Here is a 56,959-nt window from a genome sequence, read left to right as displayed (position 1 = left end):
ACGGCGGATCAGGAAGATCACGTGCATCAGGTGCACCTCATATCCCCAGCCTAGGACCGCCGCTCAATGGTGTGAAGATGCCGTGGGCGCTCACGGAGCAGCACGAGATCCGGAAAACACGGCGCGGCCGATCGGCTCCGCCACCGCCGCGTTCTCGAGGTAGCCGATCACCGAATGCGGCTCGCCGCCGGCGCTGACCCGCAGGTCCCGGATCTGCCCCGTCACGGCCTGCTTCAGCCGAGGGGCAAGCGGGTTCAGGATCGCCACCACATCACGCACGTCGTAGCCGTTCACCCAGACCGACCGCCGGGCAGGGACCACCGCGGGCACCGGTGCGGCTTCCTCCCCCACACTCCCCGCGCCCCCGAGCAGGTGCCGCTGTACCACCGGCAGCCCGAGCGGACTGCCGGTGGTCGCCACCAGGGCGATCGGCAGTTCCAGTGCACCCCGGGTCAGAACGTCGTGGGCGACCACACTGCCTAGGCTGTGCCCGACCATCACCACGGTTTCACCCCTCGGAACATCCGCGAGCGCCCGTTCCACGGTCGTCAGCACGGTCTGACGCACCTCGGCGCAGCCCAGGTAGTAGGCCACGTCAGTGAAGTACTCTTCGATCGCCCCAGCAGAGACCCCTGCCCTTTCGGCCAGGAACTGCAGGGCCGCTCGCAGCCATGGAACCCTCAGCAGCTCGTCCAGTTCCCACCAAGGGCGTCCGACGCCGGCCGGTACCCCCTCGGTGGTCGGCTCACCGGCCGCCGGGTGCAGGGCCGTCGCCGTCGAGTACGGCGGCGCGGCCGCCGTGTCGAAGCGCAGATGCGTGGTGACGTCCTGGAGCAGGCCCGCCTTGACCTCGCAGACCTCCTGAACGTCGGCGGGTAGCGGTGGGCCGGAACTCCAGCGAGCGAGGTCCGGCCCCGGGCCGGTGCCCTCGCGTTCGGCGACCGCGTCACGGAAGGCATTGCCATAGAACGGAAACAGCACGGGGGCGGCAAGCGGAATCGGCGGCCGGCCGGCGTCGTGAAGTCCGGTGTTCAGGGCCCGCAACCACCGGCCGCGGATGGCGTCCGCATGCTCTGCGACCTGACCAGGCGGGATGCTCGGAGCGGTGTGCTGGCCGCGCCCATGGACGAGGAACAACGTGGTCATGGTCTGCCTCCTGGCCACAGACTAAACCTTGACGTTGCCTGAACGCGTCACATCTACTGGCCGGGTTCAACAGGCCGAGCCCATGGACGAGGACGTCCGGCCGGGCCCGGCCTCGACTGAGGAGGAGGGAATTTTCGATGGGACATCAGAAGAGACTGACCGCTGTCGGATGCGTGCTGGCCCTGGCCGGCACGGCACTGTTGGCCGGCCCGACGGCCGCCGCACCGGAGACGTCCGAGACATCGGCCACGGCCGATTCTCAGGCTTTGGAACGGTCGTTGACCGCGGCTCCATCCCAGGGACTGCAGACACCGTTCGAGGCCAGCAACGGGGCGAACTGGACCACGGTCGATGAGGCGCAGGCCTTCCTGGAGGATCTCGATGCGGGCAGCAAGCGCGTCGCCCTGCAGCAGGTGGGTGAGTCGGTGGAGGGCCGGCCCCTCAACCTCGTCACGATCGGATCCCCGGCACCGGAATCGCAGGAGGAGGTCGCCGACGGCTCCATGATCCTGTTCAACTGCTCGATCCACGGCGATGAGCCCTCCGGGCGGGAGGGGTGTCTGCAGCTGGCCCGGGACTTGAGCACCACCAAGGATCCGGCGTGGAAGCGCCTGCTGAACAAGACCACGGTGGGCTTCATCTTCACCAACCCGGACGGCTGGGAGGCCGACACTCGGGAGAATGCGGACGATGTGGACATCAACCGGGACTTCCTGGCCCTGGCCACCCCGGAGGCCCAGGCCCTGGCCACGGTCATGCGGGACTGGAATCCAGACGTGCTCAACGACCTCCACGAATACGGCCCCCGCGAGTTCTATGACACGCAGGCGTTGGTCCTGTGGCCCCGCAACCGGAACGTGGACTCCACCATCCATGATCTCTCCGAGCGGATGGTCAACGACTACACCGGGGCACAGATCGAAGCCAATGGCATGACCAGCGGGATCTACGGCCTGCTGGTCAAGGACGGTGAGCCGTTCCAGCAGGTGGCCGGTGACCACCAGGCGAGGATCCTGCGCAACTACACGGGCCTGAAGCACATCACCGGGCAGCTGACGGAAGCGGCGCAGGGACCGGTGACTCCCGAGGAGGAGAACGACCCGCTGTTGGCGAACCGCCGCGCCGTGGACGTGCAGTACTCGAGCGCGGTCGGCTCGCTGGCCATGATCTCGGAGAACCGGACCCGACTCGCCCGTCAGTCGGCCCAGGCCGCCGAACGGGCCACCCAGGCCGGTGCCGACCAGGCCGGCGTCGTCTACTTCAGCGGCCAGGACAACATGCTCCCGACCACCAGTGACGGCGCGGAGCCCCACCCCATGTGCGGATACCAACTGACCGAGGCGCAGCTGTCCGAGTTGGCGTCCACCCTGGAACTTCACGAGATCGCATGGGAGGAGAACGCCGAGGGCGCCGTCGTCACCATGGCACAGCCGGGCAAGACGCTGATCCCGCTGCTGCTCGATGAGCGCTCCGAGTACGGGTTGACGGAGGCAACCCCCCTGGACGACTGCTGAGGCGAGCCGGTCCGCCGACGGCGGTGCTGCCCGACGCCCACCCCCAACCCGGGTGGTCGGCGTCGGGCAGACTCACCCTTGCGGACTCTCACCGCCCTGCGTTGACCAGCCCTGACTCATAGGCGGCGACCACGATCTGCGTCCGGTCCCGCAGGCCGAGTTTGGCGAGGATGCGGGATACATGGGTCTTGATCGTCTGCTCCGAGAGGAACAGCTCACCGGCCAGCTCCGCATTGGACCGCCCGGTGGCCACGAGCCGCATGACCTCCAGCTCACGCTCGGTCAGCTCTCCCAGGATGGTCACGTCCAGTGGGCGCGCCACCGGCCGGCTGACGTAGTCCGCGATCAACTTCTGGGTGATCGACGGTGCCAGCAGGGCCTCCCCGGCCGCAACCACCCGCACGGCGTTCGCGAGGTCCTCAGCGGTGGCGTCCTTGAGGAGGAACCCGCTGGCGCCGGCCTGCAGTGCCGCGAAGACGTACTCGTCCGCGTCGAAGGTGGTCAGCATGATCACCCTCGGGTGGGTGTCCCCCGGCATCGCGAAGACCGCACGCGTGGCGTCAAGACCATTGACCACCGGCATCCGGATGTCCATCAGCACCACGTCCGGCCGGGACCGCTTGACCAGGTCCACAACCTCGACGCCATCCTGTGCGCTCCCGACGACGGCCATGTCCTCCTGGGCGTCCAGCAGGGCCCCAAAGCCCTGACGGACCATGGCCTGGTCATCCACGATGAGGATGCGGATCGGGTGTACGGCGGAGAATGGCTCCGCAGGTCTCTGACTTACCCGCCCAGCGTATCCGTCACCCCCTGGTAGTCCCCACGTTCACCCTGCCGGGTGATGACCGGGCCTGGCCGGGTCCGTAGCTTCCCCACCATGAACTCCACACCTTCCCTGTTGGCCCGCCTCGGCCGTGACTACGCCTTCGTCCTGCCCGGGTTCTTCATCTCCCTGTTCGCCTTCGCCCTGCTCGTTCCCCTGTTCGCGCTGGCACTCGGCACGGCTGTCATCTGGATCGGGATGTGGCTGCTGCCCCTCGCCCTGCTGGTGGCCACCGGATTCGCCGAGCTGTCCCGCCACCGCATGCGGTCCTGGGGCGGCCAGCTCGAGCAACCCCGGTACCGTCCCGGCGGCACCGGGGTGACCGGGCCCCTCCGCTACCTCGGGGACCCCAGGCGCTGGCTGGACCTGCTGTTCGAGACCCTCATCGCCTTCCCCGTACGCACCCTCACCTTCGTGGTCTCCGTGACCTGGACGGCGGGCGCGCTCGGGGGCATCACCTATGTCCTGTGGGGTCACTACCTTCCCCGCGGCGGGCAGGAGTATCCTCTGGCCGCACGCATGCTCGAAGCCCTCACCGGTGGAGCCATCCCGGATGCCGTGGCCACCAGCTACGCGGTCGCGTCCGTCTTCACCTTCCTGGTCGGCGTATTCTTCCTGCTCACCTTGCCCGCCGTGATGCGAGGGCTGGCTCTGCTGGACGCAGCCACCACGGCTGCCGCGCTGGGTGCCGGGCCGACGTCGGAGTACCCGCTGCCGGCTGCGGCCCGGGTAGCGTGAACAGTATGCGCGCCGCTGAGCCGTCCGTTCCCTCATCTCCCCTGTCGTCTCCCCCGTCTCCGACCCGGGCCAGCTTCTCACGCAGTGGGTGGGTCTGGTTGCTGACGTCCTGCGCGGCCGTGGTCCTGATCGCCACGGGCTGGCCGATTCTCGCTGCGGTCCACCATGTCCACGTTGCCATCGCCATGGTGCTGGCCATCGGCCAGGCGGCCGCTGTGCCCCTCGCCGTCCGGCGGCCGATCCTGGCCATCCTGCTGGGTACGGCCGCAGCCCTGGGCACGATGTCCGCTGTGGATCTGGGCTCCGCCCCGTGGCCCTGGCCCGTCACCACACTGATCGCCTACGTACTGCTCATTCTGGTGGTCTCGGTCCGCCATTCCTGGCGGCTCGGCGCTGCGGGTTGGCTCGCCGGTGCCGTGGTCGGGGGGCTCGGACTCGCGCTGATCCCGGACACCGAGCTTCCCCCCGGGATGGTGATATCCAACGTCACGACCGTGGCGTCACTGACTGGCGGCGCCCTCGCCGTCGGCAGCGGTGTTCGACTGCTCGTGAGCAGCCGTGGTCAGTTAGACCACGAACGCCAGCTCACCGCCGAGGAGGAGACCAAGCGCCGCGAGCTGCAGCAGCGCAACCGCATTGCCCAGGAGCTCCATGACGTGGTGGCCCACTCCATGTCCGTGATCTCCGTGCAGGCCACCACCGCCCCCTACCGGTTGCCCGGCATGGACGAGCCGACGCGGGGCGAGTTCGACTCGATCGCCGATTCCTCCCGCCGGGCGCTGACCGAGATGCGGGGGTTGCTCGCCATCCTGCGCGGAGACGATGCCGCCGACACCACACCCCAGCCGACCATCGCGGACATCCCCCAGTTGGTGGCCACCACGCGTTCCTCTGGGGCACGGGTGGAACTGGAGATCGATCCGGAGCTCCTCCCGTTGCCGCTGAGTGCGGCGACTGCGGCTTCCGGAAGCGGCGGCCCGGGGGTGGCGAGCGCGGCCGGCGACTGGTCCGCGGTCGTGCCCCCGGCCACGGGTCTGACCGCCTACCGTGTGGTGCAGGAAGCGGTCAGCAATGCCCTGCGGCACGCGCCTGGCGCCGCCATCCGTGTGCAGGTCTCGGTGGGAGACCAGATCGGGGTCCGCATCGCCAACGGACCGGCCGCCCGTCGCGGGTCCGTGGCGGCGCCGGGCGCCGGCCTCGGCCTGAAGGGCATCCGCGAGCGCGTGGGCGCACTGGGCGGCACGGTCAAGACCGGCCCGACGCCGGAGGGCGGCTTCACGGTGAAGGCCCGGCTGCCGCTGTAGCTGCCCTCACCGGAGCTAGCCACCGGGTGCAGGTTCTCCCTACAGTGGCCCCAGGAGAAGGAGGATCCATGAGCATTTCCAGAAAAACCGCCATGACCAGCGGATTCCTCGTTGCCGCAGTAGCCCTGACGGCGACGGGCTGCACGTCCTCGGCATACCCAGCCGACCCGAACGGCACCTTTGATGACGTCTCGGGTGGCACGCTCTCCGTAGGGGTGGTCCACCACCCCCCGTACGTGGATGCCACCGGTGCGGAGCCCAGCGGCAGCGAGGTGGAACTCATCCGCACCTTCGCCGAGGAGATCGACGCGGAGATCGAGTGGACCGCCTCCGGCGAGGAGGCCCTCATCACGGCCCTTGAGACCGGGGACGTGGACCTGATGGCCGGAGGACTGACGGACCAGTCCCCCTGGTCCTCCCAGGCGGGACTCACCCGCTCCTATGCCGAGGACACCGGGCCGGACGGCAAGACCGTCAAACTCGTCCTGGCCGTCCCGCTGGGTGAGAACCAGATGCTCGGCGAACTAGAGCGATTCCTCGACGAGCGTCACGCGGAGGTCGCTCCGTGAACCAGGCCGACCGCCGCTTCGGGCATACCGAGCTCTCCCCCGAACTCCAGAGGTCCCTGCGCCGGGCCATGCGGCTCCAGTGGGTCACCATCGGATACCTGGCCGTCACCGTCTCACTGATCGCCCTGGTCATGGGGAGCTCCCAAGCCATGAAGGCCGCGTGGATCGAGGACATGCTCGCCTTCGTCCCGCCCATCGCGTTCATCGTGGCCGTGACAGTCGTGAACACCCGGCCGACGCTCAAGCGCCCCTATGGCAACCACCGGGCCGTGGGCGTGGGCCATCTCGTGGCCGCGGTGGCATTGCTGGTGATGGGTTCGTACCTGGTCATCGATTCGGCCATGGGCCTCATCCAGGGCGAGCACCCGCCGATCGGCACGTTCCACCTCTTCGGCCAGACCGTGTGGCAGGGCTGGTTCATGATCGCCCTCATGCTGCTCGTCATCCCGGTCCCCGTGGTCCTCGGCCGCCTGAAGATGCAGGTGGCGACCGAACTGCACAACAAGGTCCTCTACGCGGATGCGGACATGCTCAAGGCCGACTGGCGGACCAGTCTGGGCACCGCCATCGGCGTGGCCGGTCTGGGGTTGGGGTGGTGGTGGTTTGACGCGGCTGCCGCCATCTTCATCGGGCTGAGCATCGTCAAAGACGGCATCTCGAACGTGGGCACCGCGATCACCGACCTGGCCGACTCCCGGGCCCGAACCATCACGGGCGATGATCCACACCCCTTGGTGGCGAAGGCGGAGGACTACGCCCGGTCGGTCGACTGGGTGCAGGATGCCGGAGCCCGTGTCCGGGATGAGGGGCACGTGTTCCACACGGAGATGTTTGTCGTCCCGCAGGAGGGCCAGGCACAGACCCCCGCACGCCTGCGCGAGCTGGCCGAGGGCATCGTCGATCTGGATTGGAAGCTGGAGGACGTGGTGGTCGCCCTCGTCGAGGAGCTGCCCGCTGAGGTCCACGGCGGTGTCGAGCAGGACAAGCAGTCCGAAGGCGGCCGCGCGGCCCGCTGAGCCTTCACGATCGGGGCCGTCGCCGGACCAGCAGGGGAAGGGCCCGGACCAGCACCACCATGACCACCAGTTCCACCAGGGTCTGGGTCACCACCACGAGGGGTGTGAGGTCGAAGGCGGCCGGCAGGGCGAGCACCAGCGGCAGGACCACCAGCGAGTTCCGGGTCACACCGCTGAACACCACCGCCGTGCGGTCCAGGGCGTCCAGTCTGGCCAGCCGGCCGGTGGCCAGGCCGATGACCACCATGACCCCCGCGAACGCCACGAATACGGGGACCACGGCGAGCAGGCCGCCCAGGTGCGCGCCGACGTCGTGGATGTGGGACGCGACCACCACGGCCAGGGTCGCCATCATCAGCGGGACCATGGCGGCGAGCGCCCCGGCACGCAGCCACCGGCCAGGACGCCAGCGGGCGGCGGCCGCCTGGGTGAGCCACGCGGCGGCCAGCGGCAGGGCGATGAGGAGGACGAAGGCCTCAATGAAGGGGCCGGCGTCGACCGCCTGGAGGAAACTATCCCCCACCATCAGCCGCAGGTAGACGGGCAGCAGTGCCATCTGGGCGAGCATGAGCAGCGGCGTGGTTGACAGCAGACGGTCCGCGGCACCACCGGCCAGGCGCGTGAAGACGATGACATAGTCCACGCACGGAGTCAGCAGCACGAACAGCACCCCTACCTCCAACGCCGGGGACGGTGCCACGAGGCGGGACAGTCCGAAGGCCACCAGCGGGACCACCGTGAAGTTCACCAGCAGGACGACCGCCAGGAACCGGCCGTCCCGGAAGGCTCCCGCCAGCCGCCGGAAAGGGACGGCGAGGAAGGTGGAGTAGAGCAGGAGAGCGAGCACCGGATTGACCGCGTGCCCTGCCGGTGTGGCCACGGCCGGGACCAGGAGCCCGACGCCGGCCCCGGCCAGCAGCGCGGCCACGTACAGCACCACCTGGTGCCGTTCCAACCACGAAACGGTGACCGCCACTCGACCCGCCGCCTGTTGCCACATGTCGTACAGCATCTCAGGCTCTGGCGGGAGAACCCGGCCGGAGACGATGACGGCTTGGGCCAGATGAACAGCAACATCACGGACGTCCGTTGTCAGTGGGAATGTCCGGTTGCCGCTGTTCACCTTCCCGCCCGCCCTCTCCCCGCTGGATCCCTCGGACTGAGTCGATGGCCACCCACGGGGGACCATTAGGCTGAGCACATGGACCCGTCCACCGCACCACCCCTCTCCCGCCCGTGAACCGGCTGTTCCGGTCCGTTCTGGGCCTGTTCGCCGCACCGCGACTCAACGTGCGGGAGGACTATGCGAAGGTCCGGCGTTTCCAGCAGCACGTCGCCGCGTTGTCGGGTCCGCGCTACCGGCCCGTGTACCGACAGACGGCGGCTGATGTGGGGACCCATCGTATCCCCGTGCGGGTCTTCCAGCCGAAGGAGAAGCGGCGCGATGAGGTCCTGCTCTTCTTCCACGGGGGCGGCTGGGTCACCGGTGACATCGAGAGCTACACCCCGGCCTGTGCCACGATGGCCGACCTCACCGGTTGTGTGGTGGCCTCCGTGGACTACCGGCTGGCCCCGGAACATCCCTTCCCGGCTGGCCTGGAGGACTGTTTCAACGTGGCACGGCTGGTGTTGGAGGATCCACAGCGGGCCGGCATCGCCTCGGCCGCCAACGTCGTCCTCGTGGGCGACTCCGCCGGCGGCAACCTGGCAGCCGCCGTCTCCCTGATGCTGCGGGAGCGCGGCCACCGCGGGGCGAGCCGGCAGGTCCTCCTCTACCCGGTGACCCACTGGGACCATGATCCGGCGACCTCGCCGTTCGCCTCGGTCCGCCATCACGGTGAGGACTACCGGCTCACCTCCATGGAGGTCCAGGACTACTTCGACCTGTATGTGCCCGACCACCAGCAGCGCCGCAACCATCTGGTCGCCCCCCTGATGGCCCCAGACCTGTCCGGGCAGCCGAAGACCCTGCTGATCACTGCCGAACTGGACCTGCTCTGTGACGAGGGAGAGGCCTACGGAGAGGCCCTGGCAGAAGCCGGCAGTGAGGTGCGGTTCCACCGGGTGGACGGGGCGCTGCACGGGTTCATCGCACTGCCGAGGTTCTCGCGGTCCCTGCGGGAGGCGTACGAGGTGGTCAACGCCTTCCTTGACGAGGACTCCGACGAGGACTCCACGGTCGCTGGGCGGCCCGGCGGTTCCAGTCGTCCCGGCCGTCAGGACGCACCATGACCGGGCAGACCTGGGCGCGGCTGGACAACGCCTCCAACATCTTCCTGGCGGCGCGGACCGATGCCGATCCCAAGGTGTTCCGCCTCAGCGCGGAAACGGACCACGAGGTGGATCCGCACCTGCTGCAAGAGGCACTGGACGCCACGTACGACCGGTATCCGCTGTACCGTGCGGTACTGCGGCGCGGCGTGTTCTGGTACTACCTGCAGGACAGCGACCTGCGTCCCATCGTCAGCTCGGAGGTACAGCACACCTGTGCCCCGATCTATCAGGCGGACCGGCGCACCCTTCTGTTCCGCGTGCTGCATCATCGTCGGCGCATCAACCTCGAGGTCTTCCACGCGCTCTCCGACGGCACCGGGGCGTTGTGGTTCCTCTCCGACCTGGTGACCGCCTACCTCGGGTTGCGCTACCCGGAGGCCGGCCGTGCGCTCGGGGCATCCCGCGAGACCGGCGCCGAGGCTGCGGCCATCGAACAGCCGAGTGCGGAGCCCAACGGCACGGCACCGGCCGGCCGACTCCACGAGCCTCCGGTCCACGAGCTGACCGCCGACAGCTTCGCGCACTATTTCCGCCGGCGTCGCCAGGGACGGGCTCCCGGCACCGGAACCGCCCGGCACCCGCGGAAGCGCGTGCACCGGGTCAGAGGCACCCGCACACCAGACCACCGCACCCGCGCCGTCGAACTCACCCTGCCTGCCCGGGACGTGCTCAGTTTGGCCCGGGCCGAGGGTGTCTCGCTCACCATGTACCTGACCGCCCTCTTCTTCGAGTCCGTCCGCCGGTCCTCGGGCGGGCTGGGCCGGAACCGCACCCTTGCCGTCTCGGTGCCGGTGAACCTCCGCCAGTTCTTCCCGTCGACGTCGGCACGGAACTTCTTCGCGGCCGTCCGGGTGGAGCACACCTACGGCGAGGGCGAGGACGACGTCGGCTCCGTCGCCCGCCAGCTGGAGGGCCAGTTCCGACCGAAAGCCACCCCGGAGGCCCTGGAGCGAAAACTGCGGCGCTTCATCCGCTTCGAGCGGACTCCCGTGTTGAGGGTGGTGCCACGGCCGCTCAAGGACCTGATCCTGGGACTGGTCAATCGGATCAACAACCGCAGCCTGACCGTCGCGATCTCGAACATGGGCCGCGTCAGCCTGCCTGACCCGGTCGACTCCCACGTGGGCCGCATGCTGCTCCACGTCTCGGCGGCCCGCCCCCAGTTCTGCGCCGTCTCCCACGCCGGCCTGCTCACGATCAGCTTTTCCTCACCGTTCACCGAGACGGGACACATCAGGGAATACGCCCGGCACCTCACCGACCGCGGGATCGCGGTATCCGTGTCCGCCGCCAGAGTCACCGAGGAGGAGCTCAGGTTGGTGGAGACCGGGGTAGAGACCGAGGTGGAGGCATGAGGCGCTGCCCGGAGTGCGCTGTGGACATCGAGGGCGCCTGGAACCACTGCCCCCTGTGCGCGGCCCCGACCTCAGGCGATGTCACCCCGAGTCCGTTCCCCGCGGTGCCCCTCCAGTTCTCCCGGCGTCGAGTCCTGAGGGCCCTCTTCCTGGCCTCGATCGCGGTCATCCTCGGGTCGTTCACGGCCCAACTGCTGTTCAGCCGGGACCTGGACGGCATTGGTGTGCTGCGCTCCGTGTGGCTGGGCGTCAGCGCCATGTGGCTGGTGGTGTTGATGGCTGTACGCAAGCGGCGCAATCTCGCCAAGAGCACCGTGTACCTCGTAGTGCTCGTGGGCCTGGTCTGCGTGTACTGGGACTACCTCACGGGGTGGCTCGGCTGGTCGCTGACCTACGCGGTGCCCATCGTCTGCGCCTCGTCGATCGTCGCCCTGCTGATCACGGTCCGGGTGATGCGCATCGAGGTCGGCGAGCACATCGTCTACAGCGGCCTGACGGTGCTCCTGGGCCTGGCACCGCTCGGGTTCCTCGTCTTCGGATGGGTGACGACCCCGCTGCCGTCCGCGATCTGCGGTGCTCTCAGCCTGCTCGCCCTGGGGCTGCTGCAGCTCGGACGGGGTCGGCAGGTCCGCCACGAGCTCGCCAAACGCCTGCACCTGTAGACCCCGCGCCACCGGTCCGCAGATGGTTTCGCTGCTCAGTGATGCGGCGGCCGCCACCCGGGATCGCGGCCGGACAAGCCCAGCACCCGATCCAGCTGGGGTGCCTCTGCCGGCACCGGGACCCGAGGGCCGAAGAGCCCCTCCCGTTCGCCCGGCTCCTCCGGGATCCCGGCGCAGAATTGCTCGACGGCGTCCAGCGCCTGCTGCTCCACCGCATAGTCCTGACCGGTGGCCACCGCCAGGTCCCAGCCGTGCAGCACGACCTCGTCGAGGGCGACCAGCACCGCCACGTCCGCGGGCATGGTCTGCGCCCCGGCCGTCGTCGTTCCGGTGCGTGCCCCCGTCTCGTTCCAGGCGGCGGCGAGGTTCTCCAACTCGGCCGGCAGGGTCTCCCGCCAGTCCTCCGGAAGTTCCAGCCGCGACGGGTCCGGGGCCGTGTGGGTGGTCAGTCCATCGATCTTGCGGGCGGCGTCACGGAAGGCGATGGCCAGGCCGTGCAGATGCGCCAGGAGCAGGTGGACGGGCATCTGGGGGCACGGCGTGGGGGCATAGTGATGCGCGTCCTCGATCCCGCGCACCACGGCCGCCACCCTCCGCGTGCTCTCGGTGAGGTCGATGCTGGTCATGATGGGTCCCTCTCTCGCTAGCGGGCCGGGGTGGTGGTGCCGAAGGTCTCGGGGTCCACCGGGCGGGCGTGCCGTGGCAGTTTCTCAACCACCAGGCGGTAGGAATCAAGCACGAGTTCCCCGACCAGTCCGCCGGTGATGGTGTCCCCACCGGTCACGGTGATCCAATGCCTCTTGTTCATGTGGTACCCGGGGGTGATCTCGGGATGAGCCAGGCGCAGGGCGCCGGAGTCTTCTGGCTCCACCTTGAGGTTGACGATCGGTTCGCCGCCCAGTTCGGCCAGGAACATGAACATCCGGCCCTTGACCTTGAACACGTCGTTATCCGGGCCGAAGGGCTGGTCCACGGTGACGGCAGGGAATTGGAGGGCCACGTCCCGGGCGATCCGGTGCAGTGTGGTTCCGTTCATGGTGTCCGATCCCCGGGAGGTCGAATGGGGTCGGATCCCCTCCGCCGTCTTCAGACTATGCCCGAGCGGGGGCCTTGCCGCAAGGCCCCCCGGCGCTGCCAGAATCGCCGGGTCGAATCAGATCGGAGCCGTCCCGTGACCACAGCCCACCAGCGCACCAGCACCTCAGCCTTCGCCCTCCCGGAGCACCTCGCCGCCAAGGCGGATCCGGACCTGGTGGCCGCCGACGACGCCCACTTCGCGGCCATCGCCGCCGCCCTCGGCCGCCGTCGTGCCGAGGATGGCAGCCGCCTCGACGCCCTGCGCCGGCAACCACGTGGCCGCGGGGAGTACGCTTTGACGCGGGATGCCGAGATCCGCCGGCTGTCCTCACGCCTACTCCTGTTCCAACGGTTCGGTCTGGACCTGGTGCTGGGCCGGATGGTCTCGTCCGACAGCAGCGGCACCACCGTCTACGTGGGCCGCGCCGGCCTGACCGACGCTGATGGCCACCGCCTGCTCATCGACTGGCGCGCCCCTGCGGCTGAGCCGTTCTTCGCCGCCACCCACGCCCATCCCCTCGGATTGGCCAGCCGCCGCCGCTACCGGTGGAGCCACGGGCGCATCACCGACTACTGGGACGAGGTCTTCACCACGGAGGGACTGTCGGGCGGGCTGCAGGCCCACGCCGCACTCGACGACCAGTCCGCCTTCATCGCCAGTCTCGGCGCCCACCGGACCGGGCGCATGCGGGACGTGCTCGGCACCATCCAGGCGGGCCAGGACGCGATCATCCGCGCCAGCTCGCGCGGGGCGCTCGTGGTCGACGGCGGCCCGGGCACCGGAAAGACCGTCGTCGCCCTGCACCGCACGGCACACCTGCTCTACGCCGATGAGCGGCTGCGCCGCCACCGTGGCGGCCTACTGGTCGTGGGCCCCCACGAGCGCCTATGTCGCGGACGTGCTGCCCTCACTCGGCGAGGACGGGGTGCTCACGACGACGGTGCGCGGCCTGCTCCCGGAGGGGGCGTCGGCTCCCGCCGAGGCGGATCCGCAGGTAGCCGATCTGAAGGCTCGCCGCGACCTGGTGGACGCCGTGGAGCCCGCGGTCCGGCTGTATGAGGAACCTCCGGCCGAGCCTCTGCTGGTGGAGACGCCTTGGGACGAGGTCTGGTTGTATCCCGAGGATTGGGCCGAGGCCTTCGACGCCCCCGACTCCGGCACCCCGCACAACGAGGCCCGGGAGGACGTCTGGACGGCTCTGCTCCACATCCTGGTGGAAACCCACAGCACCGCGATGGACCGGAACTCCGCCCAGGACGAGGAGAACGGGGGGCCGTCCACCCAGCTGCTGTACCGGTCCTTCGAGGGGAACCGTGACCTGCGGGCTACCTTCGACCGGGCCTGGCCTGTGCTGCGTCCCGAGGAGATCGTCGGAGACCTGCACACGGTGCCCGCCTACCTGTCCAGGTGCGCCCCGGCGCTGGAGCCGGCCGAGGTGCGCTCCCTGCACCGCGCGGATCCTCAAGCGTGGACACTGTCCGACCTGCCGATCCTTGACGCGGCCCGCCGCCGCATCGGCGATCCGGAGGCAGCCCGGAAGCGCCATGCACGCGACCGGGCGCGCGAGCGGAACCAGGCCGCCATGGATCGGGTGATCGACGAACTGGTGGCCGCCGACGACTCCGACCTGCAGGAGATGGCGTCCCTGAAGACCGAGGACATCCGGGACAGACTCGTCGTCGACGAGGACCTGCCGGCGGAAGCCCGTGACCTGCTGACGGGGCCTTTCGAGCACATCGTGGTGGACGAGGCGCAGGAACTCACCGACGCCGAGTGGCAGATGCTGCTGGACCGGTGTCCGTCCCGGAGCCTCACCATCGTCGGGGACCGCGCCCAGGCCCGGCGCGGGTTCACCGAGAGCTGGCGGCAACGGCTGGAGCGCGTCGGGGTCGGGACGGTGGAGATCGCCACGCTCACGATCAACTACCGCACACCCGAAGAGGTCATGGAGGAGGCGGCCCCCGTGATCCGGGCCGAGATTCCGGATGCCAACGTGCCGACCTCGGTCCGGGCCTCGGGAAACGCGGGGCGCCACGGCACGGTGGACGAGCTGGGCCAGGTGCTGGAGGCCTGGCTGGAACAACACGACCAAGGCGAGGGCACCGCCGTCGTGATCAGTGCGGACGGGGCCGCCGCGGCCGGCGCGGTTCAGGGCAGGACGCCGATGGCTCTGCGGGGCCGGGTGCGGTCCCTGACCCCCGCCCTGGCCAGGGGCCTCGAGTTCGACCTGGTGATCCTGGTCGACCCGCGGGACTTCGGTACCGGGACCGAGGGTGCGGTGGACCGGTACGTGGCCATGAGCAGGGCCACCCGGCAGCTGGTGATCCTGGAGGACTGAGGGGCGTCCTGGAAGACTAGGCTGGAAGCAGACGTACCGGTTTTCTCGATCAGGGGTGGATATCCATGTCAGGTGTAGTCGCAGCCCATGGTTCCTTCGATCCCCGCCGCGGCCAGCGGATGCTGGACCGGCTGGCCCACCGCGGCCCGGACGGGGCGGGCAGTCGGGAACTGGGCCGGTCCTGGCTCGGCAGCAGGTATCTGTCCATCGTCGACCCGGTCTCCGGTGACCAGCCGTTGTCCGGCGGACGGGACGGCGGGCTCTGGGTCGTCGGGGACGGCATGATCCACAATCACCGCCGGATCCGCGAGCGGCTGGGTGAAGGGCGTTTCCGGACCGACTCGGACCTGGAGACCGCGATCGTCCTCGTCGAGGAGTACGGAGACGAGGCCTTCGAACACCTGTGGGGACCCTTCGCCCTCGTGGTCGCCGGCGCGGACGGCCGCTTCGCCGCGGCCCGTGACATCCTCGGGCTGGCTCCGCTGTACTGGGTACACGAGGGCGAGACGGTGGTGTTCGCCTCGGAACTGAAGGCCTTCGACGAGGACCAGCGCCCCGCCGTGCGGCCCTTTCCGCCGGGACACTGCTGGACCCCGCAGGAGGGGCTCAAACCCATTCGGCGCTTCCCCGGCACCACGCCGGTGCTCCTGCAGAGCAGATCCGCGGACGACGAGCCGCCGGCCTGGGTGTTCGATGCCCTGCGCGAGACCCTGATCCGGGCCGTGGACCGCAGCCTGGCCAGCCGGCAGCGTCCCGGGGTGCTGTTGTCCGGTGGCGTGGACTCCAGCATCATCACCGCCATCGCCGCCCGACGCGGCGACTGGGCGTCAGCACCGCTGAAGACCTTTGCCGTCGGACTCGAGGGCAGCGGGGATCTCGCCGCCGCCCGGATCGTGGCCGAGCATTGCGGCACGGACCACCACGAGCTGGTCTACACCGCCCAGGACGCCGTCGAGGCGGTGCCCGAGGTCGTCGCCGGACTCGAGTCCTTCGATCCGAAACTCGTGCATTCAGCGGTGCCCAATTACTTCGTCTCCCGCCTCGCGTCCCTGCACGTCAAGATCGTCCTCGTGGGCGAGGGCGCCGACGAGCTCTTCGCTGGTTACACCCACTACGGGCACCACCGTGACGGATCCGAATTGCACGCGGAACTGCTGGAGACCCTGCAGGGCATGCATATCGGCGGTCTGCAACGGGTGGACCGCGTGGCAGGTGCGCTCGGGGTGGAGCCCCGCCTGCCGTTCCTGGACCTGGACATGGTGGAACTGGCGATGGCTCTCCCCCCGGAATGGAAGCTGGTGGGGCGGGACCGTCCGGCCAAGTGGCTGCTGCGCCAGGCCTTCGACGGCTGGCTGCCGGACGAGGTGCTCTGGCGCCGCAAGGAGCAGTTCGGTGAGGGCACCGGCATGAACGATGTCCTGGGCGAGCACTTCGGCCGCACCGTCAGCGACGACGAGCTGGCGGCCGAGGCGCACGCCCTCATCCCTCCGGTGCGCACCCGGGAGGAACTGGCCTACTACCGGATGTTCGACACGGTCCTGCACGGCGTCAACGCGCAGGAGACCGTCGGCCGGTTCCCAGAGGCCTGATCAGGTCTCCGGGAACCGGCCGACGATGGCGTGGGGCGATCTGGAAGGGAGCGGTCAGCCGCCGAGGAGTCCCTCGTCCTGGAGCCACTCCTCGGCGACATCCTGCGGGTCCTCACCGTCGGTGTCCACCTTGCCGTTGAGCTCCATCATCGTCTCGTTGGTGAGCTTCTCCGAGATCGGGGCCATGATCTCTGCGATCGCCGGGTACTCGTCCAGGGTCTCCTGGCGCAGGGTCATGGCGCCCTGGTACTCGACGAAGAACTGCTGGTCGTCCTCCAGGACCAGCATGTCGTTCGAGGCGACGCGGGCGTCCGTGGAGAAGACCTCGCCGAACTCGCAGGTGTCCCCGACCTGGGTGTAGATCAGGTTCAACTCCAGCTCGACCACCTCGGAGAACTCGAAACCGTACGTCTCCTCCAGGCCGGGCAGCCCGTCATCACGGTTGATGAACTCACTGGCCGCGCAGACGCGAGCCTGGTCCGGGTTGGCGTTGATGAACTCCGCGGCGTCGGACTGCGTGACCAGGGAGTTCTCGTCTGCGAAGTCCTGCTTGACCGCGATCCGGTAGGTGTTCTCGAAGGGTGCCGCGTCCAGCCAGGCGATGCCGTTCTCCGCATCCGCCTCCGAGACCGCCGCGAACAGATCTTCCGGGACCTCCTCGGTGGTATTGCCGAGGACGTTCACCCAGCCGGTGCCGGTGTAGTCCCAGTAGAAGTCGATCTGGTCCGTCTCCAGCGCCTCACGGACGGTAGCACTGCCCGAGATCCCGGTCTGGTCCTCGATACTGGCCCCCGCGTCCTCCAGGGCAAGCGCGGTGATCTGAGAGAGGATGACGGACTCGGTGAACTCCTTCGAGCCGGCGGTGAGCTCAGCCCCGTCCAGCTTGCCGGCGTTGGCGCTGTCAGCGGCGCCGTCGCCACCACCACAGCCGGTCAGCAGTAGCGCGGCCATGCCCGTCAGGCCAATGCCCAGCGTGGACCTGCGCCTCAGTGCGTTTCTCATGTATCTCCTCATTTCAGTGCGATCAGGGTCTGGTCAGTGCGATTCGGGTGCGGTCACGTGGAGGGGCCAGAAGTGGGCGGTGCCGCCGTTCAGGCCCGGCGTGACCGGAGACCCTTGGGCTGCAGGGTGTCCTCTGCCAGTCCGGCGAGGTAGTCGATGAGCAGGGCCAGCACGGACGTCAACACGGCCCCGACCACCTGGACCAGCACCCGGTTGGTGGACAGTCCGGCCATGATGATGTCACCCAGTCCACCGCCGTTGATGTAGGTCGCCAATGTTGCCGTGCCCACGTTGATCACCAGGGCGGTGCGGACACCGGCCAGGATCACGGGCACGGCCAGGGGAAGCTCCAGGCGGCGCAGGACCTGGAACCGGGACAGTCCCATGCCCTTCCCTGCCTCGAGCACGTTCTCGTCCACCTGTTCCAGCCCGACCATGGTGTTCAGCAGCACCGGGATGATCGCATAGAGCACCAGGCCGACGATCGCGGCCTGGAATCCGAGGAACAGGAACATCACGGCCAACAGCACCAGGACGGAGATCGTCGGCACCGCCTGGCCCAGGGTCAGGAGGGTGATGATGAACGGACGGACCCGGCGTGTGAAGGGCCTGGTCAGCACGATCCCCAGGGGGACCGCGATCACCAGCGTGATCACGGTGGACACCGCCGTCAGCGCCACGTGCTCTCCCACCGCCGTGGAGAGGGCATTGGCGTTCAGTGAGCGTGCCTCGATCGAGTCCAGCTCCTGACCGGTGACGTAGAGGTACAGCGAGACCAGCACGGCGGCCAGGATCAGGGGCATCGTCAGATATCCCACCCACCCGCGGCGGCCGGGGGCAGGCGGGGTCTGTGTCACGACGTCGGCGTCCCGTACCCGGGCGTGGGTGGCCGTACTCATGGGGTGGACCTCCCGTCCGCGAACTCGGTGCGCGCCTCGGCGACAGCGGAGTGACGCATGGACCGGATGGCCTCGTTGATCTGCTCGATGTCCACGACCCCCTGGTAGCGACCGTGCTGGTCTACCACAACGGTGACGGCGTAGCGGGCGGCGATGAGCTCGTTCAGGGCGTCACTCAGGGTGGCCCGCGACTCCACCACCGCCTGGGGCACCGTGCCGATCCGGTCCAGGGGCTGTCCCTGGATCCGGCGGAGATCGTCGGCGCCGACCCAGCGGGCCGGGCGTCCCTCCGGGTCCAGCACGAGGACGGCACTGTGGTCCGATTCGCGCAGCACCCGATGTGCCTGCTCCATGGAGTCCGCCGCGGACACCGTGGGCCAGGGAGCGAGCTCGATGTCCCGGACGCGGGAGAGGCTCAGCCGTTTCAGGGAGGCGCCCCCACCGATGAAGTCACGCACGAAGTCGTTGGCCGGTGCAGTGAGGATCTTCTCCGGGGTGTCGTACTGCGCGATCGAGGACCCCTCCTGCAGGATCGCGATCCGGTCCCCCATCTTGATGGCCTCATCGATGTCATGGGTGACGAACACGATCGTCTTGCGGACCTCCGACTGCAGACGGAGGAATTCGTTCTGGAGGCGTTCACGGGTGATGGGGTCGATCGCTCCGAAGGGCTCGTCCATCAGCATCACCTGAGGGTCGCCACCGAGCGCACGAGCGACCCCGATGCGTTGCTGCTGCCCGCCGGAGAGCTGTTTCGGGTAGCGGCCGCGGTACTCGTCCGGGTCCATGTTGACCATGCTCAACAGCTCGTCCACCCGTGACCGGGTGCGGGCGGCGTCCCACCCCAGCAGCTTCGGCACGGTGGCCACGTTCTCACCGATGGTGAGGTGCGGGAACAGGCCGGTCTGCTGGATGACGTAGCCGATCCTGCGCCGCAACTGGTCCGCGTTCGTGGTGGTGACATCCTCGCCGCCGAGGATGATCCGTCCGGAGGTCGGTTCGATGATCCGGTTGATCATCTTCATGGTGGTGGTCTTGCCGCAGCCCGAGGGGCCCACGAGGACCACGATCTCACCGGTGTGGATGTCCAGGGTGAGTCCGTCCACGGCATTGCGCTGCGTCCCGGCGAATCGCTTGGTCAGGTTCTCGAGGCGGATCATGACCTCGGGTTCCGGTGCGGCCTGTGGTGTCTGGGTCATCGGATACCTCGCGAAGTAGTGAGTCGCTGGACGGTGTAGAAGATGAGGTCGAACAGGACGGCCAGCACGATCACACCGAGAGTGCCGGCCAACACCATGTTCACGGCCACGGGTGTTCCCACCCGGGCCAGCCCGGTGAAGATCATCTCGCCGTAGCCAGGTCCGTTGACCACCGCGCCTATGGCAGCGATGCCCAGCAGCACGAGGGTGGTGACCCGGACACCGGTGATGACCACGGGCCAGGCCAGCGGCAATTCGATCCGCAGCAGGCGCTGCCGCCGGTTCAGTCCCATGCCCTGGGCCGATTCGATGACGGCCGGGTCCACTTCCCGCAACCCGGTGATCGTGTTGCGCACCACCGGCAGCAGTCCGTACAGCACCAAGGCGAACAGCACCGGCGGCCAGCCGAGGCCGAGCGGCCCCAGCAGCAGGATGAACAAGGCGAAGGACGGGATGGTCAGGAATGTCCCGGTGATCGCGAGCACGAACTCCCGCGGACGCTCCGTCCGATAGGTGGCGATGCCCAGGGCCACGCCGATGACGGTGGCGATGAGGACCGCCGCACCGACGATCGCGGCGTGTGCCAGACCCATCTCGACCAGGTCGTCTGCCCGGTTCCACAGGAACTCGAGGAATTCCACGGCTGCCCCCTTTCCACGAATAATGCCTGATGACGACTATAGTTCAGCGACTTTCCACGGTACGTCTCAGTACGTCAGGCGGACTGCGGCCTCACGCAGGTAGCGGTCCACGAGCGTGTAGGCGTCCCGCGTCAGGGCTCGCCACAGTTGCAGCGCCAGCGCCGGATCGTCCTGTTCCAGCACCTCGATCGCCTCCGGGGTGAGGACCATGAGCTCGACCTCGCCGACGGCCTTCTCGGTGGTCTCCTGCCGGTCCGCGGTTCCGAGGGCCAGCTCACCAAACGTCATCCCGGACCCCAGCGTGTTCAACCGCACCCGCTCACCCAGGGGGTTGGTGGCGATGGTGTTGATCTGTCCGGAGACGATGAAATGCACGCCGCCGAAGCGCTGCCCGACCCGGCGGATGACGTCGCCGTCCTCGTGGAACCGGTGTTCCATCAGTGCGGCCAGCCGTTCACGGTCGGCCGCTTCCAGGAGGTCCAGGGCAGGTGATTCGGTCACCGGGACCCGTTCCGTGGCCGAGATCGGCGCGCCGTAGCGTTCCAGCAGGGCGTCCTCGCAGTGTTCGACCGCCTCACCGAGGCCCTCGAAGACCGGCACCGGGACGGCGTGTCCCTCGGGGCCGGCGTCGGGATGGAAGATCAGGGCGGGGGCCGCCTCACCGGTGACGAGGACCAGTTCACGTCCCGCCGCGGCCAGCTGCCGTTGGAGCCCGGTGATCATCTGGCGGGCGAGCCGGCCGGCGTCGTACACCTGCCGCAGGTCCAAGACCACGAAGACGACGCCGTCCTCCAGTTCACTGACCGCGCGGACCAGCGATTCAGTGCCGGCGAAGAAGAGGTCGCCGCTCACCTCGATGATGCGGGCCCGGTCCCCGTAGCGCTCCAGCACCGCGGCCTCCTCCTCGGTGCGCCGCACGCGAGAGGGGAACCGGGAGATCTCCATGGTGTCCTTGACCGCGGACCGCCCGCTGCGGGCGGCGCGCACGAAGTGCATCTCCATGTCCTTCGACACCCGCCGGCAGGTCTCCAGCCCCCGGACGCTGTTGCCGTGCCCGTCCAGCGGAGGCGAGAAGACAGCCAGGCCGGCCTGTCCTGGCAGTACGGCCAGCGTTCCGCCGCCCACCCCGGACTTCGCGGGCATGCCGACGCTGCTGACCCATGCGCCGGCGTCGTCATACATGCCCGAGGTCATCATGACGGACAGGACCCGTTCCACCACGTCGATCTCGAAGACCTGCTCCCCAGTGACCGGTTGCGTGCCACCATTGGCCAGGGTGGCCGCCATCATGGCCAGGTCACGGCAGGTCACCTGGACGGAGCACTGGCGCAGGTAGTTCTCCAGGGCGCGGCTGGGATCGTTCTCGATGACCTCGACGGAGCTGAGCAGGTAGGCCAGGGCATGGTTGCGGTCACTGTGTCGGATCTCCACATCGAAGACCGCACGGCTGCTGGACAGGTCCCGCCCGGCGAACCTCGAGTAGGTGTCCACAATCCGGCGCACGGCGGACTTGCCGCCACCGCCACGGATCATCGAGGCCACCGCCAGAGCCCCGGCGTTCACCATGGCGTTCGGCGGCCGGCCCGTCACCGGGGCCAGGGAGATCTGGTTGAACGGGTCCCCGGAAGGTTCCACGTCCACCTTCTCGTCCACGGCTTCGAAGCCAAAGTCCGCCAGGGCGAGCCCGTAGCTGAACGGCTTGGAGATCGACTGGATCGAGAACTCCTGGTCGGCGATCCCGACCGAGTAGACCCGGCCGTCCACGGTGGCCAGGCAGATGCCGAAGTCCTCAGGGTTAGGCTCACGCCCCGTGGGGTGCACCCGGTAGGGCTCTCCCCCGCGCAGGCGCTGGACGTCAGCGAGCAGAGACTCGAGGTACTCCTGGATGGGCGATTCCATGCCCCAACCGTAATAGCCCGGGTCAGGCGTCGATGACGACGACCGTCAGGACGGGCGCCCGGCGGTAGGCACGATCGAGGTGACGGGCCACAGTGTCGCCGATCAGCTGCTCGAGCTTGTCGAGGTCGTCGATCTCGGACACGGACGGCTTCGACAGTGCGATCGAGACCTTCTTGGCCGCACCGTCGAAGATCACCTTGTCCTGGATGAAACCCTTGGTGACGAACTCCAGGGGCTCGGCGAGCTGGTTGGTGTCCGCGTCCACGAGGGCCACGACCGTCACAGAGCCGCCTTCCTGCAGCGACGTGCGCTCCTTCAGGGTCTCCTCGGTGACCTTGCCGACGGTGTGGCCGTCCACGTAGACCAGGCCGGCCTCAACCTGACCGGAGACAGCTGCCTTGCCGTTGACCAGGTCCACGGTAGTGCCGTCCTTGACAACCAGCACGCGTTCCGGAGCGATACCGGTCTTCACAGCCAGTTCGGCGTTGGCGTGCAGGTGCTTGGACTCACCGTGCACGGGCATGACGTGCGTGGGCTGCACGATGTTGTAGCAGTAGACCAGCTCGCCAGCGGAGGCGTGTCCGGAGACGTGCACCTTGGCATTGCCCTTGTGCACCACCTTCACGCCAAGGTCGGTGAACTTGTTGATGATGCCGTAGATGGCGTTCTCGTTGCCGGGGATCAGGGAGCTGGCCATCAGCACGGTGTCGTCCGTGCCGAGCTTGATCTGGTGGGTGCCGTTGGCCATCCGGGACAGGGCGGCCATCGGCTCGCCCTGGGAACCGGTGCTCACCAACGTCACCTTGTTGTCCGGCATGGACTGCAGCTTCTTGAAGTCCACCACGAGCCCGCGCGGGATCTTGAGGTAGTCGAGTTCCCGGGCGATGCCCATGTTCTTGACCATGGACCGGCCCACGAAGGCGACCTTGCGGCCGTGAGCGTGCGCGGAGTCCAGGACCTGCTGGATCCGGTGCACATGGCTGGCGAAGCTGGAGACGATGATCCGTTTCGGCGCGGTGGCGAAGACCTGGTCGATCGCCGGGGTCAGATCTCGCTCGGAGATCGTGAAGCCGGGCACCTCGGCGTTGGTGGAGTCGGTGAGGAAGAGGTCCACCCCCTCCTCGCCCAGCCGGGCGAAGTGCCGCAGGTCGGTGATGCGCCCGTCCAGCGGGAACTGGTCCATCTTGAAGTCACCGGTGTGCAGGACCAGGCCGGCAGGAGTGCGGATGGCCACGGCCAGCGAATCCGGAATGGAATGGTTGACGGCCACGAACTCGAGTTCGAAGGGACCGGCCTGGTAGAGGTCCTCGGCCTCCACGTGGACCGTCACCGGCGTGATCTTGTGCTCGGTGAGCTTGGAGGTGATGAAGGCCAACGTCAGCTGCGAGCCGATCAGGGGGATGTTCGGACGTTCCTTGAGCAGGTAGGGCACGCCGCCGATGTGGTCCTCGTGCCCGTGGGTCAGCACGATGCCGACGATGTCATCCCAGCGGCCCTGCAGGGACGTGAAGTCCGGCAGGATGACGTCGATCCCGGGCTGGTGCTCCTCCGGGAAGAGCACACCGCAGTCGACGATCAACAGCTTGCCGTTGTACTCGAAGACGGTCATGTTGCGTCCGACCTCGCCGAGGCCTCCCAGTGGCGTGACCCGCAACCCCCCGGAAGGAACGCCGGACGGGGACTTGGACTTGCGAGGCGAACGGGCCAAAGGATCACGCTTTCATCGGGGTTGTTTCAAGACAGGGGGACCATGCCGACTGTACGGAACCGGCATGGACGCGGACCGCTACAGGGAGATCAACTCCCCATGCTACCCCTCACGGTGGTGCTCCGCCGCGCCGAGGTAACGAAAAAGCTCTTGTTCCGAAGAACAAGAGCTTTTCATCTGGTGGAGGTAAGGGGATTCGAACCCCTGACCTTCTCCATGCCATGGAGACGCGCTACCAACTGCGCCATACCCCCAGATGCGTTGTTTTGGGCCTTCCCGTTTCCGTTCCGCCCGAAGCAACTCCATAAATATACACAGCACATCGTGCGCTCCGCAAATCAACCGGACTCCCTGTGGTGGAGGGCACAAGATCCACCGTCCGGGCGCCGGCCCTCAGCCGTTGATCACTCGTTCTTCACGCGTTGTAGGCCTCGATCCGCCACCGTCCGGGGCGTTGCGGCGAGCCCTCCAGGACGATCGCCGCACCATTGCGCAGCCGCTCCAACCGCCCCATCCCGGCCGCGTCCATACCGGTCAGGAGCGTGGCCGCGGCCCGGAGGCAGTTGCCGTGCGCCGTGACCAGCATGGCCTCCGGCGTGCCGAGAGTGGACTCCGCCTCGCCCACCATGCGGGTGATGGCGGTGACCACCCGGGTGCCGGACTGTCGTGGGGTCTCCCCTCCCAGCGGGCCGTGGTCCAGATGGGAGCTGCGCCACGTGGTCCAGTCGTCCGGCCACTGAGTCCGGATCTCAGTGAAGCTCAGACCCTCCCAGGTGCCGCCACCGGTCTCCATGAACTCCTCGTGCAGAACCAGGTCCAGACCACGGCCGTCCACCACGGATTCCGCGGTGGCGCGGGCACGGACCAGGGGTGAGGACGCCGCCAGGTCGAAATGGTGGCCGGCCAACCGGAGTGCGGCCTGAGCGGCCTGAGACCGGCCGACGTCGTCCAGGGGGATATCGGTGTGTCCCTGGTAGCGCTCCTCGGCGTTCCACGCCGTGCGGCCGTGCCGCAACAAGACCAGTCGCATTCCCTCTCCCCCGTTCAGTGCAGTTCAGAGCTGTTCAGCACCGGTCAGTTCCACTCAGATCTGCAGGCGGCGATCAGTCCTGATCCCGGCTGGGGGTCCAGTCCCGCGGGCCCTCGTCCGGGTCCACCGCGGAGCCGCCCTCGTCCGCGGCCACGCCATCGGCCAGGCCGAGGTCCACCAGTGGGGCGTCCTTCCAAAGGCGGTCCAGCGCATAGAACACGCGCTCCTCCTCGTGCTGGACGTGCACCACGAAGTGGCCGTAGTCCAGCAGGACCCAGCGGCCACCGGCCTTGCCTTCGCGGCGGATGACGTCCAGCGTGAGCTGCTGGGTCAGCACGTCCTCGATCTCATCCACCACCGAGACGACCTGGCGTTCAGAGCCTGCGGAGGCGATCAGGAAGGCGTCTGTGAGGCCCATCTGCTGTGCCACATCCACGGCCACGATGTCCGTGGCCTGCTTGTCTGCGGCGGCCTGTCCGGCCAGTTTGAGTGCGGTCAGGGTGGTCTCGGGAATGGTCATAGGCACCTCGGTGTGGGTCAGTGAACTGGTCGGATGAGTGAACTCAGGAAGGAAGCGGAAAGGAACAGTGAGAGCGGTAGGAGGCGGTGGAAAGGACGAAAGGAGCCGTGGAGGGGCAGGCCGTCAGAAGACGATGGCGAAGATCAGCGCGACCACGAGGATCAGGACCACGATCGCGGCCACGATGATCAGAGTCCGCTCGCGTGCGGACCATTCGGAGGCCTGGATGGAATCGAGTCCATGCGCGGACTGCGCGTCCACGGGCTCGTGCCGGTCGGTGGGAGAAACTGCCCCCAGCTTCGCCGCGGCAGCGCCAGCCGTTGGCTTCGCTACGGACGGTGATCTCGTCACCGAGGGCGAAGCGGCCTCCGGATCCACCGATGGGACCTGGCTGATGAGGCCGGTGTTGAGTTGACGCGCCTTCTCGGCCAACAACTCCTGTTCCCGGAGCAGAGCCGGGTCGACCGTGGACGGATCCGCCCCTGCTGCGGCCTCGATCCGGGCTGCCAGCGCAACTCCCTCCGCGGCGAGGGATTCCCGGGTGAACGGCTGTCCCGCGGAGGTGCTCGGAGCCGCGGCCACGGCCACGGCCGTGCCGCCATCGGTCATCTCAGCGGACTCCGCCACAGCACCGGAGGGTGCCCCTTCCGGCGCCTCGGCCCGGCGGGCCCGGGTGGCCTCGCGGCGGGTAGTCGGCCGGACGGGTTCCGGATTGCCACGTTCAGCGGCGTTCTCGGACTCCGGGGAGACCGGACCATCCGTGGTGGCAGCGGCTGGCATGGCTGCACCCTGCTGGCGTCGCCATTCGCGCAGTTGGCGCCGCGAGAGCGGTTGCCCGCCCGGGCCCGTGGGGACACCGTCCCGGTCCAGAGTCACACCCTCGGGCAGCCGTTCAGTTGAGGAGGCCGCCACCGGCGCGGTGGTCTGCTTCCCCGGCCCCCTGGCCCCACGGTCCGCTGCACCGGTGGCCCGGCGGGCCTTCAGCGCGGGCCGGTCCGCGGGTGCGGTGTCGCCACCGGTCGAGGACACCGCCTCGGCCGGGGACTTGATGGCGTAGGCGCCGTTTCCGGACTCGCCCGTGGCGTAGATGACGCGGGGCAGCTGTCCGGTGAGGGGGCCGACGTCGGCGGGGCTGATGGAGGTGGCCGGCAACTCCAGGATGGTCGCCTTGGAGGGATCGCCGGCCGGAGCGCCCGCCTCGCTGTCGGCACGGCGGTGCTGGCGGAGGGACCGCCGTGTCGGCAACGGCTGCTCGGTCTGGGTTGCGCCAGTGGCTCCCGGCGCCGATTCCGTCCGGGGGGCGACGCGCTTGATCTCGGGTTTCCCGAGACGCGGGTTGGCGCCCTGTGGCTTCTGGTCCTGCTGATGACTCATACGGTGGTTCCCGGCGTCGATGCTGTTGCGGCAGCCGGGTCCCCGGCCTGCCGTGGTGTGTCCGGGAGCATGTCGGACGGGCGGCTCCCCCCGGTGAACGGCTCCTGACCCTCACCGCTGCCGCCGCCCAGTCCCCCTCCGGGGATATGGGCGGACGGCAGGTACAGGTTGTGCTTGGCGATGTACTGGACCACACCGTCCGGCACCAGGTACCAGACCGGCTTGCCGCCCTGGACCCGGACTCTGCAATCGGTGGAGGAGATCGCCATGGCGGGGATCTCCATGAGCTTGATGCCCGTCTCCGGCCCCAGCTCCACCAGGTCGTGTCCAGGACGGGTCACGCCCACGAACTGGGCCATGTCCCAGAGCTTCTCGACGTTCTTCCAGGTCATGATCTGCTCGAGGGCGTCGGCACCGGTGATGAAGAACAGCTCTGCCTCGGGGCGCAGAGTCTTCAGGTCGCGCAGAGTGTCCGCCGTGTACGTGGGGCCGGGCCGGTCGATGTCCACGCGGGACACCGTGAAGCGGGGGTTCGAGGCCGTCGCGACCACGGTCATGAGGTACCGGTGCTCGGCGGGTGACACCCTCCCCGCATCCTTCTGCCAGGGTTGGCCCGTGGGCACGAAGACGACCTCGTCCAGGTCCAACTCGGAGGCCACCTCGGAGGCGGCGACGAGGTGACCGTGGTGGATGGGGTCGAAGGTGCCGCCCATGATGCCCAGGCGGAAGCGACGGTGGGTCACAGCGAGATGCGGTTCAGGGGAGAATCAGTGACCGGAACGCTGACCGCCGTGGCCAGCCGATCCGTGGACGTTGACGTCAGTGGCCGGCGCGGGGTGGCGCTCCGAGACGGAACGCAGGGACATGGTGGCCACCAGCATCAGCATCAGGATGGCGAAGCTTCCCACGCCGAAGACCCAGTCCGGGGCGATGAGCTCGTTGACCACGTGGGCCTCTTCAGCGGCAACGGCCACGGCCGCGGTGATGTTCTGCATCTGGTGGTTCTCCCTTAACACTGCTAAGACTGCTATGACGGCCGGTACCCCAGCCTCGTATCACGGTGATGTCTGCGGTCCATCCTAGTACGTTCCCCGCAGGGTTCCGGCCCGCGTCAGGATCGGACCTGGCCCTGGCCGCGCAGCACCCACTTGGTGGTGGTGAGCTCCTCGAGGCCCATCGGACCGCGTGCGTGCATCTTCTGCGTGGAGATCCCCACCTCGGCACCGAGCCCGAGCTGACCGCCGTCCGTGAAGCGGGTAGAGGCGTTGACGATGACTGCAGCGGAGTCGATCTCGGCGACGAACCGGTCGGCATGGGCCAGATCATTGGTCACGATCGCCTCGGTGTGCCCGGTGGACCAGCGGCGGATGTGGTCCATGGCCTCATCGAGCGAGCCGACGGTCTTCACGGCCAGCTCGAGAGCCAGGTACTCGGTGCCCCAGTCTTCCTCCGTGGCCGGCGCGGCCGAGGCTTCCGCCTCGGCGGGCAACCAGGCACGGGCGCCCTCGTCCACGTGCAGAAGCACCCCGGCCCGGTGCAGGGCGCGCAGCACCTCACGGCCGGCCTTCTCCGCCCCCGCGTGGATCAGCAGCGTCTCGGCGGTGTTGCACACGGAGACGCGCTGGGTCTTGGCGTTCAGTGCGATGTCCACGGCCATCTTCACCGGAGCCGACTCGTCGATGTAGAGGTGCACGTTGCCCTCGCCGGTCTCGATGACCGGCACCTTGGCGTTGTGGACCACGGACTGGATCAGTTCCCGTCCACCCCGCGGCACCAGCACGTCCACGGACCCGCGCTCGGACATCAGTGCCGTGGCGCCGTCCCGGCCGAACTCGTCGATCCCCTGGACGATGTCCGCTTCGAAGCCGTGGGCCAGTGCCTGCTCCCGAAGGATCTGGATCAGCACTGTGTTGGTCTCCCGCGCGGCGGAGCCGCCGCGCAGGATCACGGCATTGCCGGACTTCAGGGCCAGCCCGGCGATGTCCACGGTGACGTTGGGGCGAGCCTCGTAGATGGCTCCCACCACGCCCAGGGGGACACGCAGCTGGGTCATGTGCAAGCCGTTGGGCAGGTCACGTCCACGCACCACCTTGCCGACCGGGTCCGGCAAGGCCATCAGCTCCTCCAGCGCGGCGGCCAAGGCCTCGATCCGCGGCCCGTCCAGGCTGAGCCGGTCGAGCATGGCCTCCGAGGTGCCCTTCTCGCGGCCGTTCTCCACGTCCTTGCGGTTGGCCGCCAGAATGGCGGAGGCGTTCTGACGCAGTGCGTCCGCCATGCCCTGCAGGGTCTCGTCCTTTCGGGCCCGACGCGCGGTGGCCAGTTCCGGACGCGCCCTGCGGGCCCGCTCGGCCACCGCGCGGATCGCCTCGCGGACCTCCTGTGGCACGGAAGCTCCGGCCTGTTCCCCGGAGGGTCCGGTTCCGATGGATGAGTCGGTGACGGGGGCGTTGTTCTGGGCAGTCGTGGACATACACCCCAGCCTAACGCCGGGCCCGTGCCCTCGCCGGCAGTCGGACACAATCGTCAGTGTGCACCACGGGCCGCTGGTACTCCGGTCCGAACTCCTCACGCAGCTGGACGGTGTGCCGTCCGAGCATGGCAGGTAGCTCCGTCGAGGAGTAGTTGACGAAGCCACGGGCCACCACGGTACCGACGGCGTCTGCCAGCTCCACTGGGTCGCCGGCCTCGAAAGCCCCTTCCACCCCGGTGATCCCGGCCGGCAGCAGGGACCGGCGGTTCTTCACGACCGCGGCGACCGCGCCGTCGTCGAGCACCACACGGCCCTGCACCTCGGCGAGCAGGCCGAGCCAGATGCCGCGCGCGGACTGCCGCTTCCCGGAGGCCTGGAACCACGTCCCCACATCCTCACCGGCCAGCGCGGCCTCGGCGTTCTGCGCCGAGGTGACGATCGCGTGGATCCCCGATCCGGTGGCGATCCCGGCGGCGTCCACCTTGGTGACCATGCCCCCGGTCCCGACGCCGGCCGGCCCGGTCCGCCCGATCTGCACCGCCTCCAGGTCCGCCTTCGAGACCACGTGAGCGATGCGTTCCGAGCTGGGACGCGAGGGCGGTGCGGTGTACAGGGCGTCGACGTCCGTCAGCAGCAGCAGCGCATCTGCGCGCAGCAGGTTGGCGACCAGGGCCGAGAGCCGGTCATTGTCCCCGAACCTGATCTCCGCAGTGGTCACAGTGTCGTTCTCGTTCACGATCGGGACCACCGACAACGCCAGCAGCCGGTTCAGGGCCCGGTGTGCGTTGGTGTACTGGGTGCGGCGGATCAGGTCCTCCGCGGTCAGCAGCACCTGCGCCACCTCGGTGCCGTGTCGCGCGAAGGAGGCCGTGTACTCGGCAAGCAGCTTGCCCTGCCCGACGGCGGCGGCGGCCTGCTGCGTGGCCAGGTCCCGAGGGCGCTTGCCCAGCCCGAGGGGATGGATGCCGGCGGCGATGGTCCCCGAGGACACCAGGATGACCTCCGTGCCGCGGGCGCGGACCGCGGCGATCGTGTCCACGAGCGAGTCGATGGCTTCCCGGTTCACACCCGTGGGGGTGGTCAGGGAGGAGGAGCCGATCTTGACGACCAGGCGGCGGGCCCGGCGCAGGGTGTCCCGACCCGTCACCGGATTGGGGACCTGCTCAGCCATGGGAGTCCTCGCGGCCCGTGACCTCTTCGGCTTCCCCGGCCGTGCCGGCACCGTCGGACTCCTCGTCGCTGATACCCGCCAGGCGATTGATCTCCTGATCCACCGCCCACACGCCGGTGCGTCGCTCACTTTCGAGCTCGGCCTGGGTCGCGGCGCGGGCGGCCTTGCGCTCCTCGTAGTCACGACGCTTGTCCTCACGGGTGGGCCGGTCCCGTTCCTCCATGCGAAGATCCGCTCCGCGGGGGCCGCCGAGCAGTTCGGCACCGGCCGCCATGGTCGGCTCCCAGTCGAAGACCACCCCGTTGTCATCCGAGCCGATGACCACGGCATCGCCGGGCTTGGCGCCCTGCTTGAACAGCTCGTCCTCCACGCCGAGGCGGTTGAGGCGGTCAGCCAGGTAGCCCACGGCCTCATCCACGGTGAAGTCGGTCTGGGCCACCCACCGTTCGGGCTTGACGCCACGGACCCGGAACAGGGGCTCGAGGTTGCGCTCCTCGCGGCGGATCTCGAACTCTCCCTTGCGGCCCTTGCGCGAGCGGACGGCACGCGGGCGGATGACGTCGGGTTCGGCGATCTCCTCGGGCTCGGGCAGCCGTTCGCGGGCCTGGCGGACCAGGTCGGCCATGGCGAACTTCAACGGGTCCAGTCCCCTGTGGGAGACGGCGGAGACCTCGAACACGCGCAGTCCACGCGCCTCCAGGGTGGCACGGACCATGTCCGCCATGTCTTGACCGTCCGGTAGGTCGGTCTTGTTCAAGGCGATCAACCGGGGGCGCTCGTTCAGCGGGATGACGCCCTGACCGCCCTGGGCGAAGGTCGGCTCCACGGCGTAGGCGGCGAGTTCGGCCTCGATGGCCTCGAAGTCGGAGAGCGGATCCCGGTCGGTCTCCAGGGAGCCACAGTCCAGCACGTGCACCAGAGCCGCACAGCGCTCCACGTGGCGCAGGAATTCCAGGCCCAGGCCCTTGCCCTCGGAGGCACCCGGGATCAGGCCCGGGACGTCGGCGACGGTGTATCGAGTCTGTCCAGCCTGGACCACGCCCAGGTTCGGCACCAGGGTGGTGAACGGATAGTCGGCGATCTTGGGGCGGGCCGCGGAGATGGAGGCGATGAGGGAGGACTTGCCGGCCGAGGGGAAGCCCACGAGGGCAACGTCCGCCACGGACTTCAGTTCCAGGACGATGTCCCGCTCTTCCCCGGGGATGCCGAGCAGGGCGAAGCCGGGGGCCTTGCGCTTGGCCGAGGCCAGCGCCGCGTTGCCGAGGCCGCCCATGCCGCCTTCTGCCGCCACGAAGCTGGCACCGTGACCCACGAGGTCGGCGAGGATGTTGCCCTCAGCGTCCTTGACCACGGTGCCGTCCGGCACGCTCAGCGTCAGGGACTCGCCGTTGGCGCCATTGCGGAAATCGCCCATCCCGGGCCCGCCGTTGCCGCCGTGACGGTGCGGTGCGTGGTGGAAGGAGAGCAGCGTGGTGGTCTGCGAATCCACGACCAGGGTGACGTCTCCGCCATCCCCGCCATTGCCGCCGTCGGGACCGCCCAGGGGCTTGAACTTCTCCCGCTTCACGGAGGCCACGCCGTGGCCTCCGTGTCCGCCGGAAACGTGCAGGACCACTCGGTCCACGAAAGCCGCCATGGCCGCCTCTCCTGAAGAACTTCTCGGTACCACCCGTACGGTGGTCCCAGTCTTGCGCAAATCGCTGTGCTCCGGGGCGGAGCATAGAGCGCGTTAACCACTGCGGCGGAGGCGGGCCGCAGTGGCCCACCCCCGCCGGAGCGTTGAACTACTGGGGGATCACTCCCCCGGTGCCGTCAGCTGAATGATCACTCAGCAGCGGCAGTAACGATGTTCACGACCTTGCGGCCACGACGGTTGCCGAACTCGACGGCGCCGGCGGACAGGGCGAACAGGGTGTCGTCCTTGCCGATGCCGACGTTGGCGCCCGGGTGGAACTTGGTACCGCGCTGGCGGACCAGGATCTCGCCGGCGTTGACGGCCTGGCCGCCGAAACGCTTGACGCCCAGGTACTGTGCGTTCGAATCGCGGCCGTTCTTGGAGGAACTACCGGCCTTCTTATGTGCCATGGTGCAATCCTTCGGTGTTTATCTCGGGGACCTGGAAGTCCGGATCAGGCGATCGAGGTGACCTTGACGGTGGTCAGCTCGGAACGGTGACCCTGGCGCTTCTTGTAGCCGGTCTTGTTCTTGTACTTCTGGATGACAATCTTCTTGCCACGGGAATGGTCAACGACCTCGGCAGTGACCTTGACCTTGGACAGGTCATCAGCACCGGTGGTCACCTTGTCCCCGTCCACCAGCATGACGGCGGAGAGCTCCAGGGAGCTTCCGGCCTCAGCGGCAACGCGGTCAAGGGTAACGAGGTCTCCAACGGAGACCTTTTCCTGGCGGCCGCCAGCGCGGACAATCGCGTACACCACTTGGGACTCACTTCTCTCGACATTTACGAATCTGTTTGACTGCAACCCGGCCTGCCCAAACCAGCGGTGTCCGGCCGGCAAAGGCGGACGGTCCCGGACAGCGGGGGCAACGGCTCTCGGCGTACCGGCGGGCTTTCCAACACCCAATTCACCGGGCAGACAGAAAACGACGGCGGCGCAGCACCGAGTATCCATCCTACCCGCCGGTGCCCCTCGGGCCAAATGACACGCTCACTCGGGGCGAGCGATATCCTCCGCCTTGACGCCGACACCGAGCATCATGGGTGCGGCCGAGGGCGCGGCCACCTTCTCCTGCCGGGCCTCCGCCTCCGCGGCATTCCCGGCCGGGGCTGCGGTAGCGCTGAACCGATGTCCACCGCCGGTGTTCTCGTCAGCCGCCGCGACCTCCACCGTCCGGATGTCACCGGCTCCCTCGGAGGAGGCTGCCCGACGACGACGCTGAGGCCGTGCTGCCGGTTCAGCCTGGCCCCCCTGGCCCGCCTGGACTGCCTGAGCTGCCTGACCTGGCTGGACCGTGTCGCCGGAGGCGCGCTGGTCGCGGGGGGTCTTCTGGTCGAGAGCGCTCTCCAGCGACGCCAAGTCGGCTGGGTGGGCCGCTGTGGCCTTCGACCGCCGGGAGCGGCGTTTGGCCTGCGGCACCTCGACGGATTCGCCCGCGAGAGTCAGGGTCGAGGGTGCCGGATCCGGCCGGTCCTGCCCGGCGACCTTCTCGGAGGCCTGCTCGGGCACCGACTGGGAGGCCTTCTCAGTGGTGGGGTCCCCGTCCTTCTCCTCGTGCGCGCTGGCCGCGGCGGCTGCCATGTTGGCGAACGCCGCCCGGGCCGCCTCGGCACGGGCCTTGCGCTCGGCCTCCTCCTCGGGAGAGAGCTTCTGCTCGACCGGCGGCTCCTGATGCTCATGGCGCTCACGCTCGGCCTGGCGTTCCCGGCTGCGGCGGCGGCGCTCACTGCGGGAGGACTTCCGGCCTGCGTCGTTGGAGTCATCCTGCCCGGATCCGTCGGAACTGCCGGATCCGCCGGATCGGGCCGATCCGCCGTGGCTGTGGGACGCGCTGTGGGCCCGCGGCTCGCCGTGCGCAGTATGGGCGCGGCGGTGTTCCACGGGCATGTCATGGACGATGATGCCGCGGCCGCTGCAGTGCTCACAGGTCTCCGAGAAGATCTCGACGAGGCCGGTGCCCATACGCTTGCGGGTCATCTGGACCAGGCCGAGCGACGTGACCTCGGCGACCTGGTGCTTGGTGCGGTCCCGGCCGAGGCACTCGACCATGCGGCGCAGCACCAGATCACGGTTGGACTCCAGCACCATGTCGATGAAATCGATCACGATGATGCCGCCGATGTCCCGTAGCCGCAGCTGCCGGACGATCTCCTCGGCAGCCTCGAGGTTGTTCTTGGTGACGGTCTCCTCGAGGTTGCCGCCGGACCCGGTGAACTTGCCGGTGTTGACGTCCACCACGGTCATGGCCTCGGTGCGGTCGATGACGAGTGAACCGCCGGAGGGCAGGAAGACCTTGCGGTCCAGCGCCTTCTGCAGCTGCTCGTCGATGCGGTTGGACGCGAACAGGTCCTCGCCGCCGTGTTCCTCGGGCTTCCACTGCTCCAGGCGGGGCAGTAGGTCCGGCGCTACGTAAGTCACGTAGGCCTCGATGTTGTCCCAGACGTCCTCGCCCTGAACGATCATGCCGGAGAAGTCCTCGTTGAAGACGTCACGGACCACCTTGATCGTCAGGTCCGGCTCCGAGTAGAGCAGTTCCGGGGCCAGGGTCTTCGTGGAGGTCGACTTCGCCTCGATGCCCTCCCACTGGGCGCGCAGGCGGTTGATGTCATGCATCAGCTCCTGCTCCGAGGTGCCCTCGGCCGCCGTGCGGACGATCACGCCGGCGTTCTCCGGGAGATGGTCCTTCAGGATCTTCTTCAGGCGGGAGCGTTCGACGTCCGGCAGCTTGCGGGAGATACCCGTCATGGAACCACCCGGCACGTACACGAGGTAGCGGCCCGGCAGGGAGATCTGGCTGGTGAGCCGGGCGCCCTTGTGACCGACCGGGTCCTTGGTGACCTGGACGAGGACGGAGTCGCCGGACTTCAGGGCGTTCTCGATCTTGCGGGACTTGCCCTCGAGGCTGGCGGCATCCCAGTTGACCTCACCGGCGTAGAGCACCGCGTTGCGGCCCCGGCCGATATCCACGAAGGCGGCCTCCATAGACGGCAGCACGTTCTGGACCTTGCCCACGTAGACGTTGCCGATCAGTGAGTCCTGGGTGGTGTTGGACACGAAATGCTCGGCCAGGACCCCATCCTCCAAGACGGCGATCTGAATGCGGTGCTCGCGCTGGCGGACCAGCATCTTGCGGTCCACCGACTCGCGGCGGGCCAGGAACTCGGCCTCGGTGATCACATGGCGGCGCTGACGGCCACCGGACCGCGAATCGCGGCGGCGCTGGCGCTTGGCCTCCAGACGGGTGGAGCCCTTGAGGGAGGCAACGGCCTCCGGGCCGGTGGAGGCGGCCTGGCGGGGTGCGCGCACGCGGGTCACGGTGTTCTCCGGGTCATCCCCGGCGCCACCTTCCAGCTCCATGTCCACGTCACCGCGGCGGCGCTTGCGACGTCGGCGCGAACCGTTGCCGTCGCCGTCGGCGTCAGAGGCGTCCACCTGGTCCTGGTTCTGACGGTCCTCACGCCCGTCTCGGCCGCTCGCACCGGAGCTGCGCTGGGACTGGTCGTCGTCGCCGTCTTCCGAGGTGGGGCGGCCCTGGTCCGAGGCGTTGCCCGAGCGGCTACGGCTGCGACGGCGACGGCGGGAGCTGCGCGAACCGGGCTGGCCGCCATCGTCATCCTGCTCGTCCCGGTCATCGCGGGATATGCGGGAGTCGTCAGCGGTGGCCTCGACCTCGTCATAGCCGCCGCTGGCGTCCTCGTCCTGACGGCGGTTGCGGTTCTGACGCGGGCCGCGGCCCTCGGGTTCACTGCGCTCACTGCGGTCCTCGCGGGACCTGCGCGGTACCTGGGGCAGAGTGGACAGGTCCGGAGCCTTGAAGATCAGGGCCAACGGGTCTTCCGGGATGGCGAAGGGGTCATCAGCGGCCGGCTCCTCGGCGGCCGGTGCTCCCTCAGCGGAGGGCGATTCCTGCGCGGCCGTTGTTCCGGCGTCCTCGGGAACAGCCGAGGGCGGATCCAGCGTCCGGTCGCCGGCGGTCTGCGCGTCCTGTTCGGACGTTGCTGCTGCGTCGTTGTCGTGGTGTTCGTTGGCTGCCATGGACAGCACCTCCTGCACCGCGGTCACGCCACACTCGTGCCCGTGGAGCGGCTCGGTCCGTTCCCGGTGGCGTTTCCCCCGATCCGTCAAGCGGTACTCGGGGTGCCGCCGTCGACGGACTCCAAAAAGTCTTAGGTGAACCGTAGGTTCGGTCTCCGCGGGATGCGGCGCCCTCTCCCGGAACCATCGGCGGCCATCCCGGTTCACGCGTCTTGTCGCGTGCCCATGGCGGCTGTCGCAAGGCCGGGGACGCGTGGTCCGCGTCTCTCAGGCCTGGCAGTTTCCTTACACTGCCTCAGTCCTCTACCGCCGGCCCGGTGGCCGTCCAATGGACCCTGCCCATGGTGTGGCCATCGGCGGGTCGATGATCATTCTCTCACACGGGGAGCCTGATCGTCGGGATGAAGCCGATGAGCCTCCGCCACCCGGCGCACGGCCGTGCGCGAGACCAGGACTCATTCGCTGAAGCACCCCACGTTCTACGATGGAGCGGTGAACTCCCGCGCAGATGCCTCCCCCCACACCGCGACCGACGCCGGCAGCGACGGCGCCACCCCCGGCAGCGGGCTCGACGACCGCCTCAGCTGGTACGCCCGGCCCCTCGGTACAGCCTGGGTGCTGCTGGTCACCGCCCTGCTGGGCTTGTTCGGCACCCTCATGCTCGTCATGGAACGGGTGATGCTGTGGAACGATCCGAACCACATCACCAGTTGCGACCTCAATCCCTGGGTGTCCTGCGGCGAGGTCATGAAGACGTGGCAGTCCCAGCTGTTCAACTTCCCCAACCAGTTCATCGGCATGGTGGCGTTCCCGATCGTCGTCACGATCGCCATGGCCCTGTTCGCCCGGGCGCGGTTCGCCCGCTGGTTCTGGATCGGCATGAACCTCGGAGTCCTGGCTGGCTTCGTCTTCATCGTCTGGCTGTGGAGCCAGGCCGTCTACGAGATCAACATCCTCTGCCTGTACTGCATGGTCGTCTGGGCCGGCATGATCCCCCTGTTCGTCCTGCTGACGTCCCGGAACATCCAACACGGCGTGATCCCCGCACCGGCCGGTCTCCGCAAGTTCGCCGCCGAATGGTCCTGGCCGATCATCGTTCTGCTCTACGTGGGCGTGCTCGCGTCCATCCTGCTGCGCTTCTCCAACGCCTTCTTCTGAGCCGCTGTTCAGAACCGCCTCAGCGGACGGCCCAGTCGAGCAGCGTGATCTCAGGCGAGCAGCGTGACCAGGTCGGTGCGCATGGCGGCCGGGTCCTGGTCCGGGCTCGGCTCAGTCGCGTAGATCTCCCAGAACGGCAGCGCGGGCTGATGCCCGGCCTCGGCGACGGCCTGCATGAAGGTACCCCAAGCATCCCCCAGCCCCTCATAGGCGCCGAGGTGGGACACGATCGCGATCCGCCCACCCGGCAACTGGGAGGACTCCAGCGTGATTCCTGATTCCGCGGTGACCGGCTCCTCCAGAGGTCGGTCCACCGGCAGGCCCACCTCCATGTCCACCGAGTCCGAAGGCATCCGGGTGTTCAGCGAGAAGGCAGGGCCGACCGGGTGGAGGCCATGGGCGCCGAGCGCGGGAAATAGCGCGGAGAAGGTGGAGTCGAACACCTCCGCCATGGCGGCCATCGGTGAATCGTTGACGACCTGCACCACCGTGGTGACCGGCGGCACCTCGAGGATCGTGACCTCGGTGTAGGGAGCGGCCAGGTAATACGGGCTGGAGGCGTTCTGCGTCATGATGGCTCCTCGGGTCGGGGTCCCCCATGTTCTCTGTCAAGGGGCGGCGGGATGATCAGGGGCGGTACGTCCGATGATCACCCTAGGACGCGAGCCCGGGCCGCCCCACTCCATACCTGCGGTCTGCGTCGGCGGTCCCGCCGGGTGAACGAGAAGTCACCACCCCGGAAGATCCGCGCGAGTCTTCCTCGCCCGGATATCCCCGGGTGGTGGCGGCTCAGCCGGAGTCATCCGGAGCGGTCGGTCAGGTCAGGCGAACCAGATGCCGAGCTCGCGGGTGGCCGACTCGGTGGAGTCGGAGCCGTGGACCAGGTTCTTCTGCACGGCCTCGCCCCAGTCGCGGCCGAGGTCCCCGCGAATGGTTCCGGGGGCCGCTGCAGTGGGCTCGGTGGCGCCGGCCAGCGAGCGGAAGCCCTCGATGACGCGATTGCCCTGCAGCCGCACGGCCACGACCGGGCCGGACCCCATGAATCCGACGAGCGGCTCGAAGAAGGGCTTGCCCTCGTGCTCTGCGTAGTGCTGTACGAGCATCTCGCGGGTCGGCTCGAGCATCCTCAGGTCCGCGATGGTGTAGCCCTTGGCCTCGACGCGGGCCAGGATCTGGCCGGTGAGGTTGCGGGCGACTCCGTCCGGCTTGATGAGGACGAGGGTCTCTTCAACAGTGGTGGTCACAAGTGCTCCTTGGATCTCCAGGGTCGGGTGGTCCCGGGATGGATGGTTTCTAGGCCGCTCGCGCGGACTCCGGTTCCAACACTACTGGGATGCGGGGTCCTGCTCCTCACGCCACTTCGCCTCGGCCTTGGCGCGTGAGGTGTTCTCACGGTCGATCTGCGCGCCCTTGACCACGGCATACCACCAGGCCAGGCCGAAACCCACGCCCACGATGGTCATGGTGTACTCGATGAAGGCGGACGCCACCAGGAGAATCTGGATGGTCCAGCCAATCCAGATGCCCAGCGGCTTCCGGACCAACGCGCACGTCAGAATGGCCACCACCGCCAGTCCCAGGGACAGGCCCAGCGCCCAGGGTGCCATCGGCTCGCCCCGGTTGACCCCGTAGACGGCCATGCCGAAGAAGGCCAGCACGAAGGCCTCCATGACCAGGACGGTGGACGTGAAGGTCGCCCGGATGGAGCGGACCTTCTTGACCTGCCCCGGCTTCCACTGCCGCTGGGACTTGGTCTCCCGTGCCGGTCGCCAGGACTCGTGCCCGGTCGTCCTGTCGGCCGAGTGGTCCGTACTCATGCGCTGTTCCCTCCGTCTGCCCGAGATCCCCGGGCGCCCTCAGTCCCCTCGGTTCTCCCATCGACATCGTCATGATCGGTCTCTTCGAAGATGTCGTCGAAGTCCTCCTCATCCTCGTCGAGGCCGTCACCCAACTCCAGGCCGAAGTCGTTGAACACGTCCACGGCTGTGGGCACGGCCACCGCCTCCGGGGTCCCGGACCCTGGCGCACCCGCCGAGGGCGCACCGAGGAGCTCACGGGCCTCGGCCACGAGGGTGATGGACCCGGTGATCAGCACGCCGCCGCCCAGGCCTGCCTCCCCGGCAGCGGTGGCCTCGGCGCGCCCTACCGCCCATTCGATGGCGTCCGGAACGGACTCCGTGGCGAAGAGATCCTCCTCCGGCCAGCCGGCGTCCAGAGCCGTCTGGGCCAGCTCGCCGGCCGGGATGGCACGCGGCGAATCGGACTGGGTCAGGCAGAGGTCCTCCACCAGGTCACCGAACTCCCGGTACAGCTCCGTGAGCATGGCCAGGGCGTCCTTCTCCTGGAGGATACCGACCACCAGCACGAGCTTCTCGAGCCCGAACGCCTCCTGCAGGGCCCCGGCGGTGGCCTTGATGCCTGCCGGGTTGTGCGCGGCGTCCACCACGATCGTCGGGGCGTTGCGCACCACCTCGAGCCGTCCGGGTGCGGTGACCTCGGCGATGCCCTGCTGCAGCAGATCGAACTCCAGCGACTTGTCGCCCCCGAAGAACGCCTCCACAGCGGCCACGGCCAGGGCCAAGTTCTCTGCCTGGTGTCCGCCGTGCAACGGCAGCGTGAGTTCGGGGTAGCGGCCCGCGATGCCCTGGACAGACACCTGCTGTCCGCCCACGGCCACGGACCGGGATTCCACACCGAAGTCGACGCCACCGAACCGGAAGCCCGCGTCCACCGCACGGGCCACGTCCAGCAGCACCTGCGCAGCGTCCGGTTCCTGGGCGGCGGAGACGAGGAAGCCGCCGGGCTTGATGATCCCGGCCTTCTCCGCGGCGATCTCGGCCACGGTGTCCCCGAGCAGATCGCTGTGGTCCAGCGAGATCGGGCTCACCACGGACACCACCGCGTCGGCCACATTGGTGGCGTCCGTGATTCCGCCGAGACCGACCTCCAGCACCACCACGTCTACCGGCTCATCCGCGAAGACCGCGAATCCGAGCACGGTGACAGCCTCGAAGTAGGTCAGCCGGTTCTCCCCGGCAGCCTCCAGCTCGGCGTCGACCACCTGGACCACCGGCAGGATCTCGTTCCAGATCCGCACGAAGGTGCTGCGGTCCACGGGAGCCCCGTCGATGCTGATGCGCTCGGTCACGGATTTCAGGTGCGGCGAGGTGTACCGGCCGGTGCGCAGGCCATAGGCCCGCAGCACCGACTCGATCATCCGCGCCGTGGAGGTCTTGCCGTTCGTCCCCGTCAGGTGGATGACCGGCGCCGCCCGCTGGGGTTCACCGAGCAGCTCCATCGTCCGGAAGATCGGTTCCATCCGCGGTTCCATCTTGTTCTCCGGGGCCCGCGCGAGCAGGTCACGGTAGACGGCCTCGACCGTCTCGGGCGCCTCGGATGTCTCAGAGGTCTCGGACGGCCCGCCCGGCAACTGCTGGTCCTCGTTCTTGTTCTTCTTCTGGTTCTTGTGCTTCTTGACGTTCTTGTTCTTGCTCATGCGTCACTCCCGGTCGAGACGGATGCGGCGGCGGCCTTGGCCACTGCCACCTGCACGGTCTTGGTCGCGTCATCCGCGGGGTCCTGGCGCGGGTCCGCGGTGCCGGAGTCCTCCAGCACCAAGTCCACCGTCAGGGTCTCCCCGGAGACGAGGTCCCGGTGCATCTCCACGGCCTGCACGACCGCGGCCGGTCCCGTGATCACGGTCCGCACCCGGTCCGAGACCTCCAGGCCCGCATCCTTGCGGGCGGCCTGCACGGCCCGGATCACGTCGCGCGCCGTGCCCTCGGCGGCCATGTCCGCCGGAACCGAGGTGTCCAGCACCAGGAAGCCGCCGGGCACCACGGTGACCGCGCGCGATGCGGCCGCGGCGCCGGCGTCGTGGTCCTGGTTGCCGTCAGTCGCGGCACCAGTCCCGGCTGCGCCGACGGTGGTCTCGAGGGAGTACTCCCCTTCGACGAGCGCGATGCCGCCCGAGACGACCGTCCCGTCCTCGGCCACGGACCAGTCACCGGACTTGGCGCCCTTGATGGCGACCTGGACCTGCTTGCCCAGGCGCGGACCGGCGGCACGGGCGTTGACGGCCAGCGACTGGCTGATGCCATAGTCGGCAGCGGACACCTCTGCGGCGTCCTGTAGGTCCACGGACTTCAGGTTCAGCTCGTCCATGATGATGTCCGTGTAGGCCCCGGCCAGCCCGGCGGCATCCGGCACCACCACGGTCAAGGACTGCAATGGCAGCCGCACGCGGCGCTTGGCGCCCTTGCGCAGGGAGGAGCCGGCGGAGGCTATGCGGCGGACGGTCTCCATGCGTTCGACCAGGGCCTCCGCCTCATCCTCAGACGCGAAGCCGGCGAAGAACGGCACGGCATCCGGATAGTCGGTCAGGTGCACCGACCGGCCGCCGGTCAGTCCGCGCCAGATCTCCTCGGCCACCAGCGGCATCAAGGGGGCTGCGGCGCGGCAGAAGGCCTCCAGGGACGTGTACAGCACGTCCAGGGCCTGGGTGTCCTCGTCGAAGAACCGCTGGCGGGAGCGGCGGACGTACCAGTTCGTCATGGTGTCCATGTAGGCGCGCAAAGCGTCGGTCGCGTCAGAGACCTCGTAGGAGTCGAGGCCGGTCTTGACCTCGCGGAGCATGCGCCCGGTGGCGGCCAGGATGTACTGGTCCAGCGGATCCGTGGACTCGTAACGGAACGAGGCCCGGTAGCCGTCAGGGCGCCCTGCGCCGTCCTCGGATCGAGCGCGCGCGGAGTTCGCGTAGAGGCTGAAGAAGTGCCACACGTTCCAGGCGGGCAGCAGCACCTGGCGGGTCGCTTCGCGGATGCCCTCCTCAGTGACCACCAGGTTCCCGCCGCGCAGGATGGGCGAGGCCATCAGGAACCAGCGCATGGCGTCAGAGCCGTCCCGGTCCAGGACCTCGGAGACGTCCGGGTAGTTCTTCAGGGACTTGGACATCTTCTGCCCGTCCGAGCCCAGGACGATCCCGTGGCTGATGACGTTGGAGAAGGCCGGTCGGTCGAACAGGGCGGTAGCCAGGACGTGCATGGTGTAGAACCAGCCGCGGGTCTGGCCGATGTACTCCACGATGAAGTCGGCCGGGTTGTGGGTCTCGAACCACTTCTTCGCCTCGAAAGGGTAGTGCACCTGCGCGTACGGCATGGAGCCGGAGTCGAACCAGACGTCCAGCACGTCCTCCACGCGGCGCATCACGGCCCCGGCGGCGGCGGCCTCCTGGTCGGGGTGCGGCCGGGTCAGTTCGTCGATCCAGGGACGGTGCAGATCCACCTCGCCCTGGTCATTGCGTGGCAGCCGCCCGAAGGCCTCTTCGATCTCGGCCAGCGAGCCGTAGACCTCCTGGAGCGGGTACTCCGGGTGGTCCGACTCCCACACCGGGATGGGTGAGCCCCAGTAGCGATTGCGGGAGATGGACCAGTCCCGGGCGTTCTCGAGCCACTTGCCGAACTGACCGTGCTTGACGTTGGAGGGGATCCAGTTGATGTCCTCGTTCAGCTCGACCATGCGTTCCTTGAACGCGGTGACGGAGACGTACCAGCTGGTGATGGCGCGGTAGATCAGCGGTGTCCGGCAGCGCCAGCAGTGCGGGTAGGAGTGCTCGTAGGAGGTCTCCTTGAGCAGCTTCCCGGCGGTCTTCAGCGCCCGGATGATGGTCCGGTTGGCCTCGAACGCCTGCACTCCGGCGATGTCCTGGAGTACTCCGCCGCCCCGGTTCGCGTCCCCGAACAGGGGCAGGAAGCGCGCACCCTCGTCCACGGAGAGGATTACCGGGATGCCGTGCGCCTCACAGATCCGCTGGTCGTCCTCACCGTATGCCGGGGCCTGATGGACCACACCGGTGCCGTCCTCGGTGGTGACGTAGTCGTCCACGAGGATCTGCCAGGCATTCTCGGTGCCGTAGGCCTCGGCATCCGTGAAGTAGGTGAACAGCGGCTCGTAGGCCAGTCCCCCCAGCCGGGCGCCCAGATAGGTGCGCTGCACCGCCTCGGTGGCGGTGCCGGCATCGGAGTATCCGAGCTCCTTGGCGTGCGCCCCCAGCAGATCCTGGGCCAGCAGATACGAGGTTCCGGCCACGTCCTCCGCGGCCTCCGGTCCCGCGGGGACCACTGCGTAGGTGATCTCCGGCCCGACGACGAGCGCCTGGTTGGTCGGCAGGGTCCAGGGAGTGGTGGTCCAGGCGAGCACGCGCACGCCGGTGAGTTCCGCAGCCAGGGCCGCATCGGCGCTGTCCGAATCTGCGCTGTCCGAATCTGTGGCCGCGGCCACGCCGGTGATCGGGAAGGCCACGGTGACCGAGGGGTCCTGACGGGACTGGTAGACGTCGTCGTCCATGCGCAGCTCGTGGTTTGACAGTGGGGTCTCGTCCTTCCAGCAGTAGGGCAGGACCCGGAAGCCGCGGTAGGTGAGGTCCTTGGAGTGCAGGTCCTTGAACGCCCAGAGCACGGACTCCATGAACTCGGGGTTCAGGGTCTTGTAGTCGTTCTCGAAGTCGACCCAGCGGGCCTGACGGTTGACGTAGTCCTTCCACTGGTCCGTGTACTTGAGCACGGAGGCGCGGCAGGCATCGTTGAACGTGTCGATCCCCATGGCCTCGATCTGCGCCTTGTCCGTCATGCCCAGCTGCTTCATGGCCTCGAGTTCGGCGGGCAACCCGTGGGTATCCCAGCCGAAGCGACGCTCCACGCGGCGGCCCTGCTGCGTCTGGTAGCGGGCCACGAGGTCCTTGACGTAACCGGTCAGCAGGTGGCCGTAGTGGGGCAGGCCGTTGGCGAAGGGCGGGCCGTCGTAGAAGACGAACTCGTTGCCGGTGCCGTCCTCGTGGGTGGCCGGCCGCGCGTCGATGGACGCCTGGAAGGTGCCGTCCTCGTCCCAGTACTTCAGGACGCGCTCCTCGATCTCCGGGAAACGCGGGGAGGAGGGGGTGCCGGACTGGGCGTTCGGATCCGAGCTGGCGAGGGGGTACACGGGCGTTCCATCCTTGCAGGGGTCGACTGTGGTGCTGTCTGGTCTTCCTGCAAGGACGCTGACGCTGTTCCCGGCCTCCGGTGCGGAGATCGGGGACGACGGCGGCGCGGTACCACCCTGCTTGCCGTCCCGCTCCCCCAGTGGTCCCGTGGGGCGTGATCGGCCGCTCATGACTGCTGTGACGGGCTTACCCGTCCGGTTCTACTGGGGCTGGCACATGCCGTGCCCGTTCTTCCGGAAGCTCGCCGGTGATGGCCGGGTCAGTGCTGTTGGTGTTGCTGGCGTTGATTCTACGCCCTTTTCTCGCCCAACTCGCCTGGGGCGACTTTCCCGGCCTGGCCGCTCTTCTTCGTCGAATCGTCGAAGTACTCGATCAGCACGGTCCCCACCCCGGCGAGGACGGCGTAAGTGGCCCGGGGACGCTTCGCCCCGAGCCGGGCGATCAGCTTCTCGGACCACTCGTCGGTGACCGAGGTCAACCACATCGAGCCGGCCATGAATCCGCCCACGAGGGCTCCCACGACCACGGGGGTGCCGAGTCGCCGGGCCCAGGACACCTCGGAACGGGGTTCACCCTGCACCTCGGCCTCACGCTCGGACTGGTCCCGTTTCAGGATCAGGACGCCGGCCGCTGCTGCGGCAGCGATGCCACCGGACCACAAGGCCAGGGGCTTGCGGGGTACCCTCCACAGGGGGAAGGCGGACGCGATCCCGGTGGCGGCGCCCAGGCCGAGGGCACGCCGGAGCCGCCGGCCGTCCACGCCGGGGTGGTCGGTGTCCGTGCTGCCGTCCCGGGCCGCGTCAGTCGGCTGATCTCGGTGCTGTCCTGCCATGCGGGGATTCCTCACGTTGTCCTGATCATCTTGAAGTTGGCCGCCTGGGCCACGGGCCGCAGCACGATCTGGTCCAGGTTGACGTGGTGGGGCACCGAGACGGCGTAGGTGCAGACGTCCGCGACATCCTCGGCAGTCAGGGGCTTCTCCACACCGGCATACACGCGGTCCGCCGCCTCCTGGTCACCGCCCAGGCGGTTCAGCGTGAACTCCTCGGTGTGCACCAGTCCCGGCAGTACCTCGACCACCCGGATGTTGTGGTCCACCTCCTCGAGGCGGAGGGCTCCGACAAGTCCGTGCTGGGCCATCTTCGCCGCGTTGTACCCACCGCCGCCCTCATAGCTGGCGAGCCCCGCCGTCGATGTCAGGACCAGCACAGTGCCGTGCCCGGTGGCGCGGAGCAGAGGCAGGAATGCCTGGGTGGTGTTCAGGGTGCCCTGGACGTTGACGCGGTACATCCAGTCCCAGTCCCCGGCCTGTCCGTCCGCCACCCGGTCGGTGCCCCGTGCACCGCCGGCGATGCACAGCACAGTGTCCACGCCTCCGCCGTCCTCGACGACCTGGCGTGCCCTGGCCATCTGCTCGGCGTCCGTGACGTCCGCGGGCACCGGGACGATGGTTCCGGTGCCGGCGGGCACCGCCTCGGCGAGGGACTGGAGCCTCTTGGCTCTGCGGGCCACGGCATAGACGGTCCAGCCCTCGGCTGCGAGTTGCGCGGCTGCGGCCCGGCCGATGCCGGAGGAGGCACCGGTCACGACGGCGGCGCGGTTCAGTCGGGTGTTCCTCTCACCAGTCATGGCACCACTCTATTCACGGTCTGGCCTCCCTACGATCTGGGGCCTCCACCGCCGGACACCCAGTCAGAGTTCGGCGAGTTGTTTGCCGGGATTGAGGATGCCCCGGGGATCCACCGCGTCCTTGATCGACCGGTGCAGCAGCCGGCTCCCCTCATCCAGTTCGCGCGGCAACCAAGCGCGTTTGAGCGAGCCCACCCCGTGCTCGCCGGTGATGGTACCGCCCAGCTGCAGGCCGACGTCCATGATCTCCTCGAACGCCTCGTGCGCCCGACGCGTCGATTCCGGGTCCCGGGCGTCGAAGAACACGGAGGGATGGACGTTGCCGTCACCGGCATGGGCGACCACGGCGATCATCAGGCCGGTCCGTTCGCGAATGACGTCCAGACGGTCGTAGAACTCGGGCATGGCCATCCGTGGCAGGCAGACATCGTCCAGCAGTTGTCCACCCCCGTGGGCCTGCGCATGGCGTTCGAAGGCGGGGTGGGCCATCCGTCGCGTGGCCACCAGGGCGTCGCTGTCCTCCGGATCCGTGCTGAAGGCGACGTCCAGGGCGCCGTGGTGTTCGGCCGTCGCCGCGAAGGCGGCCACCTCCTGTTCGGCGGCCTCCCGGTGGCCATCCCCGTTGGACTGCATGAGCAGCAAGGCTCCGGCCGCCGAATCGAGCCCGAAGTCCCCGAACTGATTGAGGAGGGATATGGCATGGCGGTCCAGGGACTCGAGCATCGAAGGGCGGGCGCCCGTGGCCATGAACGCGGCCACGGCCGAGGCAGCCGCGCGTTCAGAGGCGAAGGCCGCCACGGCCGTCAACGGGGGCGGCAGCAGGGGCACCAGCCGCAACGTCACCTCCACGACGATGCCCAGGGTCCCCTCTGAGCCGACGAACAGACCGACGAGGTCCAGTCCGGCCACCCCCTTGGCCGTCCGATGTCCCAGCCGGGTCAGCGTGCCATCAGCCAGCACCACCTTGAGTTCCCGGACGTAGTCCCGTGTCACCCCGTATTTCACGCAGCACAGACCGCCGGCGTTCGTGGCCACGTTCCCGCCGATGGAGCAGATCGCCACCGAGCCGGGATCCGGCGGGTACGCCAGACCGTGGGACACGAGGGCCTCCTTCAGGGTCTGGTTGATGACCCCGGGTTCCACGGTCACCGTCTGCTCGCCGGTGTTGATCTCCAGGATCGAGTCCATCCGCTCGACGGAGAGCAGGATGCACCCGTCCACGGCGTTCGCACCTCCGGAGATGCCGGTGCGGGTGCCCTGAGGCACCACCGGGATGCCGAGCCGGGATGCGAACCGCAGCGTCGCCTGGACATCCTGGACGGTGCGGGCCCGCACCAGGGCCACCGCATCGCCTACCGCGGCGAAGGGTGCCTGGTCCGCGGCGTGGCTCGCGACGACGCCCGGTTCGACGCTGACGGCCCCCGGGGTGAGCTCGGGTCCCAACTCGTTGACCAGACGCTGCGCCAGCTCCATCCGGTCAGTGCGCTCTGCCGCAACGGGCGCGGTGCTGGTCGTAAAGTCACCGAGACCGGTGCTGGGGCTGGGGCTGGAGCTGGAGCTGGAGGGGATCATGATGACGCAACCTTGTCCTGAAGGAACCGGCGCAACACCACCGCATGGTTGGCCTCCGGGTCCTTGGCCGCATACAGGAGCACCAAATCCTTCTTGCGGGAGGAGTCCCAGCGTTCCAGGAGCGCGTCGACGGCCGGTGCGCCGCCGTCGTCGGGCGCTCCATGGTTTCCAGCGCGTCCCGAGGCGTCCAGCTCGGCCTCGTAACGCCGGGTGAAGTCCGTGAAGCGCTCAGGATCATGGTGGAAGTCCTTGCGGGCCTCGCCGGAGGGGGCGACCGCCTTGCACCACTCGTCCAGCTCAAGGTCCGCCTTGGCGATCCCCCGAGGCCAGATCCGGTCGACCAGGGCCCGGTAACCGCCATCCGGGGCATCGTGGACACGGCGGATGCGGATCTGCGCCGGGGTACTGCCGGCCTTGCTTCCGGCTTTGCTGCGTGAGGTGGACATGGTCCCACCGTAGGCCGGGATCCCCCGGTCCGCCATCAGGCCGTCCAGCGTGATCCGGTTCGAAGAGGCTCAGGGGGCATGGGACAATCGGGATCATGGCTGAACAGATCCCGGGCACAGACACGCCCGTTTCCACGACCGCGTCCACCAGTCCTGCCGTGACCGTTCCGGACCGCCCCGCGCTCGAGGGGCTGGAGGACAAGCTCTCCGCCCGGTGGAGGGCCGAAGGCACCTATGCGTTCGAGGCCGACACCACGCGGGAGCAGGTCTACTCGATCGACACCCCGCCGCCGACTGCCTCCGGTTCGCTGCACGTGGGGCACATGTTCTCCTACACGCAGACCGACGTGCTGGCCCGCTACCAGCGCATGAACGGCAAGAACGTCTTCTACCCCATGGGCTGGGATGACAACGGTCTGCCCACGGAACGCCGCGTGCAGAACTACTACGGCGTCCGCTGCGATCCGACCAAGCCCTACCTCCCCGGGTACCAGCCGCCGGAGAAGCCCGCGAAGAACCAGCGGGACTGGGATGTGGTCTCCCGCCGCAACTTCATCGAGCTGTGCGAGGAGCTGGCCGTCGAGGATGAGAAGGTCTTCGAGAACCTGTTCACGCGGCTCGGCTTGTCCGTGGACTGGTCCCTGACCTACCGGACGATCGATGACACGTCCCGCGCCGTGTCCCAGCGCGGCTTCCTGCGCAACCTGGCCTCCGGGGACGCCTACATGGCCGAGGCCCCCACGCTGTGGGATGTCACCTTCCGCACCGCCGTGGCCCAGGCCGAGCTCGAGGACCGAGAGGTGCCCGGCGCCTATCACCGCATTCCCTTCTTCACCGCCGCCGGGGAGAAGGTCTTCATCGAGACCACCCGCCCCGAGCTGCTGCCGGCCTGTTCGGCCCTCGTGGCCCACCCCGACGACGAGCGGTACCAGCCGCTGTTCGGCCAAACCGTGACCTCTCCCCTGTTCGGAGTCGAGGTCGAGGTCCGCGCCCACGGGCTCGCCAAGCCTGACAAGGGATCCGGCATCGCCATGGTCTGCACCTTCGGCGACCTCACCGACGTCACGTGGTGGCGCGAACTCGATCTGCCGACTCGCACCGTGGTGGGCCGCGACGGCCGCTTCCACGCCGAGACCCCTGAATGGATCACCAGCGAGCCAGGCCGCGCTGAGTACGGGAAGCTGGCTGGCAAGACCGTGTTCTCGGCCAAGGAGACCGTGGTGACCTCGTTGACCGACGCCGAGCTGGTGGACGGCGAGCCGAAGAAGATCACCCACCCGGTGAACTTCTACGAGAAAGGTGACAAGCCCCTCGAGGTGATCTCCTCCCGCCAGTGGTATATCCGCAACGGTGGCCGGGACGCCGAACGCCGCGAGAAGCTCCTCGCCCGTGGCCGCCAGTTGTCCTGGCATCCCGAGTTCATGCGCTCCCGCTACGAGAACTGGGTGGAAGGCCTCAATGGCGACTGGCTGGTGTCCCGTCAGCGGTTCTTCGGAGTGCCGATTCCGGTCTGGTATCCGCTGGACACCTCCGGCGAACCGGACTACGAGCACCCGATCGTGCCCACCGAGGACCAGTTGCCGGTTGATCCCGCGGCGGAGGCGGCGCCCGGCTACGACGAGGCCCAGCGCGATGTGCCCGGTGGCTTCACCGGAGATCCGGACGTCCTGGACACCTGGGCCACCTCATCGCTGACCCCGCAGATCGTCGGCCGCTGGAGCCGCGACGAGGAGTTCTTCGGCAAGGTCTTCCCGTTCGACCTTCGTCCCCAGGGACACGACATCATCCGCACGTGGCTGTTCTCCACCGTGGTCCGGGCTGAGTCCCTGAATGACTCGGTGCCGTGGAACCACACCGCCCTGTCCGGTTGGATCCTGGATCCGGACCGGAAGAAGATGTCCAAGTCCAAGGGCAACGTGGTGGTCCCGACCGACGTGCTGGACGAGTACGGTTCGGACGCGGTCCGCTACTGGGCGGCCTCCGCCAAGCTCGGCGCGGACACCGCCTATGAGGTGGCGCAGATGAAGATCGGCCGACGGCTGGCGATCAAGCTCCTCAACGCCTCGAAGTTCGCCCTGAACCTCGGCGCCTCGGTGGACAACGTGGTGCGTTCGGCCGACGATGCCGCGGTCATCACCAACCCGCTGGACAAGGCCCTGATGGTCCGCCTGTACGACACCGTCCAGCAGTCCTCGCGGGCCTTCGAGACGTACGACTACGCCCGGGCGCTGAATCTGACGGAGTCCTTCTTCTGGCAGTTCACGGATGACTACGTGGAGCTCATCAAGGACCGCGCCTACGGTGGCCACGGCGAGGGCGAGCAGGCCTCGGTGCTGGCCACCCTGGCCACCACGCTGGATGCACTGCTGCGCTTGCTGGCCCCCTTCCAGCCTTTCGCTACTGACGAGGTCTGGGGCTGGTGGCGGACCGGCTCCGTGCACCGCGCCCCGTGGCCGGGCCGGTCTGAGGAGATCGCCGGCATCGAGGCCGCCTCCGCCGGCGCCACCGCCGATGTGCTCGCAGCGGTCGCCCTGGCCCTCGGCGGCATCCGGAGGGCGAAGTCCGAGGCCAAGGTGAAGCAGCGCACCGAGGTGCTCGCCGCCGTCGTGACCGCCCCGGAGAATCGCCTCGGTTCCCTGCGCGGCGGGCTCGCTGATCTCAAGGCCGCGGGCAATGCCCGCGACCTCACTCTGGTGGCCGGCAGCCCGGACGGGGACGCTGACATCGAGGTCTCCCAGGTGGAGCTGGCCGCGCCGGACATCTCGGAGGCCACCGCCGAATAGGCATGGCGGTCAGGCGGACGGATCTGCTCCATGATTCCGGACCGGGGATTAATGGTCCCGGTCCAGGGTAAAAAAGCTCGGCTGCCGTGCTGATATAGGGATCACCGGATGACCCGCGTTCTATCCCCAGGACGCCCGTCATTGGCCCGCACGATCTCCGTATCTTCCGACGGGAGTTGGTCTACTCATGGCGCCACCATCCTCAATTCGTCACGCCCTCGTGGTCGAGGACGACGATGACATCCGCAGTCTGCTGGTCCACACCCTGATCCGGGAGGGCTTCACCGTGTCTGAAGCCCCCAGCGGCACCCGGGCTGTGGAACTGCTCCAGACCCTCGATCCCGAACTGATCACCCTGGACGTGCAGCTGCCCGGCCTTGATGGGCTGGAGGTCTGCCGCCAGTTGCGCGAGTACTCCAACGCCTATGTGGTGATGATCTCCGCGCGCTCAACGGAGATCGACAAACTGGCCGGCCTGGACGCCGGCGCCGATGACTACCTCAGCAAACCGTTCAGCCCCCGTGAGCTGAGGGCCCGCGTCGCCGCCCTGTTTCGGCGACCCCGCGAACTGGTAACGGACTCAACGGAACGGGAACGCGCCGTCGAGGTTCAGCGTGGTCTTCTGCCGGATGCCTCTCCGGATCTGCCGGGGTACGAGATGGCGGCGAGCTTCCGCCCCTCCCGGGCGGTCGGGGGCGACCTCTACGATTGGCACGTCTCCTCCGGCCAGTTGCATGTGATCCTCGCGGACGTCATGGGCAAGGGCATGGGCGCGGCAATGATCGCCGCAGCAGTGCGATCTGCCTTCCGGACCGTCGGGAACATGCCGGGACTGACCTCAGCCTTCAACCATGCCGCCCAGTCGCTGAGAGGCGCTCTCGAAAGCTCCGATTCCTATGCCACGGTCTTCAAGGTCCGCCTCAATCCCGCCAACGGCCGCTTCTCCTACGTAGATGCCGGCCATGGAATCGCGGCCATCGTGGGCCCCGATGGCAGCACGAGGCGCCTGGATCCGGGCGGACCGCCGGTGGGCCTCTGGGTCGAGGACCCCTGGGTGGCCCAGCGGGCCGACCTGAACCCCGGAGAATCACTGATCCTCGTCAGCGACGGCGTGCTCGATGCCGTCGGCGACCTCGAGGGGACCTTCGCGGCCATGTCACAGGCCGTCCTGGCCCACCCCACCCTTCAGGACGTGGCGGACCATCTCGTCCGGCTCACCCAGGACGATCCCGAACACGATGACGTCACCGCCGTCGTCGTCCACCGTCATCCCGATGTCCCAGGAAAGGACCACCGCTAATGCACGTCACCGTAGAAAGACATGACACCTACACAGAGGTGAAAAGTGAGGGCCGCCTGAACATGGTCGCCGCTCCCAAGCTCAAGGACGTGATCTCCAGCGAGATCAGTGCGGGCTCGCGGCAGATCGTGGTGGACCTCAGCGCCACCGAGTTCATGGACTCCTCCGGCCTGGGAGCCCTCATCGGCTGTCTCAAAATGGCTCGCCAGGCCGGCGGAGACCTGCGCATCGCCCAGGTGCCGCCGCAGGTGCTGATGGTGCTTCAACTGACTAGCATGGACCGTGTGCTGACTCCCTACCCCGACTCCGCCTCGGCGTTCTCCCGTGCCTGAGCCGATCCTGCTCTGCGCCGACCGCCTTCCGGCAGAACCGGGGACCATCGAGACCGTCCATGACCACCTGGAAGATCTGTGGGCGGCGGCCGACCATGTTCCGGCCCTGGACCGGATGGCCTTCGACACCGCCGTCATCGAAACGGTCAGCAACACCATCCGACACGGTGTGGGCGACCCGGGACCGGTCGAGCTGGGGATGGAACTCGTGGCCTCCCCCGCCGAGCTGCGAGCGACCATCGTCGAGTTCGGTGCCGTCTCGGCGGCGCCGAGCGCTCCGCTGGGCACCGTGCCGCTCGGGGGTGTCATGGCCGATGCTCTGGCGGAGTCGGGACGCGGGCTGGCCCTGATCCGTGCCCTCGTCAGCCTCGATTTCGAACGTGCCGGTGCCACGAACGTGTGGCGCCTGTACCGCCGGACGAACGCGACGGAGTCAAACCATGGCACGAACTGACCTGAAACGAGATGAGAGCACGGGACGAGCTGGAGCCATGGCCGCCGCCCTGGCGGGCATGGGCGTTCTGCACTTCGCGCAACCTCGGGGTTTCGATGGACTCGTCCCTCGCGCCCTGCCGGGCTCGGCCCGTGCCTGGACCTACGGTTCGGGCGTGGCGGAACTGGCGGTCGCCGGGCTGCTGGCCGTACCGGCTACCCGGCGCATGGGGGGTCGGGCCGCTCAGGTGCTCTTCCTGGCCGTCTGGCCGGGGAATTTCTACCACGCGTGGCGTGCCCGGAACGCCTCGCCGAGAATCAGGGCAATCACGCTCGCGCGTCTGCCACTCCAGATCCCGATGATCCGGGCTGCCGGGCGTATTGCCCGCAGGCGCTGAACCCGCCCGCAGCGCACCACGGGAAGCCCGGGCCGGCAAACAATCCCGTCGAACCGTCGAACCGGACGAGCGAGCGTCAGTCGAACTGGGGGCTGGTCGTGCGGGAACGCTTGATTTCGTAGAAGTAGGGGAATCCGGCGAGAGTGACCGCAGCATCGAAAAGCCGGCCGGCCTCCTCACCGCGCGGGATGCGGGTCATCACCGGACCGAAGAAGGCGGTGCCGTTGAAGGAGACCACTGGCGTGCCGACGTCGTCCCCGACCTTCTCGATGCCTTCCCCATGGGAGGCCCGCAGCGTCTCGTCCAGCACGTCTGTGCGGGCCGCAGCGAGGATCTCCTCGGTCTCCAGACCAAGCTCGTCCAGCGCCCCGCGGACGGCGGCCTCGAAGTCCTTCTGCCTCTCGTTGTGGATGCGGGTGCCCACGGCCGTGTAGTACGCGCCGATGGCCTCGTTGCCGTGGCGTTCCTGGATCTGGGTGGCGGCGCGGGCAGGCAGCCACGCCCGATCGAGCATGGAGCGGTAGTCTTCGTCCAGGTCCTGGTGCTCGTTGAGGACGGAGAGGGACATGATGTGCCAGTTCACCCTGATCGGGCGGACCTTCTCGACCTCCAGCATCCAGCGTGAGGTGATCCAGGCGAACGGGCAGACGGAGTCGAACCAGAAGTCGACGGTCTGGGTTCCCGCCTCGGTGGCGCTCGTCCTGGCGTTAGCGGTCTCGGTCATGGTGCCTCCTGGCATTCGTCTGGGTGGTTCGGGACTAGTCCGCGGCGAGGACCCACTGGGGGCTCGGCGGACTCAGGCGGACTTGGTACGGCGTTTGCGCTGCACCTCGCGGGAGATCAGCGTGGGCTCGGTCCCCTCGCGGACCACATCACCGGTGATGACCACGGTGGCGATGTCCTCGCGGGAGGGCAGGTCGAACATGACCGGTTTGAGGACCTCCTCCAGGATGGAGCGCAGCCCTCGGGCGCCGGTCCCCCGCTCCTCGGCCTGCTCGACCACCGCGTCCAGCGCCTCATCCTCGAACTGCAGCTCGACGCCGTCCATGAGGAACATCTTCTGGTACTGCTTCACCAGGGCGTTCCGGGGCTTGGTCAGGATGTTGATGAGCTGCTCATGGTCCAGGTTGTCCACCGTGGTGATCACGGGCAGGCGGCCGATGAACTCGGGGATCAGGCCGAACTTCAGCAAGTCCTCCGGGCGCACGTCCGAGTAGGACACGTCCCGCTTGCCGATGGTGTTGATCGGCGCACCGAACCCGATGCCCTTGGACCCGGCACGCGAGGAGATGATCTCGTCCAGGCCGGCGAAGGCCCCGGCCACAATGAACAAGACGTTCGACGTGTCGATCTGCAGGAACTCCTGGTGGGGGTGCTTGCGGCCGCCCTGTGGCGGGACCGCGGCGGTGGTGCCCTCCAGGATCTTCAGCAGGGCCTGCTGGACTCCCTCGCCCGAGACGTCCCGGGTGATGGAGGGGTTCTCGGACTTGCGCGAGATCTTGTCGATCTCGTCGATGTAGATGATGCCCTGCTCGGCCTTCTTGACGTCATAGTCAGCGGCCTGGATGAGCTTGAGGAGGATGTTCTCGACGTCCTCGCCCACATAGCCCGCCTCCGTCAACGACGTGGCGTCCGCCACGGCGAACGGCACGTTGAGCTTCTTGGCCAGGGTCTGGGCGAGGTAGGTCTTGCCGGACCCAGTGGGGCCCACGAGCAGGATGTTGGACTTGCCGACCTCCACATCCGCCAGCTCGTCGGTTTCCTCGGCCGAGCGGTCGGCGAAGGAGTCACTCTTGGCCTGCGTGGACTGCTGTCCGGAGCGGATGCGCTTGTAGTGGTTGTACACGGCGACGGCGAGGGACCGCTTGGCATCGGGTTGGCCGATCACGTACTCCTCGAGGAAGTCGTAGATCTCCCGGGGCTTGGGCAGCTCAACCTCGGCGGTCTCCGCGACCTCGGAGAGCTCCTCCTCGATGATCTCGTTGCACAGCTCGATGCACTCGTCGCAGATGTAGACGCCGGGTCCGGCGATCAGTTTCCGGACCTGCTTCTGGCTCTTTCCACAGAATGAGCACTTGAGCAGGTCGGCGCTTTCACCGATGCGGGCCATGCGGGAATCTCCTCGATTGGGTCGGGCCTCCAGACGAAGCTGCCCGGGGTACTGCCATTACAGCTTAGGGGGTGGACACGTTAGGACGGTGGATTGCAACGGCGGCCCACACCGGACGTGACGCAGCACGTCCAGGCGTGGGCCGCCGTCGGGCCATTCCCTGGTCCCCAGCGGTCCCCGCCGCCGCTCACACGGTCGGGGGCCACCGGCGGCCCTGATCAGTTGGAGAGCTGCGGGCGGGTGATCTTCCGGGACTCGAGGACCTCGTCCACCAGGCCGTAGTCCTTGGCGCCCTGGGCCGAGAGGAACTTGTCCCGGTCGATGTCCTGGCGGATCTGCTCCGCCGACTTGTTGGTGTGCATGGCGAGCGTCTCCTCCATCCAGGTGCGGATCCGCAACAGTTCCTCGGCGTGGATCTGCAGGTCCGTGGCGGTGCCACGGTCCCCACCCATGGATGGCTGGTGGATCAGCACGCGGGCGTTCGGCAGGGCCAGACGCTTGCCCGGCGCTCCTGCGGCCAGAAGCACGGCCGCGGCCGAGGCCGCCTGGCCCAGGCACACGGTCTGGATCTCGGGACGGACGAACTGCATGGTGTCGTAAATCGCGGTCATCGCGGTGAACGAGCCACCCGGCGAGTTGATGTACAGGGTGATGTCCCGCTCCGAGTCCATGGACTCCAGCACGAGCAGCTGGGCCATGATGTCATCCGCGGAGACGTCATCCACCTGGGAGCCGAGGAACACGATGCGGTCCTCGAACAGCTTGGCGTAGGGGTCGTTGCGCTTGAAGCCGTAGGGCGTGCGCTCCTCGAACTGGGGCAGGACATAGCGGTTGCTCGGCGCCGACTGACCGGCACCGGAGGGCATTCCGGTCGGTGTTCCCGTGGTGAAGTGGTTCATGTCTGGTTTCTCCTGGGCGAAGGGTCTGTGGGGTGGGGAGGACTGTCCTGGGGCGGCCGGGGCCGGATCAGGAGTTGTCCACGCCACCGCCGCCGGACACGGTTCCGGCACGTTCGGCGATGTGGTCGAAGAACCCGTATTCCAGGCCCTCCGTGGCGGTGAACCACTTGTCCCGCTCGTTGTCTTTGAGGATGGTCTCCACGGTCTGGCCGGTCTGCTCCGCGGTGAGTTCGGCCATGACCTGCTTCATGTGCAGGATCAGCTGCGCCTGGATGCGGATGTCCGACTCGGTGCCGCCGATGCCGCCGGAGGGCTGGTGCATCAGAATGCGGGCGTGCGGGGTGGCATAGCGCTTGCCCGGCGTGCCCGAGGACAGCAGGAACTGGCCCATGGAGGCTGCCATGCCGGTGGCGACGGTGACCGTGTCGTTCGGGATGTACTTCATCGTGTCGTAGATCGCCATGCCAGCGGTGATGGAGCCGCCCGGGGAATTGATGTACAGGTAGATGTCCTTCTCCGGGTCCTCGGCGGAGAGCAGGAGCATCTGGGAGCAGATCGCGTTGGCGTTCTCGTCCATCACCTCGGAGCCCAGCCAGATGATGCGTTCCTTGAGCAGACGGTTGTAGATGTAGTCCTCGCGGGCCGCCGGATCAACCGACGCCATACGGGGAGCAGTGGACGATGCGGACATGGCGCCCTGCCTTCCTTCAGATGGACTTCACATGCGACGACGGCACCTGGTGGTACACGTCCGGCACTGGTCTTGGATCGAGACTACTGTCCAACGGCGCCACCCGGGCCCTCCTGACCCTACTGTTCGCTGTTGGCGTGCATGGACGACGCCGGCGGCCGCCTCCCTGATCCGGTCGCCAAAACGCCCGGGCC

General features: G+C 68.3%; 51 protein-coding genes and 1 tRNA gene. 16 read left to right on the top strand and 36 right to left on the bottom strand.

All coding sequences use genetic code 11. The features are described 5' to 3' along the window. Positions 1-90: 90 nt before the first annotated feature. Entirely contained in the window at positions 91-1,146 is a 1,056-nt protein-coding gene (locus tag ABD134_RS03610; protein WP_344226775.1) for a hypothetical protein, read from the bottom strand. Positions 1,147-1,283: 137 nt separating this feature from the next. On the opposite strand from ABD134_RS03610, the gene ABD134_RS03605 reads away from it, so the two are divergent. Further along, positions 1,284-2,660 (top strand): M14 family zinc carboxypeptidase, encoded by a 1,377-nt coding sequence (locus ABD134_RS03605; protein ID WP_344226773.1) that lies wholly within the window; start codon positions 1,284-1,286, stop codon positions 2,658-2,660. A gap of 88 nt (positions 2,661-2,748) precedes the next feature. Here the strand turns inward: ABD134_RS03605 and ABD134_RS03600 are convergent, their stop codons facing one another. Then, positions 2,749-3,402, bottom strand: coding sequence for a response regulator (locus ABD134_RS03600; RefSeq protein WP_344227657.1), 654 nt, complete (start codon positions 3,400-3,402; stop codon positions 2,749-2,751). Positions 3,403-3,540: 138 nt separating this feature from the next. Between ABD134_RS03600 and ABD134_RS03595 the strand changes: the two genes are divergently transcribed. The 4 genes from ABD134_RS03595 (at position 3,541) to ABD134_RS03580 (ending at position 7,113) form a co-directional block, all read left to right on the top strand. After that, positions 3,541-4,224, top strand: a complete 684-nt coding sequence (locus ABD134_RS03595; RefSeq protein ID WP_344226771.1) for a sensor domain-containing protein — start codon at positions 3,541-3,543, stop codon at positions 4,222-4,224. Between the two features lie 98 nt (positions 4,225-4,322). Beyond that, positions 4,323-5,528: a sensor histidine kinase gene (locus ABD134_RS03590; protein ID WP_344226769.1), complete on the top strand. Its 1,206-nt coding sequence runs from the start codon at positions 4,323-4,325 to the stop codon at positions 5,526-5,528. Positions 5,529-5,596: 68 nt separating this feature from the next. Then, positions 5,597-6,097 carry a transporter substrate-binding domain-containing protein gene (locus ABD134_RS03585; RefSeq protein WP_344226767.1) on the top strand — a complete coding sequence of 167 codons (501 nt, stop codon included), beginning with the start codon at positions 5,597-5,599 and terminating at the stop codon, positions 6,095-6,097. Further along, positions 6,094-7,113, top strand: a complete 1,020-nt coding sequence (locus tag ABD134_RS03580) for a cation efflux transmembrane domain-containing protein (RefSeq protein WP_344226765.1) — start codon at positions 6,094-6,096, stop codon at positions 7,111-7,113. Before ABD134_RS03585 ends, ABD134_RS03580 begins: the two co-directional genes overlap by 4 nt. Positions 7,114-7,117: 4 nt before the next feature. Here ABD134_RS03580 and ABD134_RS03575 read toward each other — a convergent pair whose 3' ends face one another. After that, on the bottom strand, positions 7,118-8,125 hold the full coding sequence (locus ABD134_RS03575) for an arsenic resistance protein (RefSeq protein WP_344226763.1): 1,008 nt from the start codon (positions 8,123-8,125) through the stop codon (positions 7,118-7,120). 224 nt (positions 8,126-8,349) lie between these two features. On the opposite strand from ABD134_RS03575, the gene ABD134_RS03570 reads away from it, so the two are divergent. From ABD134_RS03570 to ABD134_RS03560, 3 genes are read left to right on the top strand one after another with little or no spacing between them, the layout of a single operon-like run. Further along, positions 8,350-9,345 (top strand): alpha/beta hydrolase, encoded by a 996-nt coding sequence (locus ABD134_RS03570; RefSeq protein ID WP_344226761.1) that lies wholly within the window; start codon positions 8,350-8,352, stop codon positions 9,343-9,345. Beyond that, a complete protein-coding gene (locus tag ABD134_RS03565; protein ID WP_344226759.1) occupies positions 9,342-10,742 on the top strand; it encodes an alcohol acetyltransferase in 1,401 nt (466 codons plus the stop codon). Before ABD134_RS03570 ends, ABD134_RS03565 begins: the two co-directional genes overlap by 4 nt. Next, on the top strand, positions 10,739-11,404 hold the full coding sequence (locus tag ABD134_RS03560) for a DUF6320 domain-containing protein (RefSeq protein ID WP_344226757.1): 666 nt from the start codon (positions 10,739-10,741) through the stop codon (positions 11,402-11,404). Before ABD134_RS03565 ends, ABD134_RS03560 begins: the two co-directional genes overlap by 4 nt. Before the next feature lie 35 nt (positions 11,405-11,439). Here ABD134_RS03560 and ABD134_RS03555 read toward each other — a convergent pair whose 3' ends face one another. Beyond that, on the bottom strand, positions 11,440-12,030 hold the full coding sequence (locus ABD134_RS03555; protein WP_344226755.1) for a TIGR03086 family metal-binding protein: 591 nt from the start codon (positions 12,028-12,030) through the stop codon (positions 11,440-11,442). Positions 12,031-12,047: 17 nt separating this feature from the next. Next, positions 12,048-12,440 carry an MmcQ/YjbR family DNA-binding protein gene (locus ABD134_RS03550; protein WP_344226753.1) on the bottom strand — a complete coding sequence of 131 codons (393 nt, stop codon included), beginning with the start codon at positions 12,438-12,440 and terminating at the stop codon, positions 12,048-12,050. A gap of 871 nt (positions 12,441-13,311) precedes the next feature. Here ABD134_RS03550 and ABD134_RS03545 point away from each other — a divergent pair. After that, positions 13,312-14,820, top strand: coding sequence for a helicase domain-containing protein (locus ABD134_RS03545; protein WP_344226751.1), 1,509 nt, complete (start codon positions 13,312-13,314; stop codon positions 14,818-14,820). Positions 14,821-14,885: 65 nt separating this feature from the next. Further along, positions 14,886-16,409 (top strand): asparagine synthase-related protein, encoded by a 1,524-nt coding sequence (locus ABD134_RS03540; RefSeq protein ID WP_344226749.1) that lies wholly within the window; start codon positions 14,886-14,888, stop codon positions 16,407-16,409. Between the two features lie 54 nt (positions 16,410-16,463). On the opposite strand, the gene ABD134_RS03535 is transcribed toward ABD134_RS03540, so the two are convergent. From ABD134_RS03535 to ABD134_RS03450, 18 genes are all read right to left on the bottom strand, one after another. Then, positions 16,464-17,411 carry a glycine betaine ABC transporter substrate-binding protein gene (locus ABD134_RS03535; RefSeq protein WP_344226747.1) on the bottom strand — a complete coding sequence of 316 codons (948 nt, stop codon included), beginning with the start codon at positions 17,409-17,411 and terminating at the stop codon, positions 16,464-16,466. 89 nt (positions 17,412-17,500) lie between these two features. After that, on the bottom strand, positions 17,501-18,310 hold the full coding sequence (locus tag ABD134_RS03530; protein ID WP_344226745.1) for an ABC transporter permease: 810 nt from the start codon (positions 18,308-18,310) through the stop codon (positions 17,501-17,503). Continuing rightward, a complete protein-coding gene (locus tag ABD134_RS03525; RefSeq protein ID WP_344226743.1) occupies positions 18,307-19,509 on the bottom strand; it encodes a betaine/proline/choline family ABC transporter ATP-binding protein in 1,203 nt (400 codons plus the stop codon). The genes ABD134_RS03530 and ABD134_RS03525 overlap by 4 nt, the downstream gene beginning before the upstream one ends. After that, complete coding sequence (locus tag ABD134_RS03520; protein WP_344226741.1) at positions 19,506-20,150, bottom strand: ABC transporter permease; 645 nt, start codon at positions 20,148-20,150, stop codon at positions 19,506-19,508. Before ABD134_RS03520 ends, ABD134_RS03525 begins: the two co-directional genes overlap by 4 nt. A 66-nt stretch (positions 20,151-20,216) precedes the next feature. Next, positions 20,217-22,049 carry a glutaminase A gene (gene glsA / locus ABD134_RS03515; RefSeq protein ID WP_344226739.1) on the bottom strand — a complete coding sequence of 611 codons (1,833 nt, stop codon included), beginning with the start codon at positions 22,047-22,049 and terminating at the stop codon, positions 20,217-20,219. Positions 22,050-22,071: 22 nt separating this feature from the next. Next, positions 22,072-23,757 carry a ribonuclease J gene (locus tag ABD134_RS03510; RefSeq protein ID WP_344226737.1) on the bottom strand — a complete coding sequence of 562 codons (1,686 nt, stop codon included), beginning with the start codon at positions 23,755-23,757 and terminating at the stop codon, positions 22,072-22,074. Between the two features lie 178 nt (positions 23,758-23,935). Next, positions 23,936-24,011, bottom strand: a tRNA-Ala gene (locus ABD134_RS03505). A 161-nt stretch (positions 24,012-24,172) separates the two neighbouring features. Continuing rightward, the gene (locus ABD134_RS03500) at positions 24,173-24,787 is read right to left on the bottom strand and encodes a histidine phosphatase family protein (RefSeq protein WP_344226735.1); all 615 of its coding nucleotides are present in this window, start codon (positions 24,785-24,787) and stop codon (positions 24,173-24,175) included. A 73-nt stretch (positions 24,788-24,860) separates the two neighbouring features. Continuing rightward, on the bottom strand, positions 24,861-25,307 hold the full coding sequence (rsfS, locus tag ABD134_RS03495; protein ID WP_115931099.1) for a ribosome silencing factor: 447 nt from the start codon (positions 25,305-25,307) through the stop codon (positions 24,861-24,863). A gap of 123 nt (positions 25,308-25,430) precedes the next feature. Then, entirely contained in the window at positions 25,431-26,681 is a 1,251-nt protein-coding gene (locus tag ABD134_RS03490; RefSeq protein ID WP_344226731.1) for a hypothetical protein, read from the bottom strand. Further along, positions 26,678-27,394 carry a nicotinate-nucleotide adenylyltransferase gene (gene nadD / locus ABD134_RS03485; RefSeq protein WP_344227655.1) on the bottom strand — a complete coding sequence of 239 codons (717 nt, stop codon included), beginning with the start codon at positions 27,392-27,394 and terminating at the stop codon, positions 26,678-26,680. The genes ABD134_RS03490 and nadD overlap by 4 nt, the downstream gene beginning before the upstream one ends. A 54-nt stretch (positions 27,395-27,448) precedes the next feature. Then, positions 27,449-27,676: a hypothetical protein gene (locus ABD134_RS03480; protein WP_344226730.1), complete on the bottom strand. Its 228-nt coding sequence runs from the start codon at positions 27,674-27,676 to the stop codon at positions 27,449-27,451. Positions 27,677-27,792: 116 nt separating this feature from the next. Further along, the gene (locus ABD134_RS03475) at positions 27,793-29,151 is read right to left on the bottom strand and encodes a glutamate-5-semialdehyde dehydrogenase (protein WP_344226729.1); all 1,359 of its coding nucleotides are present in this window, start codon (positions 29,149-29,151) and stop codon (positions 27,793-27,795) included. A gap of 10 nt (positions 29,152-29,161) precedes the next feature. After that, positions 29,162-30,322 (bottom strand): glutamate 5-kinase, encoded by a 1,161-nt coding sequence (gene proB / locus ABD134_RS03470; protein ID WP_344226727.1) that lies wholly within the window; start codon positions 30,320-30,322, stop codon positions 29,162-29,164. Beyond that, positions 30,315-31,958, bottom strand: a complete 1,644-nt coding sequence (obgE, locus tag ABD134_RS03465) for a GTPase ObgE (RefSeq protein ID WP_344226725.1) — start codon at positions 31,956-31,958, stop codon at positions 30,315-30,317. Before obgE ends, proB begins: the two co-directional genes overlap by 8 nt. Before the next feature lie 188 nt (positions 31,959-32,146). Then, positions 32,147-32,407 (bottom strand): 50S ribosomal protein L27, encoded by a 261-nt coding sequence (gene rpmA, locus ABD134_RS03460; RefSeq protein ID WP_115931093.1) that lies wholly within the window; start codon positions 32,405-32,407, stop codon positions 32,147-32,149. Between the two features lie 44 nt (positions 32,408-32,451). After that, positions 32,452-32,760 carry a 50S ribosomal protein L21 gene (rplU, locus tag ABD134_RS03455; RefSeq protein ID WP_344226724.1) on the bottom strand — a complete coding sequence of 103 codons (309 nt, stop codon included), beginning with the start codon at positions 32,758-32,760 and terminating at the stop codon, positions 32,452-32,454. Positions 32,761-32,991: 231 nt separating this feature from the next. Further along, positions 32,992-36,036 carry an Rne/Rng family ribonuclease gene (locus tag ABD134_RS03450; protein WP_344226722.1) on the bottom strand — a complete coding sequence of 1,015 codons (3,045 nt, stop codon included), beginning with the start codon at positions 36,034-36,036 and terminating at the stop codon, positions 32,992-32,994. 492 nt (positions 36,037-36,528) lie between these two features. Here ABD134_RS03450 and ABD134_RS03445 point away from each other — a divergent pair, with 492 nt between their 5' ends. Then, on the top strand, positions 36,529-37,194 hold the full coding sequence (locus tag ABD134_RS03445; protein WP_344226720.1) for a vitamin K epoxide reductase family protein: 666 nt from the start codon (positions 36,529-36,531) through the stop codon (positions 37,192-37,194). A 50-nt stretch (positions 37,195-37,244) separates the two neighbouring features. On the opposite strand, the gene ABD134_RS03440 is transcribed toward ABD134_RS03445, so the two are convergent. From ABD134_RS03440 to ABD134_RS03400, 9 genes are all read right to left on the bottom strand, one after another. Continuing rightward, positions 37,245-37,766 (bottom strand): GyrI-like domain-containing protein, encoded by a 522-nt coding sequence (locus ABD134_RS03440; protein ID WP_344226718.1) that lies wholly within the window; start codon positions 37,764-37,766, stop codon positions 37,245-37,247. Positions 37,767-38,015: 249 nt separating this feature from the next. After that, on the bottom strand, positions 38,016-38,438 hold the full coding sequence (ndk, locus tag ABD134_RS03435) for a nucleoside-diphosphate kinase (RefSeq protein ID WP_344226716.1): 423 nt from the start codon (positions 38,436-38,438) through the stop codon (positions 38,016-38,018). Positions 38,439-38,519: 81 nt separating this feature from the next. Then, a complete protein-coding gene (locus tag ABD134_RS03430; protein WP_344226714.1) occupies positions 38,520-39,011 on the bottom strand; it encodes a DUF4233 domain-containing protein in 492 nt (163 codons plus the stop codon). Beyond that, positions 39,008-40,624, bottom strand: a complete 1,617-nt coding sequence (locus ABD134_RS03425; RefSeq protein WP_344227653.1) for a bifunctional folylpolyglutamate synthase/dihydrofolate synthase — start codon at positions 40,622-40,624, stop codon at positions 39,008-39,010. Before ABD134_RS03425 ends, ABD134_RS03430 begins: the two co-directional genes overlap by 4 nt. Positions 40,625-40,686: 62 nt before the next feature. Beyond that, positions 40,687-44,172: an isoleucine--tRNA ligase gene (gene ileS, locus ABD134_RS03420; RefSeq protein ID WP_344226712.1), complete on the bottom strand. Its 3,486-nt coding sequence runs from the start codon at positions 44,170-44,172 to the stop codon at positions 40,687-40,689. Between the two features lie 290 nt (positions 44,173-44,462). After that, a complete protein-coding gene (locus tag ABD134_RS03415) occupies positions 44,463-45,005 on the bottom strand; it encodes a hypothetical protein (protein WP_344226710.1) in 543 nt (180 codons plus the stop codon). 11 nt (positions 45,006-45,016) lie between these two features. After that, the gene (locus tag ABD134_RS03410) at positions 45,017-45,802 is read right to left on the bottom strand and encodes an SDR family oxidoreductase (RefSeq protein WP_344226708.1); all 786 of its coding nucleotides are present in this window, start codon (positions 45,800-45,802) and stop codon (positions 45,017-45,019) included. A gap of 63 nt (positions 45,803-45,865) precedes the next feature. Next, on the bottom strand, positions 45,866-47,275 hold the full coding sequence (locus ABD134_RS03405; protein WP_344227652.1) for an FAD-binding oxidoreductase: 1,410 nt from the start codon (positions 47,273-47,275) through the stop codon (positions 45,866-45,868). A gap of 95 nt (positions 47,276-47,370) precedes the next feature. Beyond that, complete coding sequence (locus tag ABD134_RS03400; protein ID WP_344226706.1) at positions 47,371-47,820, bottom strand: DUF488 domain-containing protein; 450 nt, start codon at positions 47,818-47,820, stop codon at positions 47,371-47,373. A gap of 95 nt (positions 47,821-47,915) precedes the next feature. Here ABD134_RS03400 and valS point away from each other — a divergent pair, with 95 nt between their 5' ends. The 5 genes from valS to ABD134_RS03375 all read left to right on the top strand — a co-directional run bounded on the left by valS (position 47,916) and on the right by ABD134_RS03375 (position 53,065). After that, positions 47,916-50,603 (top strand): valine--tRNA ligase, encoded by a 2,688-nt coding sequence (valS, locus tag ABD134_RS03395; protein WP_344226704.1) that lies wholly within the window; start codon positions 47,916-47,918, stop codon positions 50,601-50,603. Positions 50,604-50,790: 187 nt separating this feature from the next. Further along, a complete protein-coding gene (locus ABD134_RS03390; protein ID WP_344226701.1) occupies positions 50,791-51,903 on the top strand; it encodes a SpoIIE family protein phosphatase in 1,113 nt (370 codons plus the stop codon). Continuing rightward, the gene (locus tag ABD134_RS03385; protein WP_344226699.1) at positions 51,903-52,235 is read left to right on the top strand and encodes an STAS domain-containing protein; all 333 of its coding nucleotides are present in this window, start codon (positions 51,903-51,905) and stop codon (positions 52,233-52,235) included. Before ABD134_RS03390 ends, ABD134_RS03385 begins: the two co-directional genes overlap by 1 nt. After that, positions 52,228-52,689, top strand: a complete 462-nt coding sequence (locus ABD134_RS03380; protein WP_344226697.1) for an ATP-binding protein — start codon at positions 52,228-52,230, stop codon at positions 52,687-52,689. The genes ABD134_RS03385 and ABD134_RS03380 overlap by 8 nt, the downstream gene beginning before the upstream one ends. Then, positions 52,676-53,065 carry a DoxX family protein gene (locus ABD134_RS03375; RefSeq protein WP_378108369.1) on the top strand — a complete coding sequence of 130 codons (390 nt, stop codon included), beginning with the start codon at positions 52,676-52,678 and terminating at the stop codon, positions 53,063-53,065. Before ABD134_RS03380 ends, ABD134_RS03375 begins: the two co-directional genes overlap by 14 nt. Positions 53,066-53,141: 76 nt before the next feature. On the opposite strand, the gene ABD134_RS03370 is transcribed toward ABD134_RS03375, so the two are convergent. The 4 genes from ABD134_RS03370 to ABD134_RS03355 form a co-directional block, all read right to left on the bottom strand. Then, complete coding sequence (locus ABD134_RS03370; RefSeq protein WP_344226695.1) at positions 53,142-53,789, bottom strand: mycothiol-dependent nitroreductase Rv2466c family protein; 648 nt, start codon at positions 53,787-53,789, stop codon at positions 53,142-53,144. A gap of 72 nt (positions 53,790-53,861) precedes the next feature. Then, positions 53,862-55,175 carry an ATP-dependent Clp protease ATP-binding subunit ClpX gene (clpX, locus tag ABD134_RS03365; protein ID WP_344226693.1) on the bottom strand — a complete coding sequence of 438 codons (1,314 nt, stop codon included), beginning with the start codon at positions 55,173-55,175 and terminating at the stop codon, positions 53,862-53,864. Between the two features lie 218 nt (positions 55,176-55,393). Beyond that, the gene (locus ABD134_RS03360; protein ID WP_308421954.1) at positions 55,394-56,074 is read right to left on the bottom strand and encodes an ATP-dependent Clp protease proteolytic subunit; all 681 of its coding nucleotides are present in this window, start codon (positions 56,072-56,074) and stop codon (positions 55,394-55,396) included. 67 nt (positions 56,075-56,141) lie between these two features. Further along, a complete protein-coding gene (locus ABD134_RS03355) occupies positions 56,142-56,738 on the bottom strand; it encodes an ATP-dependent Clp protease proteolytic subunit (protein ID WP_344227649.1) in 597 nt (198 codons plus the stop codon). Positions 56,739-56,959: the final 221 nt, after the last annotated feature.

This window comes from Citricoccus alkalitolerans, assembly GCF_039528175.1.
Classification (GTDB): Bacteria; Actinomycetota; Actinomycetes; order Actinomycetales; family Micrococcaceae; genus Citricoccus; species Citricoccus alkalitolerans.
This window is presented reverse-complemented; position numbering and strand designations above follow the sequence as displayed.

Coding starts and splice junctions, on each gene's coding strand:
- ABD134_RS03610 (WP_344226775.1), bottom strand. CDS start 1,146: ATGACCACGTTGTTCCTCGTCCATGGGCGCGGCCAGCACACCGCTCCG.
- ABD134_RS03605 (WP_344226773.1), top strand. CDS start 1,284: ATGGGACATCAGAAGAGACTGACCGCTGTCGGATGCGTGCTGGCCCTG.
- ABD134_RS03595 (WP_344226771.1), top strand. CDS start 3,541: ATGAACTCCACACCTTCCCTGTTGGCCCGCCTCGGCCGTGACTACGCC.
- ABD134_RS03585 (WP_344226767.1), top strand. CDS start 5,597: ATGAGCATTTCCAGAAAAACCGCCATGACCAGCGGATTCCTCGTTGCC.
- ABD134_RS03575 (WP_344226763.1), bottom strand. CDS start 8,125: ATGCTGTACGACATGTGGCAACAGGCGGCGGGTCGAGTGGCGGTCACC.
- ABD134_RS03565 (WP_344226759.1), top strand. CDS start 9,342: ATGACCGGGCAGACCTGGGCGCGGCTGGACAACGCCTCCAACATCTTC.
- ABD134_RS03560 (WP_344226757.1), top strand. CDS start 10,739: ATGAGGCGCTGCCCGGAGTGCGCTGTGGACATCGAGGGCGCCTGGAAC.
- ABD134_RS03555 (WP_344226755.1), bottom strand. CDS start 12,030: ATGACCAGCATCGACCTCACCGAGAGCACGCGGAGGGTGGCGGCCGTG.
- ABD134_RS03550 (WP_344226753.1), bottom strand. CDS start 12,440: ATGAACGGAACCACACTGCACCGGATCGCCCGGGACGTGGCCCTCCAA.
- ABD134_RS03545 (WP_344226751.1), top strand. CDS start 13,312: ATGAGCGGCTGCGCCGCCACCGTGGCGGCCTACTGGTCGTGGGCCCCC.
- ABD134_RS03540 (WP_344226749.1), top strand. CDS start 14,886: ATGTCAGGTGTAGTCGCAGCCCATGGTTCCTTCGATCCCCGCCGCGGC.
- ABD134_RS03535 (WP_344226747.1), bottom strand. CDS start 17,411: ATGAGAAACGCACTGAGGCGCAGGTCCACGCTGGGCATTGGCCTGACG.
- ABD134_RS03530 (WP_344226745.1), bottom strand. CDS start 18,310: ATGAGTACGGCCACCCACGCCCGGGTACGGGACGCCGACGTCGTGACA.
- ABD134_RS03525 (WP_344226743.1), bottom strand. CDS start 19,509: ATGACCCAGACACCACAGGCCGCACCGGAACCCGAGGTCATGATCCGC.
- glsA (WP_344226739.1), bottom strand. CDS start 22,049: ATGGAATCGCCCATCCAGGAGTACCTCGAGTCTCTGCTCGCTGACGTC.
- ABD134_RS03500 (WP_344226735.1), bottom strand. CDS start 24,787: ATGCGACTGGTCTTGTTGCGGCACGGCCGCACGGCGTGGAACGCCGAG.
- rsfS (WP_115931099.1), bottom strand. CDS start 25,307: ATGACCATTCCCGAGACCACCCTGACCGCACTCAAACTGGCCGGACAG.
- ABD134_RS03490 (WP_344226731.1), bottom strand. CDS start 26,681: ATGAGTCATCAGCAGGACCAGAAGCCACAGGGCGCCAACCCGCGTCTC.
- nadD (WP_344227655.1), bottom strand. CDS start 27,394: ATGGGCGGCACCTTCGACCCCATCCACCACGGTCACCTCGTCGCCGCC.
- ABD134_RS03480 (WP_344226730.1), bottom strand. CDS start 27,676: ATGCAGAACATCACCGCGGCCGTGGCCGTTGCCGCTGAAGAGGCCCAC.
- ABD134_RS03475 (WP_344226729.1), bottom strand. CDS start 29,151: ATGTCCACGACTGCCCAGAACAACGCCCCCGTCACCGACTCATCCATC.
- proB (WP_344226727.1), bottom strand. CDS start 30,322: ATGGCTGAGCAGGTCCCCAATCCGGTGACGGGTCGGGACACCCTGCGC.
- obgE (WP_344226725.1), bottom strand. CDS start 31,958: ATGGCGGCTTTCGTGGACCGAGTGGTCCTGCACGTTTCCGGCGGACAC.
- rpmA (WP_115931093.1), bottom strand. CDS start 32,407: ATGGCACATAAGAAGGCCGGTAGTTCCTCCAAGAACGGCCGCGATTCG.
- ABD134_RS03450 (WP_344226722.1), bottom strand. CDS start 36,036: ATGGCAGCCAACGAACACCACGACAACGACGCAGCAGCAACGTCCGAA.
- ABD134_RS03440 (WP_344226718.1), bottom strand. CDS start 37,766: ATGACGCAGAACGCCTCCAGCCCGTATTACCTGGCCGCTCCCTACACC.
- ABD134_RS03430 (WP_344226714.1), bottom strand. CDS start 39,011: ATGAGTACGGACCACTCGGCCGACAGGACGACCGGGCACGAGTCCTGG.
- ABD134_RS03415 (WP_344226710.1), bottom strand. CDS start 45,005: ATGGCAGGACAGCACCGAGATCAGCCGACTGACGCGGCCCGGGACGGC.
- ABD134_RS03410 (WP_344226708.1), bottom strand. CDS start 45,802: ATGACTGGTGAGAGGAACACCCGACTGAACCGCGCCGCCGTCGTGACC.
- ABD134_RS03405 (WP_344227652.1), bottom strand. CDS start 47,275: ATGGAGCTGGCGCAGCGTCTGGTCAACGAGTTGGGACCCGAGCTCACC.
- ABD134_RS03400 (WP_344226706.1), bottom strand. CDS start 47,820: ATGTCCACCTCACGCAGCAAAGCCGGAAGCAAGGCCGGCAGTACCCCG.
- valS (WP_344226704.1), top strand. CDS start 47,916: ATGGCTGAACAGATCCCGGGCACAGACACGCCCGTTTCCACGACCGCG.
- ABD134_RS03390 (WP_344226701.1), top strand. CDS start 50,791: ATGGCGCCACCATCCTCAATTCGTCACGCCCTCGTGGTCGAGGACGAC.
- ABD134_RS03385 (WP_344226699.1), top strand. CDS start 51,903: ATGCACGTCACCGTAGAAAGACATGACACCTACACAGAGGTGAAAAGT.
- ABD134_RS03375 (WP_378108369.1), top strand. CDS start 52,676: ATGGCACGAACTGACCTGAAACGAGATGAGAGCACGGGACGAGCTGGA.
- ABD134_RS03370 (WP_344226695.1), bottom strand. CDS start 53,789: ATGACCGAGACCGCTAACGCCAGGACGAGCGCCACCGAGGCGGGAACC.
- clpX (WP_344226693.1), bottom strand. CDS start 55,175: ATGGCCCGCATCGGTGAAAGCGCCGACCTGCTCAAGTGCTCATTCTGT.
- ABD134_RS03360 (WP_308421954.1), bottom strand. CDS start 56,074: ATGAACCACTTCACCACGGGAACACCGACCGGAATGCCCTCCGGTGCC.
- ABD134_RS03355 (WP_344227649.1), bottom strand. CDS start 56,738: ATGGCGTCGGTTGATCCGGCGGCCCGCGAGGACTACATCTACAACCGT.